Origin of the sequence: Rugamonas rubra (genome assembly GCF_900114705.1) — a bacterium.
GTDB lineage: Bacteria > Pseudomonadota > Gammaproteobacteria > Burkholderiales > Burkholderiaceae_D > Rugamonas > Rugamonas rubra.
Genome location: NZ_FOTW01000019.1, coordinates 1 through 56,639 on the forward strand (window position 1 = coordinate 1; position 56,639 = coordinate 56,639).

Annotated in this window: 48 protein-coding genes (1 of these 48 running past the window's edge); 27 read left to right on the top strand and 21 right to left on the bottom strand. The window is 68.8% G+C overall.

The window, feature by feature from the left end; translation table 11 throughout:
* The 3 genes from BM252_RS31750 to BM252_RS19385 all read right to left on the bottom strand — a co-directional run.
* The coding region (locus BM252_RS31750; protein ID WP_245774344.1) for a transposase domain-containing protein at positions 1–275 on the bottom strand (275 nt) is incomplete at its 3' end.
* A gap of 98 nt (positions 276–373) precedes the next feature.
* Entirely contained in the window at positions 374–928 is a 555-nt protein-coding gene (locus BM252_RS19380; RefSeq protein WP_139236621.1) for a hypothetical protein, read from the bottom strand.
* A 144-nt stretch (positions 929–1,072) separates the two neighbouring features.
* A complete protein-coding gene (locus BM252_RS19385; RefSeq protein ID WP_093389329.1) occupies positions 1,073–2,521 on the bottom strand; it encodes an aminotransferase-like domain-containing protein in 1,449 nt (482 codons plus the stop codon).
* 160 nt (positions 2,522–2,681) lie between these two features.
* On the opposite strand from BM252_RS19385, the gene BM252_RS19390 reads away from it, so the two are divergent.
* The 5 genes from BM252_RS19390 to BM252_RS19410 are packed head-to-tail and all read left to right on the top strand — an operon-like array spanning position 2,682 to position 6,897.
* Positions 2,682–4,274: a cbb3-type cytochrome c oxidase subunit I gene (locus tag BM252_RS19390; RefSeq protein WP_093389330.1), complete on the top strand. Its 1,593-nt coding sequence runs from the start codon at positions 2,682–2,684 to the stop codon at positions 4,272–4,274.
* A 2-nt stretch (positions 4,275–4,276) separates the two neighbouring features.
* A complete protein-coding gene (locus BM252_RS19395; RefSeq protein ID WP_093389331.1) occupies positions 4,277–4,969 on the top strand; it encodes a cbb3-type cytochrome c oxidase subunit II in 693 nt (230 codons plus the stop codon).
* Positions 4,956–5,585: a c-type cytochrome gene (locus tag BM252_RS19400; RefSeq protein WP_093389332.1), complete on the top strand. Its 630-nt coding sequence runs from the start codon at positions 4,956–4,958 to the stop codon at positions 5,583–5,585. Before BM252_RS19395 ends, BM252_RS19400 begins: the two co-directional genes overlap by 14 nt.
* A 9-nt stretch (positions 5,586–5,594) precedes the next feature.
* The gene (locus BM252_RS19405; protein ID WP_245774345.1) at positions 5,595–6,311 is read left to right on the top strand and encodes an SCO family protein; all 717 of its coding nucleotides are present in this window, start codon (positions 5,595–5,597) and stop codon (positions 6,309–6,311) included.
* Between the two features lie 4 nt (positions 6,312–6,315).
* Positions 6,316–6,897: a hypothetical protein gene (locus BM252_RS19410; protein WP_093389333.1), complete on the top strand. Its 582-nt coding sequence runs from the start codon at positions 6,316–6,318 to the stop codon at positions 6,895–6,897.
* 15 nt (positions 6,898–6,912) lie between these two features.
* On the opposite strand, the gene BM252_RS19415 is transcribed toward BM252_RS19410, so the two are convergent.
* Positions 6,913–7,536: a hypothetical protein gene (locus BM252_RS19415; protein ID WP_093389334.1), complete on the bottom strand. Its 624-nt coding sequence runs from the start codon at positions 7,534–7,536 to the stop codon at positions 6,913–6,915.
* A 174-nt stretch (positions 7,537–7,710) separates the two neighbouring features.
* Here BM252_RS19415 and BM252_RS19420 point away from each other — a divergent pair, with 174 nt between their 5' ends.
* Positions 7,711–9,351: a hypothetical protein gene (locus tag BM252_RS19420; RefSeq protein ID WP_093389335.1), complete on the top strand. Its 1,641-nt coding sequence runs from the start codon at positions 7,711–7,713 to the stop codon at positions 9,349–9,351.
* A 19-nt stretch (positions 9,352–9,370) separates the two neighbouring features.
* On the opposite strand, the gene BM252_RS19425 is transcribed toward BM252_RS19420, so the two are convergent.
* Together BM252_RS19425 and BM252_RS19430 are read right to left on the bottom strand one after the other, a co-directional pair.
* Positions 9,371–9,640, bottom strand: coding sequence for a helix-turn-helix domain-containing protein (locus tag BM252_RS19425; RefSeq protein WP_093389336.1), 270 nt, complete (start codon positions 9,638–9,640; stop codon positions 9,371–9,373).
* On the bottom strand, positions 9,640–10,167 hold the full coding sequence (locus BM252_RS19430; protein ID WP_093389337.1) for a DUF2975 domain-containing protein: 528 nt from the start codon (positions 10,165–10,167) through the stop codon (positions 9,640–9,642). The genes BM252_RS19425 and BM252_RS19430 overlap by 1 nt, the downstream gene beginning before the upstream one ends.
* 111 nt (positions 10,168–10,278) lie before the next feature.
* Between BM252_RS19430 and BM252_RS19435 the strand changes: the two genes are divergently transcribed.
* Entirely contained in the window at positions 10,279–11,157 is an 879-nt protein-coding gene (locus BM252_RS19435) for an alpha/beta hydrolase (RefSeq protein WP_093389451.1), read from the top strand.
* Here BM252_RS19435 and BM252_RS19440 read toward each other — a convergent pair.
* On the bottom strand, positions 11,152–11,691 hold the full coding sequence (locus tag BM252_RS19440) for a CcdC protein domain-containing protein (RefSeq protein WP_093389338.1): 540 nt from the start codon (positions 11,689–11,691) through the stop codon (positions 11,152–11,154). The genes BM252_RS19435 and BM252_RS19440 overlap by 6 nt on opposite strands.
* Before the next feature lie 176 nt (positions 11,692–11,867).
* On the opposite strand from BM252_RS19440, the gene BM252_RS19445 reads away from it, so the two are divergent.
* Positions 11,868–14,318, top strand: coding sequence for a prolyl oligopeptidase family serine peptidase (locus BM252_RS19445; RefSeq protein ID WP_093389339.1), 2,451 nt, complete (start codon positions 11,868–11,870; stop codon positions 14,316–14,318).
* Between the two features lie 102 nt (positions 14,319–14,420).
* Here BM252_RS19445 and BM252_RS19450 read toward each other — a convergent pair whose 3' ends face one another.
* Together BM252_RS19450 and BM252_RS19455 are read right to left on the bottom strand one after the other, a co-directional pair.
* Positions 14,421–15,179 carry a spondin domain-containing protein gene (locus BM252_RS19450; RefSeq protein WP_093389340.1) on the bottom strand — a complete coding sequence of 253 codons (759 nt, stop codon included), beginning with the start codon at positions 15,177–15,179 and terminating at the stop codon, positions 14,421–14,423.
* 10 nt (positions 15,180–15,189) lie between these two features.
* Complete coding sequence (locus tag BM252_RS19455) at positions 15,190–15,936, bottom strand: spondin domain-containing protein (protein WP_217429934.1); 747 nt, start codon at positions 15,934–15,936, stop codon at positions 15,190–15,192.
* A gap of 158 nt (positions 15,937–16,094) precedes the next feature.
* On the opposite strand from BM252_RS19455, the gene BM252_RS31125 reads away from it, so the two are divergent.
* The gene (locus BM252_RS31125; protein WP_174900590.1) at positions 16,095–16,265 is read left to right on the top strand and encodes a hypothetical protein; all 171 of its coding nucleotides are present in this window, start codon (positions 16,095–16,097) and stop codon (positions 16,263–16,265) included.
* A gap of 6 nt (positions 16,266–16,271) precedes the next feature.
* Here the strand turns inward: BM252_RS31125 and BM252_RS19460 are convergent, their stop codons facing one another.
* The gene (locus BM252_RS19460) at positions 16,272–20,696 is read right to left on the bottom strand and encodes a translocation/assembly module TamB domain-containing protein (protein WP_093389341.1); all 4,425 of its coding nucleotides are present in this window, start codon (positions 20,694–20,696) and stop codon (positions 16,272–16,274) included.
* Positions 20,696–22,564 carry an autotransporter assembly complex protein TamA gene (locus tag BM252_RS19465; RefSeq protein WP_093389342.1) on the bottom strand — a complete coding sequence of 623 codons (1,869 nt, stop codon included), beginning with the start codon at positions 22,562–22,564 and terminating at the stop codon, positions 20,696–20,698. Before BM252_RS19465 ends, BM252_RS19460 begins: the two co-directional genes overlap by 1 nt.
* A 205-nt stretch (positions 22,565–22,769) precedes the next feature.
* On the opposite strand from BM252_RS19465, the gene queC reads away from it, so the two are divergent.
* The 3 genes from queC (at position 22,770) to BM252_RS19480 (ending at position 24,955) form a co-directional block, all read left to right on the top strand.
* Positions 22,770–23,492, top strand: a complete 723-nt coding sequence (gene queC, locus BM252_RS19470) for a 7-cyano-7-deazaguanine synthase QueC (protein ID WP_093389343.1) — start codon at positions 22,770–22,772, stop codon at positions 23,490–23,492.
* A gap of 117 nt (positions 23,493–23,609) precedes the next feature.
* Complete coding sequence (locus BM252_RS19475) at positions 23,610–24,734, top strand: esterase/lipase family protein (protein ID WP_093389344.1); 1,125 nt, start codon at positions 23,610–23,612, stop codon at positions 24,732–24,734.
* Positions 24,731–24,955, top strand: coding sequence for a hypothetical protein (locus BM252_RS19480; protein ID WP_093389345.1), 225 nt, complete (start codon positions 24,731–24,733; stop codon positions 24,953–24,955). Before BM252_RS19475 ends, BM252_RS19480 begins: the two co-directional genes overlap by 4 nt.
* A gap of 226 nt (positions 24,956–25,181) precedes the next feature.
* Here the strand turns inward: BM252_RS19480 and BM252_RS19485 are convergent, their stop codons facing one another.
* Complete coding sequence (locus BM252_RS19485) at positions 25,182–25,559, bottom strand: hypothetical protein (protein WP_093389346.1); 378 nt, start codon at positions 25,557–25,559, stop codon at positions 25,182–25,184.
* Positions 25,560–25,797: 238 nt separating this feature from the next.
* On the opposite strand from BM252_RS19485, the gene BM252_RS30320 reads away from it, so the two are divergent.
* Both BM252_RS30320 and BM252_RS19490 read left to right on the top strand, forming a co-directional pair.
* On the top strand, positions 25,798–26,049 hold the full coding sequence (locus tag BM252_RS30320; RefSeq protein WP_139236623.1) for a hypothetical protein: 252 nt from the start codon (positions 25,798–25,800) through the stop codon (positions 26,047–26,049).
* A gap of 297 nt (positions 26,050–26,346) precedes the next feature.
* Positions 26,347–26,847: a hypothetical protein gene (locus BM252_RS19490; RefSeq protein WP_093389347.1), complete on the top strand. Its 501-nt coding sequence runs from the start codon at positions 26,347–26,349 to the stop codon at positions 26,845–26,847.
* A gap of 47 nt (positions 26,848–26,894) precedes the next feature.
* Here the strand turns inward: BM252_RS19490 and BM252_RS30325 are convergent, their stop codons facing one another.
* Both BM252_RS30325 and BM252_RS30330 read right to left on the bottom strand, forming a co-directional pair.
* Positions 26,895–27,323: a hypothetical protein gene (locus tag BM252_RS30325; RefSeq protein ID WP_139236625.1), complete on the bottom strand. Its 429-nt coding sequence runs from the start codon at positions 27,321–27,323 to the stop codon at positions 26,895–26,897.
* The gene (locus BM252_RS30330) at positions 27,320–27,724 is read right to left on the bottom strand and encodes a hypothetical protein (RefSeq protein WP_139236627.1); all 405 of its coding nucleotides are present in this window, start codon (positions 27,722–27,724) and stop codon (positions 27,320–27,322) included. Before BM252_RS30330 ends, BM252_RS30325 begins: the two co-directional genes overlap by 4 nt.
* A 378-nt stretch (positions 27,725–28,102) precedes the next feature.
* Between BM252_RS30330 and BM252_RS19495 the strand changes: the two genes are divergently transcribed.
* A complete protein-coding gene (locus tag BM252_RS19495; protein ID WP_093389348.1) occupies positions 28,103–30,079 on the top strand; it encodes a GAF domain-containing sensor histidine kinase in 1,977 nt (658 codons plus the stop codon).
* A 104-nt stretch (positions 30,080–30,183) separates the two neighbouring features.
* Here BM252_RS19495 and BM252_RS19500 read toward each other — a convergent pair whose 3' ends face one another.
* The 3 genes from BM252_RS19500 to BM252_RS19510 are packed head-to-tail and all read right to left on the bottom strand — an operon-like array spanning position 30,184 to position 33,089.
* Positions 30,184–31,209 (bottom strand): Gfo/Idh/MocA family oxidoreductase, encoded by a 1,026-nt coding sequence (locus BM252_RS19500; protein WP_093389349.1) that lies wholly within the window; start codon positions 31,207–31,209, stop codon positions 30,184–30,186.
* Between the two features lie 10 nt (positions 31,210–31,219).
* Entirely contained in the window at positions 31,220–32,206 is a 987-nt protein-coding gene (gene iolG / locus BM252_RS19505) for an inositol 2-dehydrogenase (protein WP_093389350.1), read from the bottom strand.
* Positions 32,199–33,089 (bottom strand): MurR/RpiR family transcriptional regulator, encoded by an 891-nt coding sequence (locus BM252_RS19510; RefSeq protein ID WP_245774346.1) that lies wholly within the window; start codon positions 33,087–33,089, stop codon positions 32,199–32,201. Before BM252_RS19510 ends, iolG begins: the two co-directional genes overlap by 8 nt.
* Positions 33,090–33,297: 208 nt before the next feature.
* Here BM252_RS19510 and BM252_RS19515 point away from each other — a divergent pair, with 208 nt between their 5' ends.
* The 9 genes from BM252_RS19515 (at position 33,298) to BM252_RS19555 (ending at position 44,677) form a co-directional block, all read left to right on the top strand.
* The gene (locus BM252_RS19515) at positions 33,298–34,347 is read left to right on the top strand and encodes a sugar ABC transporter substrate-binding protein (RefSeq protein WP_093389351.1); all 1,050 of its coding nucleotides are present in this window, start codon (positions 33,298–33,300) and stop codon (positions 34,345–34,347) included.
* Positions 34,348–34,516: 169 nt separating this feature from the next.
* Positions 34,517–35,710 carry an ABC transporter permease gene (locus tag BM252_RS19520; RefSeq protein ID WP_425442344.1) on the top strand — a complete coding sequence of 398 codons (1,194 nt, stop codon included), beginning with the start codon at positions 34,517–34,519 and terminating at the stop codon, positions 35,708–35,710.
* Between the two features lie 3 nt (positions 35,711–35,713).
* Positions 35,714–36,499 carry an ATP-binding cassette domain-containing protein gene (locus tag BM252_RS19525; protein WP_093389353.1) on the top strand — a complete coding sequence of 262 codons (786 nt, stop codon included), beginning with the start codon at positions 35,714–35,716 and terminating at the stop codon, positions 36,497–36,499.
* 29 nt (positions 36,500–36,528) lie between these two features.
* On the top strand, positions 36,529–38,502 hold the full coding sequence (locus BM252_RS19530; RefSeq protein ID WP_093389354.1) for a bifunctional 5-dehydro-2-deoxygluconokinase/5-dehydro-2-deoxyphosphogluconate aldolase: 1,974 nt from the start codon (positions 36,529–36,531) through the stop codon (positions 38,500–38,502).
* On the top strand, positions 38,499–40,373 hold the full coding sequence (gene iolD / locus BM252_RS19535; protein WP_093389355.1) for a 3D-(3,5/4)-trihydroxycyclohexane-1,2-dione acylhydrolase (decyclizing): 1,875 nt from the start codon (positions 38,499–38,501) through the stop codon (positions 40,371–40,373). The genes BM252_RS19530 and iolD overlap by 4 nt, the downstream gene beginning before the upstream one ends.
* Entirely contained in the window at positions 40,370–41,311 is a 942-nt protein-coding gene (gene iolE, locus BM252_RS19540) for a myo-inosose-2 dehydratase (protein ID WP_093389356.1), read from the top strand. Before iolD ends, iolE begins: the two co-directional genes overlap by 4 nt.
* Positions 41,308–42,105, top strand: coding sequence for a 5-deoxy-glucuronate isomerase (gene iolB, locus BM252_RS19545; protein WP_093389357.1), 798 nt, complete (start codon positions 41,308–41,310; stop codon positions 42,103–42,105). Before iolE ends, iolB begins: the two co-directional genes overlap by 4 nt.
* Positions 42,106–42,225: 120 nt before the next feature.
* On the top strand, positions 42,226–43,731 hold the full coding sequence (locus BM252_RS19550; RefSeq protein WP_093389358.1) for a CoA-acylating methylmalonate-semialdehyde dehydrogenase: 1,506 nt from the start codon (positions 42,226–42,228) through the stop codon (positions 43,729–43,731).
* Positions 43,732–44,062: 331 nt separating this feature from the next.
* Positions 44,063–44,677 (top strand): nitrogen fixation protein NifQ, encoded by a 615-nt coding sequence (locus BM252_RS19555; RefSeq protein ID WP_139236629.1) that lies wholly within the window; start codon positions 44,063–44,065, stop codon positions 44,675–44,677.
* On the opposite strand, the gene BM252_RS19560 is transcribed toward BM252_RS19555, so the two are convergent.
* Both BM252_RS19560 and BM252_RS19565 read right to left on the bottom strand, forming a co-directional pair.
* Positions 44,674–46,179, bottom strand: coding sequence for a response regulator (locus BM252_RS19560; protein ID WP_093389360.1), 1,506 nt, complete (start codon positions 46,177–46,179; stop codon positions 44,674–44,676). The genes BM252_RS19555 and BM252_RS19560 overlap by 4 nt on opposite strands.
* Positions 46,180–46,569: 390 nt before the next feature.
* Positions 46,570–48,543 (bottom strand): PhoX family protein, encoded by a 1,974-nt coding sequence (locus BM252_RS19565; RefSeq protein WP_093389361.1) that lies wholly within the window; start codon positions 48,541–48,543, stop codon positions 46,570–46,572.
* Positions 48,544–48,762: 219 nt separating this feature from the next.
* On the opposite strand from BM252_RS19565, the gene BM252_RS19570 reads away from it, so the two are divergent.
* On the top strand, positions 48,763–49,260 hold the full coding sequence (locus tag BM252_RS19570) for a DUF3016 domain-containing protein (protein ID WP_093389362.1): 498 nt from the start codon (positions 48,763–48,765) through the stop codon (positions 49,258–49,260).
* A 42-nt stretch (positions 49,261–49,302) separates the two neighbouring features.
* On the opposite strand, the gene BM252_RS19575 is transcribed toward BM252_RS19570, so the two are convergent.
* Entirely contained in the window at positions 49,303–50,004 is a 702-nt protein-coding gene (locus BM252_RS19575; protein ID WP_093389363.1) for a dienelactone hydrolase family protein, read from the bottom strand.
* Positions 50,005–50,079: 75 nt separating this feature from the next.
* Positions 50,080–53,253, bottom strand: a complete 3,174-nt coding sequence (locus BM252_RS19580) for a DUF6701 domain-containing protein (RefSeq protein ID WP_139236631.1) — start codon at positions 53,251–53,253, stop codon at positions 50,080–50,082.
* A gap of 172 nt (positions 53,254–53,425) precedes the next feature.
* On the opposite strand from BM252_RS19580, the gene BM252_RS19585 reads away from it, so the two are divergent.
* Positions 53,426–56,347 carry a bifunctional diguanylate cyclase/phosphodiesterase gene (locus BM252_RS19585; RefSeq protein WP_093389365.1) on the top strand — a complete coding sequence of 974 codons (2,922 nt, stop codon included), beginning with the start codon at positions 53,426–53,428 and terminating at the stop codon, positions 56,345–56,347.
* Between the two features lie 70 nt (positions 56,348–56,417).
* Positions 56,418–56,639, top strand: partial view of an SRPBCC family protein gene (locus tag BM252_RS19590; RefSeq protein ID WP_093389366.1) — the 5' portion only. The gene runs 189 nt beyond the window's last position; only the first 222 of its 411 coding nucleotides appear in the window; its start codon is at positions 56,418–56,420; the stop codon falls past the right edge of the window.

A 56,639-nucleotide genomic window follows, 5' to 3' on the forward strand; every position in this document is an offset into this window, starting at 1 on the left:
GTTACGGCGCCATCACTCACAAACGGCGCCGCCATGTCCGGCAACGCCAAATCCAGCTCCCCCAGCACCTCAGCGATGGAGCGATGTCGATACAGCGCCAGCGCAATAACCAGCCAAACAACTTGCTGGGCCGGCAGACGGCGGCGGCGAATGCTGGCCTTGCCATGTTCGGCCAGTGCGGCTTCAATCATTTCGTAAGGTAAATGCTCGCCGAATCGGTTCCAGTCGAACGGATCAGGCACTTCATTGGCGAACAGTATGGCATCGGATAGCATCATGCCGAGAAGTTAACACAACGAAACCGCGTTTACAACCGCTATCGATTGCTTAAGTCAACGGCATTAGGCACTGACCCCGATGTTTCAGAGGTGGCCTATGCGCTGGTGTATTCGGTGACGGTGACGCGGATGGTGTCGGGCCGGTAGCGCACTTCGACGATGAAGCCGCCGGTGCTCTCCCACGAGCATTGGCCGGGCTGCGCCTCGGACTGGTCCTTGCACGCGGCGCGCTTGCCGCGTTGCGCCGGGATGCCGTGCGCCTGCGCCAGGAACTGCTGCAGCTCGTCGTATTTGCCGGCCGCCGCGCTGGTCTTCAGGCGGGCGATCTCGCCGCGCGCCAGTTCCATCAACTCGCTCTCGCTGGCCTCGGCGTGGGCCTGGCGCGGCAGCACCAGCGTCACCGCGATGACCACGAAGTCGACGCACTGGCCCTGCTGGATCTCCACCTGCATGCCGTCGTGCAGCGGTGCAGATTCGATGCTGCGGTTGGCCTTGCGCCGCTCCATTTTGTAGCCGGGGTAGGCCTTGGCCTGTAGCGCGGCCTGCGGCGGCTGCATGGTGCAGCCGGCGTTGAACTGCGCCAGCGCCGTCAATGGCGCGCTGCACGCCAGACAAAGCAGAATGCGGCGCAAGGCGGCGGGGATGGTCATGAAGGCTGTCTCGCTATCGTTGTTATCGTTGTTATGGGTGTTGGTGCTGGCGGGCGCTTGTCACCTGTGGCGCGCTGGCGGGGTATTCTACCAATATTGACATTTGCTCAATAGTTTATTTGTCATTCCATTGCCACGCCAGGTTCAGGCGTGGCCGGGCGGCGCCGCCAGCGAGCGGACGATCTGCCCCAGCGTGGCCAGCGCCGCCTCGGCGCGGGCGTCCCACTCGTGGCCGTAGTTGAGCCGCAGGCAGTTGCCAAAGTCGGCCTGCGGCGCGAAGATCGGCCCCGGCGCGACGCTGATGCCGTGCGCCAGCGCGACGCGGTGCACGGTCAGCGCCTCGACCTGCTCGGGCAGCTCGACCCACAGGAAGTAGCCGCCCTTGGGCCGCGTCACCCGCGTGCCGGCCGGGAAGTGGCGCCCCAGCGCCTCGATGAAGCCGGCCTGCTGGTCGGCCAGCTTGTGGCGCAGCAGGCGCAGATGCCGGTCGTAGCCGCCCGTTTCCAGGTACAGCGCCAGCGCCGCCTGGGCCGGCGCGCAGGTGGTCAGGGTGCTGGTCAGCTTGTGCCGCGCCACTTGGCGGGCGTAGCGGCCGGCGGCCACCCAGCCGACCCGGTAGCCCGGCGCCAGGCATTTGGAGAACGAGGAGCAGTGCATCACCAGGCCCTCGGTGTCGAAGGCCTTGGCCGGCGACGGCCGCTTGCCGCCGAAGTACAGCTCGCCGTAGACGTCGTCCTCGATCAGCGGCACCTGGTAGCGCGTCAAGAGCTGCACCAACTGCTGCTTCTTCTGGTCGGACATGGTGCTGCCCAGCGGGTTCTGGAAATTGGTCATCAGCCAGCAGGCCTTGGGCCGGTGGCGCTCCAGCGCGCGCTCGGCGGCCGCCAGGTCCATGCCCTCGCGCGGGTGGGTCGGCACGGCGATGGCCTGCAGGCCCTGCCGCTCGATCGCCTGCAGCGAGGCGTAGAAGGAGGGCGCCTCGATCAGCACGGCGTCGCCCGGCCGCGTCACCGCCGACAGGCACAGGTTGAGCGCCTCCAGCGCGCCGTTGGTGACGATGATGTCCTCGACCGGCACGTGCAGGCCGTCGATCAAATAGCGCAGCGCCAGTTGGCGGCGCAGCCGCGCGTTGCCGGGCGTGAGGTCGTCGACGCTGGCCCAGGGGTCGAGCTCCTGCACGCTGCTGCGCATCATGCGCGCCAGCCGCGCCAGCGGGAACAGCAGCGGGCTGGGGAAGGCCGAGCCGAACGGCACCACGTCGCGCTTCATGCTCGACTCCAGCACCTCGAACACGCGCTCGCTGACGGCCAGCGGCGCGGCCGCCTCGTCGGGCCGCGAGGCGGTGTCCGGCTCGGGCGGCAGCAGGCTGGCGGCGCCGCCGTTGCCCGTCACGGCGACGAAGTAGCCGGAGCGCTCGCGCGACTGGATCAGCCCCTGCGCCTCCAGCATGTAGTAGGCCTGGAACACGGTCGACGGGCTGACGTTGCGGTTGGCGCAGGTCTGCCGCACGGAGGGCAGGCGGTCGCCGGGGCCGAGCACGCCCTGCAGGATCGATTCGGAGATGTCGCGGGCGAGTGCTTCGTAGAGATTCATAGGCTGTGCTGGTTCGGTATCCCCGCATGGTAAAGCATATCGACGATGAGGGCGGTCCATCTGATCCGGTTTTTGCCGTCTGATCTGCTCATGCCGCCGGCGGCGCGGCGTGACTATCATGCTGCAAACAATCTTACCGCCATTGGCATCGAGGAAAAACATGAATCCCACCGGCATCCTGCTGGCCACCTTTATCTTGTCGATCACCGGCCTGTTCGCCTTCATCTGGTCGCTGCGCAAGGGCCTGTTCGACCCCGACCCGGCCGCCGCCCGGGTCATCTTCATGGCCGGCGAAATCGGCCAGCGCGACAGCGAGGCGGCCAACGCCTCGTCGGCCCCGGCGCAGGCGGCCGACCCGGCCGAGCTGGACGCGCGCGAGCGCGCCGACCGCTCCAGCGCGCTGCCGGCCTTCGTGCTGATCGGCTCGGCCGTGCTGTGGCTGGTGGTCGCCTCGCTGGCCGGCCTGCTCAGCTCCTACAAGCTGCACAGCCCCGACTTCCTGACCGACCACGCCTGGCTGACCTTCGGCCGCCTGCGCACCATGCACCTGAACGCGGTGGCCTACGGCTGGGCGCCACTGGGCCTGCTCGGCCTGGCCACCTGGATGCTGCCGCGCCTGCTGCGCACCACCCTGGTCGGCGGCCGCCTGGCGGTGCTCGGCGCCGGCCTGTGGAACGCCGGCCTGATCGCCGGCCTCGGCGCGCTGGCCAACGGCACCAGCGCCGGCATGGAGTGGTTGGAGATCCCCTGGCAGATCGGCATCCTGTTCGCCGTCGGCGGCATGTTGATCGGCATGCCGATGGTGTACACGCTGCAGCAGCGCCGCGTGCACCACCTGTACGTGTCGGTCTGGTACATCGGCGCCGCGCTGTTCTGGTTCCCGGTGCTGTACATCGTCGCCAAGATCCCCGGCGTGCACTTCGGCGTCGAGCAGGCGACCATGAACTGGTGGTTCGGCCACAACGTGCTGGGCCTGTTCTACACGCCGCTGTCGATCGCCTCGGTCTACTACTTCCTGCCCAAGGTGATCGGCCGCCCGGTGCAGTCGTACAACCTGTCGCTGCTGGGCTTTTGGACGCTGGCCTTCTTCTACGGCCAGGTCGGCGCCCACCACTTGATCGGCGGGCCGATCCCGGAGTGGCTGATCACCCTGTCGATCGTGCAGAGCGTGATGATGATCATCCCGGTGGTGGCCTTCTCGCTGAACCAGCACCTGACCATGAAGGGCCAGTTCGGCGCGCTGCGCAGCTCGCCCACGCTGCGCTTCATCCTGGTCGGCGCGGTGATGTACACGCTGGCCTCGCTGCAAGGCTCGCTGGAGGCGCTGCGCTCGCTCAACGCGGTGACCCACTTCACCCACTTCACGGTGGCCCACGCCCACCTCGGCATGTACGGCTTCGTCACCATGGTGATCTTCGGCGGCGTCTACTTCGCCCTGCCGCGCGTGCTCGGCATCGACTGGCCACGGCCGGCGCTGATCAGCTGGCACTTCTGGCTGGTGTGCGGCGGCTTCGCCATCTACCTGGTCACGCTGAGCATCGGCGGGATTTTGCAGGGCCTGATTCTGCTCGACCCAGCGCGCCCCTTCATCGACTCGGTGGTGGTCACCATGCCGTGGCTGCAGGGCCGCAGCATAGGCGGCGCCCTGATGACGCTGGGCCACCTGACCTTCGCCTGGCACGTGGTGCTGATGGTGGCGCGCTCGGGCATCCTGAGCCGGACCGATAACGCCTCATTACAAGCGGTGGCATAAGCATGGAAAACGAACTCAAACTACTCGGCGGCGCGATGGTGACGCTGGCCATGGCCACTTCCGCGATGGTGGTGGTGCCCTTCATGCAGCTCAAGGACGTGCCGGCGCCGGCGGCGCTGAAACCCTACACGGGCCAGCAGCTGCGCGGCCGCGACATCTACGTCGGCAACGGCTGCATGACCTGCCACACGCAGCAGCCCAGCAGCACCGGCGCCGGCCGCGCCGACGCCCAGCGCGGCTGGGGCCGGCCCTCGGTGGCGGCCGACTACCACTACGACGCGCCGCCGCTGCTCGGCACCATGCGCACCGGGCCGGACCTGTTCAACATCGGCGCGCGCCAGCCCAGCGCCGACTGGCACCTGGGCCATTTGTTCCAGCCGCGCGCCTATGTCGCCGACAGCAATATGCCGGCCTTCCCCTTCCTGTTCGAGGTCAAGGACAAGAGCGCCGTCACGTCCACCGACCGCGTCGTCGTGCTGCCGGCGGGGACGGTCGGCTACGACCAGGCGGTGGTGGCGCGGCCCGAGGCGCTCGACCTGGTGGCCTACCTGACCGGCATGAACCACACCTACCCGGCGCTGACGCCGGGCGAGGCGGCGCTGGCGGCACAGGCGCGCGCCAGGAGCGGCGGCGCGGGTAGCGCCACAAGCGCAGCGCCGGCCAATAATAAAGGAGCACAAGATGTCGTCAAATAATCAAGGCAATGAGCAGGGCAGGGAGCCGGGCAAGCTGCGCGCCGCCCGGCGCGAGAACGCCGATCCGGTCGAACAGGCCAATCCGGTGCCGAAGGTGGTGATGGGCTTGGTGCTGGGCCTGGTGGTGTGGGCGGTCGGCTACATTTTCGTGCAGGAGGCCGGCGGCGACGTCTCGCTGGGCGATCGGCGCGACCCGTCGACCTTGACGGCCGCCGTCGGCGGCGCCGTCGACGGCGCGCAGGTGTTCGCCGCGCGCTGCGCCGCCTGCCACCAGGCCAACGGCAAGGGCCTGGCCGGCGTGTTCCCGCCGCTGGCCGGCTCGCCCTGGGTCACCGGCGACCCGGACACGGCGCTGCAGATCGTCCTGCACGGCATGACCGGGCCGATCGACGTGCTCGGCACCACCTACAACGGCGCCATGCCGGCCTTCGCCGAGCAGCTGTCCGACGCCGAGCTGGCCGCCGTGCTGACGCACGTGCGCGCCACCTGGGGCAACGCCGCCGCGCCGATCGACACGGCGGCCGCCGCCGCCGCGCGCGCGGCGACGGCGACGCGCGGCGAGCCGTGGAACGGCACGCAGGAAATCGCCACGGCGCTCGCCGCCGCGCCGAAGTAGGGTCACGCCATGCACGCCGTGTCGCAGGCCCAGGAGGGCAGCACCGCCATTGCCATTGACGCCGCCGATGCCGTCACCACGGGCGCGGTCTCGCGCTGGCGTCGTTGGCTGCGCGGCTGGGGGCCGGCGCTGGCGATGTGCGCGCTGGCGCTGGCCGGCCTGCTGCTGTTCGACCATCTGACGCGCGGCTTCCAGGCCGTCACCTCGGACGGCGTGCGCCGCATCGACCTGGTGCGCGCGCCGCGCCCGCTGCCGCCGATACAACTGGTCGACAGCAGCGGCGCGCGCTTCTCGCTGGCCGACATCGCCGGCCCGAGCGGCCAGAGCACGCTGATCACGCTGGTCTATACGCACTGCGTCGACGTCTGCCGCACCGCCGCGTCCGGCCAGGCCTATCTGCAGCAGGAGCTGCGCGCGCGCGGGCTGGACCAGCAGGTGCGCCAGCTGACCATCAGCTTCGACCCCAAGCGCGACACGCCCGAGGCGCTGCGCGCCTACGCCCGCAGTATGCAGGCCGACCCGCTGCGCTGGCGCTTCGCCAGCGTGGCCGACGCGGCCGACCTGGCGCGCCTGCTCAAGGCCTTCGAGGTGGTGGTGCTGCCGGATGGACGGGGCGGGCTGGTGCACAACGGCGCCATCTTCGTCGCCGATCCGCTCGGCCGGCTGGTGCAAACCTACGATCTCGACCGGCCCGACCAGGCGCTGGCCGACCTGTTGCTGGACTGACGCCATGCTGCCGCCCCGCCTGTTGCGCCATCCCTGCCTGCCCGGTGCGCTGTTGGCGCTGCTCGGGCTGGCCCACCCCTGGCTGGAGGCGAGCATGGCACGGCACATGCTCGCCGAATTGCCGCTGTTGTTCGCGCTCGGCTGGTACGCCGCCGCGCTGGCCGGCGCGCGCTGGCGTCCCGCGCGCGCCTACGCCCCGCCGATGCTGCTGGCGGCGCTGCTGATCGTCAGCGTGTGGATGCTGCCGGTGGCGCTCGACTTGGCGGTGCTGCACCCCGGCGCCAACGCGCTCAAGGTGCTCGGCCTGCTGTTGGCCGGCGCGCTGGCCGGCGCCGCCTGGCCGGTGGCCGGCCTGGTGCTGCAAGGCTTCTTCATGTTCAACTGGAGCTGGATGAGCATTGCCGGCGGCCTGCTGTACCAGGACGCGCCGCAGCAGCTGTGCAGCGTCTACCTGAGCGAGCAGCAGTGGAGCGCCGGCACCGGCTTGGTGACCTTGTCCTCGTCGGTGCTGGTGCTGTGGCTGCTGCACGCGGTGTTCCTGCCGGCGCTGACGAGCATGGCGCCGGCCGGCGACGGCGCGCTCTAGTGCCGATCCGGGTGTTCAGGCTGGTTCGTCCGGCGGGCCGTTGTCGAGCAGCTCGTCGAGTTCGGCGCGCAGGCGCTGGGCGACCTCGCCGCCCTTGGCCTTGTGCACCGCGTCGAGAAAGGGCTGGCGCAGCGCGCGCAGCTCGTCGACGTTGGCGGCGTGCTCCACCTTGAGCTGCAAGGCCAGGCCGCGCAGGCCGATGTTGCGTTTGATGGTGCCGTTGAAGAATTGGCACAGCGCTTGAAATTGCCGCGCCCGGGCCGGTGTGACCGCCGTGGCGGTCGCGGCCGGGGGCGAATCCAGGGCCGGACCCGGGGCCGAATCCGAAGCGAAACCAGCGGCGGAACCTGCGGCGGCAACGGCGGCCGGCGCCGGCGCGGCGGCTTCCGGCGGCGAGGCCGGCGCAAGAGGCACCGCCACCGCGTCGCGCCGCGCCAGCCGGATGTAGTCCTGCGCCAGCAACGTGGCGAGGTCGTCGGCGCCCAGCCCCAGCGGCGCCAAGCCGGCCAGCAGCGCGCCGTCGCTGCGGCGGCCGTCCACCATCACCAGCAGGGTGCGCAAACGAGGCGCCAAACGGTGGCGGCGGGTGGCGATTTCGTCGCGGCCCTTGTCGGTTTTGTCGTAGATGGCAACGTCCATAGCACTATCGTCTCACTCAAGAAAATGCCATGCAAAGTTGCTTTGCGGATACACTAAGCATATCACTGATCCCGCTCGCAGTCGCACAACCATAGCACTTTCACGTCCAGATTGTCGCAGTTGATGCGACACCGCTTTGCAGCGGCGGCGTCCACACCACTATAACGAATTGATATGAAGACCTGGTTGACCAAACTGTTTGGCGGAGCTGACAGCGCCGTACCGCAAGACGCGCCCTTTCCACCGCCCTGGGCGGCGGAACGGCCGAGCATCTATCGTTTCCTCGCCGCGTACCAGTTGGCGGGGGACCAGCCGCTGCCGGCGGAGGCTGACGTGCTGCCCGACGAGGCAGTTCTGCACGCCGGAAGCGACACCGAACTGCGCTGGGCGCCAGGCGCACTGGACGGCGTGCTGGGCCACCATTCCTCCGCCGCTTCCGAGTCGGATGCCGCCGTCTTGCAGGAGGCGTTGCTGTGCGCCGCGCGGAGTCCGACACGGCACAATCTGCAGCAGTTCTATCGCTTGATCGAGACGGACAAGGCCCTGGGCCAGGTGGACGCCTTGATGGCACGGTTGCGTCACATACCGCAGCTGCCGCTCGCCGAACTGTACGCGCTGGTGCGCTGGTTGGCGATGGAGTGCCCGGACCGGGGACCGCTCAAAATAGCCATTGCCCTGCTTGGCTTGTTTCGCCCCGCGTACGAACGCGAGCTGTTGATGCGCTTGGGCATGCACGACGAGTTCACGCTGTATGCGCTGGTATCGCTCGGCAACACGCTGAACGGCGGCGAAGTGGAGGACGCCTGGTGGTCGCTGGCCCGCCGCGTCAACGGCTGGGGGCGGATCCACTTGGTCGAGCGTTTGGCCAGAACTGAGCGGGCCGACATCCGCCACTGGTTGCTGCGCGAGGGCTACAAGAATTCGATCATGGACGAATACCTGGCCTATGCCTGCGCCAGTGGTGGCGACCTGCTGGGCAGCCTGCGCGCCGATGCGGTCGACCCGGCTCTGCTGTTGGGGGCCGGCGAGATCATCGCGGCGCTGATCGCCGGCGGCCCGGCGCAAGACATTGACGACTACGCCGACGGTGCGGCGGTGCTGCGGGCCTATCTGGAACGCTTGTTGGCGATGCGGCCGACCCGGCTGGAGCATCTGTCGGCGGTCGAGGCGATCATCTCCTTTGTCGAGGACGAGGAGCGCGCCTGGGACACGCTGGCGGCCCATGGCTGGGACCGCAGCGTGCGTGCCAAGGTGGCGGCCTTGGCCGGCCAGGTGCTGGCCCTGGACTATTGGCCGGGCCTGGTCGTGCGACAACTGTCCGACCCGGATGCCGCCGCGTTTGCGAGCGCCAGCAGGGCCGCCAGCGCGGTCGGCATCGATCCATGGGAGGCGTACTATGAGCGCCAGGTGCGCGGCGGCTCCGACCAATGGTATTTTTTGATGCAGACCGACGACCCGTTGCGGGTGCGGCGGGTGATCGCGCTCGCGCTCAGCCAGATCGACTTGGACGCCATCGGCGGCGGGGCGGCGCTGGCGAACGGATTCGGCGAGGAGTTCGCGCCGCATCGCGTGCTTGATAGCCTGTTGCAAGGCTTGGGTCGTTTCCCCGCGACGGGCTACGTGCTGATCCAGGCCGGGCTGCGCAGCCCCGTCATCCGTAACCGCAACCTGGCCATGCGCGCCCTGCGGGACTGGACGCCGGCCAACTGGCCGAGCGATGCGCGAGCCGACCTGCAGCGCGCTTACGAAACGGAGCCCAACGCCGATGTTCGTCAGAACCTAGCCAGGTTGTTGGCCGGGCAGGCGTTGGAATAGCGCGGCGGTCCCGGGGGCGCTAGAACAGCTCCGCGCCGTTCTGGCCGTCCCGACCGTCCGCGTCCAGTTCCTCGGCGCCGGCCTCGTCGGCGTTCCAGCCGATCAAATCGCCGGGCTGGCAGGCCAACCGTTCGCAGATCTTCTCCAAGGTCGAGAAGCGGATGCCCTTGACCTTGCCCGACTTGAGCAGCGACAGGTTTTGCTCGGTGATGCCGACGTAGGCCGCCAGCTCCTTCGATTTGACCTTGCGCCGGGCCAGCATCAGGTCGAGGTGGATCACGATGGCCATCAGACGAAGCCCTCGTTCTCGTCGGCCAGCCGGCGGCCTTCGCGCATCAGGCCTGCGACCAGGTAGAACAGCGCGCACACCAACACCAGCATCATCTGCTCCGAGCTGAAGCAGAAGGCCGGCGCGCCGACATCGGCGCCGGCGGCGCGCAGCGCCAGCGCGCGCGCCGGCTGCTCGAGCACGGCGGCCAGCGTCGACAGCGGCACGGCGGCGGCGAAGGCGCGCAGGTGGCCGATCGAGTCGTCGCTGAACAGGGCCAGGCGGCGGAAGTTGCGCAGCAGGCGGTCGAGCCGCCACAGGCCGTACAGCAGAATCAGCAGGGCGGGCAGGCCGAGCGCGGCGCCGAGCAGGCGCTGGCCGCCGCCCAGGGCCAGCAGCTGCGCCGGCAGCAGGCCGTTGGGGACGATGTCGACGCGCAGGCCGCCGACGCGCGGCGGCAGGCCGATCCAGGACAGCAGGAAGAAACCGGCCAGCAGGGTGCAGCACAGCCACAGCAAAAGGCGCACGGGGCGGATCGAGTTGGTCATTTTATCTTTATCGCAAAACGATAAGTAATTATCGTTTTACAGTAATATATGGTTGTTATATGTTCAATTCTAAACCATACGAGCGAGGTGGGGACTATGCAGGTGAAAACTATGACGAGATGGCCGGCTGCTTTGCTGGCGGCGCTGGTGCTGGCCGGTTGCGGCACGCTGCAGATCGAGGAGCGCAACTTCATCCGGCCCGACCGTGCTGGCGAGCCGCGCCCGGCCAGCACGCTGGAGCAGACGCTGCCGGCCGCCTTCACGCTACGCGAGGAGAGCATCGCCACGGCCGACGGCGCCAGCCTGCGCGGCGTCCGCCTGAGCCGGGCGGACAGCGCCGCCACCGTGCTCTACTTCGGCGGCAACGCCTTCCACCTCGACCAGCACGGCGCCGAGGTGGCGGTCGCCCTGGCCTCCTGCCCGCTCGAGCTGGTGATGTTCGACTATCGCGGCTACGGCCGTAGCAGCGGCGCGCCGGACGTGGCGACGATGAAGGCCGACGCCCTGCGCGAGTTCGACCTGGTCAACGCCGGGCGGCCGGGCGGGGTGGTCGTCCACGGCCAGTCGCTGGGCAGCTTCATCGCCGCCTACGTGGCGCAGCAGCGGCCGGTGCGCGCGCTGGTGCTCGAGTCGACCACCACCAACGCGCTGGACTGGGCCAACGCCAACGTGCCCTGGTACGCGCGGCCCTTCGTCACGGTGGAGGTGAGCGCGCCGCTGCGCGGCATCGACAACGTCGCCACCCTGGCCGGCTACGACGGCGCCAGCCTGATCTTGATGGGGGAGGGCGACAGGATCACGCCGCTGCCGCTGGCGCGCAAGATGTTCGAGGCGCTGCCGGGCCGGCGCAAACGCCTGCTGGCGCTGCCCGGGGCGGGGCACAACAACGTGTTGGAGCAGCCGGCCACCGTGCCGGTCTACTGCGATTTCGTGCGCGACAGCGCGGCCGGCCCGGCGCCGGCGATGGCGCCGGCTGCGGCCGGTCTATAGCGGCGGCAGGTCGAACTGCTTGAGCGCGCTGACCGGCTTTTGCGTGCGGCGCCAGCGCGCCAGCAGCAGGTGGTAGGCGCCGTAGTAGACGGCGAGCAGGCCGAACAGGCCGGTGGTCAGCGGCATCTGGTGGAACATCTCGGGCGGCAGCGGGATGTGGTCGTGCATCTGCAGGTACAGCTCGAAGGCGCGGTGCATCAGGCGGCCGATGAACAGCATCGAGATGACCACGCCGGTGCGCAGGTCCTGGGTGTAGAAGAAACCCTGCAGCGTGTTCTCCAGCCGGCTGCGCTTGAAGCCGCGGAAGGCCAGCGCGGCGCCGGCGGCGGCGCCGGCCGCCAGCGCGAGCAGGGCGATCGGCGTGTCGACCAGGCGCGCCGCCAGCAGGCCGACCAGCAGCAGCGGCAGCAGGCCGTAGGCGTAGTGGCGCCACAGCTGCGACGGGTTGCGGCCCATCAGCGTCTTCAGGCGCGAGTAGATGCGCCACACCAGCAGGGGCACCAGCAACAGCAGGATCAGGGTGGTAATTTCCATGTTTCAGCTTCCGCGTGGCCGGATCGGCCAGTCCAAAACAGCGATTGTAAGCCAGAACGTGGCCGCCCCGGCGGCCGCGCTGCGCTGCCGATTGACAATTGTGTGGTGCGTGAGCAATATGTCCCGGTGTCGGCGCCATTTCGCGCGCCGCGCCGCCTTGCCCGGATCGGACCGCCATGAATCAAGCCCTCCCCACGATGCCTCTGCCGCCGGGCCTGATGGCCGCCTCGCCCCAGGCCGGCGCCGCCGAGCAGGGCTACCAGCTGCCGCCGGCGGCGCTGCAGGCCATCGTCGACGCGCCGCGCGCGCCGGCGCTGAGCCTGAGCCCGCGGCGCAACCTGGCCGCGCTGCTGCAAACGCCGCCGCTGCCCAGCATCGTCGAGGTGGCCCAGCCGGAGCTCAAGCTGGCCGGCCTGCGCATCAACCCGCGCACCTGCGCCGCCAGCCGCTTCTCCTTCGCCACCGACCTCGGCCTGCTCGACCTGGCGACGCAGAAGGAACTGCGCATCCGCGGCCTGCCGCACACCCTGCGCGTGGCCGACCTGAGCTGGTCGCCCGACCAGCGCTACCTGGCCTTCAGCCACGTCGCCTTTAGCGGCGAGACCGGCGGCGTCGAGCTGTGGCTGGTCGACGTGGCCGCGCGCAACGCCCGCAAGGTGCTCAACAAGCCGCTGTCCGCCGTGCTCAGCCGTGGCTTCAACTGGCTGCCCGACAGCACCGGCCTGGTGGTGCAACTGCGCCCCGTCGGCCTCAACAAGCCGCCGCAGGGCAGCGGCGTGCCGAGCGGGCCGAACCAGCAGGACAGCGAGCCGGGCGGCAGCCGCAAACAGCTGCGCACCTACCAGGACCTGCTGCGCAACGAGGACGACGCCCGCCTGTTCGAACACTACGTGACGGTGCAACTGGCGCTGATCGACCTGCACGGCCGCACCCGCATGATCGGCAAGGCCGACCAGTTCTCGCGCGTCTCGGTGGCGCCGGGCGGGCGCCACCTGCTGACCCAGTGCATCACCCGGCCGTATTCCTACATCGTGCCGGCCGCCAGCTTCGGCGAACGGATCGAGGTGCGCAACATGGACGGCCGGGTGGTCCACACCCTGGCCGAGCTGCCGCTGGAGGAGGGCCTGCCACCCGGCAACGACGCCGTCTCGCCCGGCGTGCGCCACGTCAGCTGGCGCGCCGACGCGCCGGCCACCCTGGTCTGGGCCGAGGCGCAGGACGGCGGCGACCCCGCCGTGGCGTTGGAGATCCGCGACCTGGTGTACAGCCAGGCGGCGCCGTTTTCGGCGCCGGCGCAGGTGCTGGCGCGGCTGGGCGCGCGCTACGCCGGCATCGCCTGGGGCCGGGGCGACCTGGCCCTGGTCACCGAGCGCTGGTACAAGACGCGCGCCGTCAAGCAGTGGCGCATCGCGCCCGACCACCCGGAGCGGCCGGCCGAGCTGATTTACGCCGGCTCCTACGAGGACCGCTACAGCAGCCCCGGCGCGCCGGTGCTGCGCGCCGACAGCGCCGGCTTCCCGCGCCTGCTGATCGGCCCGGACGACAGCATCCTGCTCGACGGCGCCGGCGCCACGCCGGACGGCGACCGCCCCTTCATCGACCGCCTCAGCCTGGCCAGCAAGAAGAAGGAGCGGCTGTTCCAGAGCGCCGCGCCGCACTACGAGAACGTGGTGGCGGTGCTCGACGAGGAGGGCACGCGCCTGCTGACCACGCGCGAGACGCCGACCGAGCGGCCCAACTACTACCTGCGCGACCTGCGCCTGCCGGCCGGCGCCCAGCTCACCGCGCTGACCGACTTCCCCCACCCGACGCCGCAGCTGCTCGACGTGCACAAGGAGCAGGTGCGCTACAAGCGCGCCGACGGCGTCGACCTGACCGCCACGCTGCTGCTGCCGCCCGGCTACGAGGTGCACCGCGACGGCCCGCTGCCGTTGCTGATGTGGGCCTATCCGCAGGAGTTCAAGTCGAGCAGCGCGGCCAGCCAGACCACCGGCTCGCCCTACCGCTTCAACTCGGTCAGCTACTGGGGGCCGGCGGCCTTCCTGGCGATGGGTTACGCGGTGCTCGACAACCCGTCCTTCCCCATCGTCGGCGACGGCGAGCAGGAGCCCAACGACACCTATCTGGCCCAGCTGGTGGCCGACGCCGAGGCGGCCGTCGACGAGGTGATCCGCCGTGGCGTGGCCGAGCGCCACCGCATCGCCATCGGCGGCCATTCCTACGGCGCCTTCATGACGGCCAACCTGCTGGCGCACACCCGCCTGTTCCGCGCCGGCATCGCCCGCAGCGGCGCCTACAACCGCACGCTGACGCCGTTCGGCTTCCAGTCGGAGGAGCGGCAGTTCTGGCAGGCGCAGGAGGTGTACCAGGCCATGTCGCCGTTCAACAACGCCGACAAGATCAAGGACGCCATGCTGCTGATCCACGGCGAGCAGGACAACAACAGCGGCACCTTCCCGCTGCAGAGCGAGCGCATGTTCCAGGCCATCAAGGGGCTGGGCGGCACGGCGCGCCTGGTCATGCTGCCCAACGAGTCGCACGCCTACCGCGCCCGCGAGTCGATCCTGCACATGCTGTTCGAGACCAACCGCTGGCTCGACAAGTACGTCAAGCAGGCCATGCCCTGAACGTGGCAATGGCCGGGGAAGAACCCGGCCTGGCGTGCCAAGGCGCGCCCCGCTCGAGCCGAGCGGAGCGCGCTTTTTTTTGCGCCGCCGCGCGGCGCTAGGCTACTGGGTGCGCTTGACGCTCAGCAGGGCGACCGGGTTGTCCCAGCGCTGCGCCTGGGTCAGCGCCGAGGTGGGCAGGCCGTCGTCCTTGCTGACGATGCCGGGATGCAGATGCACATGGTTGACCGCGTCGTCGCGCGCGGCGTTGAAGGCTTCGCGCTTGCCGCCCGAGTTGGCGGTGGCCGGGCCGGGCACGCTGTCGGCCGACTCGGTGTTGCGCTCGGTGCCGGCGTCGTAGCCGAGCAGGCGGGTGTCCACCGTGGCGCCGATCGCCAGCGTGGCCAGCGACTGCGCGCTGACGCCGGTGAAGCCGTCGTTGCTGTTGCCCAGCATGCTGGCCAGCGACAGGCGCAGCGTCGGCAGCGCGGCCAGCGGCACCGTCAGCGTGAGCACCGCCTTGTTGCCGGCGCCGGGCGGCAGGCCGGCCGTCGCCACGGCGCTGGCGTAGACCGACTGGGAGTCCTTGGCCAGCGCCGCCAGCGGCGCCGATTCGCCGCCCTCGGCCAGGTGTTCCAGCGCCACGCTGGCGCCATCGCCGACCTTGAACAGGCTGAAGCCGTCGTTGTGCGCCAGCGCCACCAGCGGCGACAAGGGCTGGCCGGCGGTCAGGTTGACCACGGTGATTTCATAGCTGGCGGTGGTGGGCGCCGGCGGTGGCGGCGTGGTGTCCGGCGCGCTGTCGCCGCCGCTGCAGGCGGCCAGCATCAGGGCGGCGGCCAGCGCGGTCAGGCCGGCGCGGGTTGGGTATGTGGAGCGCATGTGCTTCCCCTTATTTGACGGTCAACACGACGCGGGCCACCGGATTGAGCCAGCGGTAGACGGTGTTGTCGAGCGCGCTGACGCCGCCGGCGGCGCTGCCGACGATGCCGCGGTGGATGTGCACGAAGCCCTCCTTGCTGGCGTTGGCGAAGCCGGGCGCGGCCGGGTTGATGTCGGCCGACAGCTTGCCGGTGGCGTCGTTCAGGAAGGCCGGGAAGATCATGCCGGGCTGGTTGATGCCGCCGGCGGCGGCCTTCTTCTCGTCGTTGGCCTCGGTGCCGGCGTCGTAGGCGTTGACGTTGTAGCTGTAGGTGCCGGGCGTGGTCGGAATGTCGATGGCGTTGAGGGCGATGAAGCCGTCGTTGGTCGGCACCATCATCGCCAGGATGGTCAACTGGCTGTTGGCTGTGCCGGCGCCGCCGCTGAAGCTGGCGCTGGTGGTGCTGCCGCCCGGTTTGAGCGGGCCGTTGTTGGGGTTGACCACCTTGCTGGCGCCGGCCGGCAGCAGCGCCTGCACGCCGCTGGTGTCGCCCGCCTCGGCCACGCTCTGGATCTCGACGCTGGCGGCGGCGCCGTCGTTGAAGGCCTTGAAGCCGGCCGGGTGGGCGCTGATCAGCAGCGGCGTGAACCAGGTGCCGCGCGTCAGGTTGGTGACGCTGACGCTGAGGTCGGCGGCGAACAGGGCGGGGGCGGCCAGCGTCAGGGCGCTGGCCAGGGCCAGCCGCAATGCCGTGGCGGTGCGGGGAGTTTTCATCATGTGGGTCTCGGTCGTGGTGGTTGAAGGGCAGGCCCCTCGACGAGGGGACTGCTGCTTCGTCTGCGCCGGAGCGGCGATCCTTACACGACTTGCATAATTATTTTTTCAGCATCGCGGCGGCGTAGAATGGGGCGATTAGCCACCGCGAGGGAGTCGCCATGTTCGATGATATTGCCGGGAAGTATGAACACCACCAGCAGCCGCTGCGCGCCCACCGCGCGCCCGACCCGGCGCCGGTCGACGAGCCGGTGCCGGAGCCGCCGGCCCATCCCCACCAGCCGCATCCGCTGCCGCAGGACGACCCGGTGCCGGACCACAATCCCAGTTAGGCCGGACTAGTCGAAGGCCCAGGTGTAGAGCACGTCGAGGGCGTTGTTGGTGCCGGTCTGGAACTGCAACGTGATGCGCGGGTTGAGCTTGTAGCGCAGCTTGACCAGGCTGGTGGCCGAGCCGGCGCCCTGCTCGAAGCTCAGGTAGGCGCGCGAGGAGATGCGCTTGCCGACCGTGACCACGGTGCTTTCCAGCCCCTTGGCCTGGGTCACGCCCAGCTCGTCGACGCCGAGCGAGTTGGCCAGCTTGCCCTGGCCGCCGCCGAACAGCGCGCCGGCGGCGGTGCTGAGCAGGGCCATGTCGTTGCCGGCGGTGTTCTCGATGCCGTGGCCGAGCACCAGCCAGGCCAGCTTGTCGCTGTCGGGCACGGTCGGCGTCGAGACCAGCTTGGCCACCGGCGCCAGCGCCGTGCCGCGCACCTCGACGCCGGCCTCGACGTTGGTCTCGCTCAGCGCGTCGCCCTCGGGGCGCTTGCGCACGGCGAGGATGTTCAGGCCCGGGTTGTCGTAGGCGCCGGTGAAGTTGATCACGCCGCGCTCGATCGACAGCTTTTGGCCGTAGGCGGCGTAGGTGCCGGACACCACGCGGATGCTGCCGCTGGCGCGCGGCGGCCGGCGCTCGGCGACGCGGATGCGCACCGCGCCGGCCAGCTGCGCGTCCAGCCCCTTGCCCTTCAGGTTAAAGTTGTCGCCCAGGTCGGCCTCGACGTCGATGTTGAGTGGCGGGCCTTGCGGCGCCTTGGCCGCCGCCGCGCCGCCGCCGCGGCCGACGATGACCACGTCGTCGCTCATGGTCGGCGTGTCCTGCGAGGCCAGCTCGATGTGGGCCCGGTCGGCGCGGAACTTGCCGTCGAGCTGGAAGCGCTTGGCGTCGCGCGTCAGCGTGCTGCTGCCGCTGACGACGAGGATGCGGTCGGGCCGCGACAGCAGCTCGAGCTTGTCGGCCGTCAGCTTGAGCGCCATGCTGGCCTCGGCGTTGGCGAAGCGCACCCAGCCGTCGGCCTGGGCGCGGCCCTCGGCGCCGTCGAAGCTGAGTTTTTGCAGCTGGAGCTGGTCGCCGGCCAGCTTGGCCTGCAACTGGCCGTTGCGCAGCTTGATGCCTTGCTCGGCCCAGTTGAGTACCAGTTTTTCACCGCTGATGTCGCCGTTCAGCTGCGGCGCGGCGATGCTGCCGCCGCCCGTCATGGCAAGCTTGAGGGCGCCGTCCAGCTCTAGCCCGGGTTGGCCGGTGAGCGGCGCCAGCCAGGCCAGCGAGGCCATGTTGGCGCTGCCGCTCAAGGTCAGCGCGCTGCTGCCGGCGATGCGGCCGTCGACCATCTGCACGCTGGCGTCGATCTTCGACTGGCCGGCGCGGCTGCCGTCCATGGTCAGCTGCATGCGCAGCGTGTTGCCGGCCACGTCGGCGCGCGCCTCCAGCTGGCGCAGGCCGAGCGGCAGCGGCAGGTCGGCGCCGAGCACGGTGATGTCGCCCTTTTCTCGGTAGGCGTGCAGCATACCCTCGACCGCCGGCGCGCCGCCCTTCGGCGCCTGCAGGGTCAGCGCCCAGGCGGCGCCCAGGGTCATGTCGCTCTTCACGTTGCTGCGCCAGGCGTCCGACAACTGGGCCAGGTAGTTGACCGGCACGCCGCCGGCCTGGCCCTTGCTGCGCCACTGGGCGCCGCTCTTTTCCAGGTAGTCGAGGCGCAGGCTGCCGGCCGGCAGCGCGATGCTGGTGGCGCCCAGCGCGATCTGCTCGGGGTGCAGCAGGCCGGCCACGCCGGCGCCGGCCGGCGCGGCCAGGCGCAGCGGCGCCGGCGCCTGCAAGGTCAGGGCGAAGCGGCCCCGGTTCTGCAGCGTGTCGACGCTGCCGCTCCAGGCGTTGCCCTTCCAGCCGCCCTTGAGGCGCAGGGCGGCGTCGAAGTCGGCGTTGGTGGCGCTCAGTTGGATGACGTGGGCGGCGACCGTGCCGCTGCTTTGCAGGCGGGCCTGGTTCAGGCCCAAGGAAGGGCTGGTGTAGCCGTTCAGGACGATGTCGCTGACCATCGCGTCGGCGGCGCCGATGCTGGCGCTGCCGCGCAGCGATTTGAGCTGCTGCTGGCCGGGCAGGCGCAACGCGCTGCCGTCCAGCGTCAAGGTCAGCGCCGGTTGGGCGCTGCCGCCGGCCAGGGTGCCGGCGGCGTGCAGCACGCCGCCGAACTGTGGCCCGAGGCTGTTCAACTGCGGCGCGTCCAGCTTCCAGTCGAGCCGGTCGCGCGGCGCGCCGAAGCCGCCGCTGGCGACCAGGCTGTTGGCGCCGAGCCGGAGGTTGATGTCGCTGCGCTCGACGCGGCCGGCGGCGGCCGTCAGCTTGGCGTAGCCGCCCAGCGGTGCGCCGGACAGGGTGGAGTTTTGCAGCGTGAGGTTCAGGCCGGCGTGCCAGCCGCCGGCCAGGCCGCCGCTGCCGCTGATGTCGGCGTTGACGCTGCCGGATGGGTAGGGGCCGAAGGCGGCCGGGTTGAAGCGCTGCGCGCTGCCGCTCAAGGTCAGTTCGGGCTGGCGCTGGGCGCCGCTCAGCTGCACGACGCCGCTGGCGTGCAGCAGGCTGTCCGGCACCGGGTGTTTGGCCGAGGCCAGGCCGAGGCCCTTGGCGTCGGCCTCGAAGGTGGAGCGCGGTGCCTCCATGCTGCCGCTGACCACGCCGCTGGCGCTGAGCGCGCCGAGCAGGTCGCTGCTGGCGGCGGACAGCTGGCGCGCGTCGACCTTCCAGCGCAGCTGCTCGCCGGGCGCGCCGAAGCTGCCGCCCAGTTCCACCGTGTTCTGGCCCAGCGCCAGCTTGGCCTCGACGCCGCTGACGTGGCGCGCGTCGGCGTTCAGCTTGCCCTTGCCGGACAAGGGCTGGCCGAGCAGCTTGCTCGGTTTTAGAACGAAGTCGGCGGCCAGCTGCCAGGCCGGCGCCAGCTTGCCGCTGGCGCGCAGTTCGGCGTTCAGGTCGGCGCTGGGGTAGTTGCCGAAGGCGGCCGGGTCGAAGTGCAGGGCGCTGGCGCTGGCCTTGAAGGCCTGCGCGTCCTTCAGGCTGGCCTGGCCGGTCAGGTTGATGCTGCCCTTCTTGGCTTGCAGGCGGGCCTGTTCGATCTGCAGCAGGGCGTCGGCCAGGGTGGCGCGCAGGTCGAGGCGCAGGCCGGCGTCGGCCAGCGTGGCGGTCAACGTTTGACGCTTGGCGTCGCTGGCCAGCTTGATGTCGCCGGCGATGGCGCTGTTGTGCAGGCTGCCGTGCAGGCCGTGCAGGTTCAGGCGCTCGGTGCGCAGCGCGAAGTCGGCCGTGGCGATGCCGGCGTCCGGCGCGGCGCGGGCGATGTGGCCGGCGCCCTTGAATTGGCCGGCCGCGCCCAAATCGATGCTGACGGCGTCGATGTTGGTGGCGGTCAGGGTGCCGCCCAGGCGTGCCTGCAGCGCTTGCAGCGGCAGCAGATGCAGGTCGACCGGGCCGGCCTTGCCTTCGTTGCGCAGCGCCAGTTGGCCGCTGATGGCCTGCTTGGCCGTGATCGTCGCTTGCAGTTGCAGGCTCAGGTCGGCCTGCGGCATGCTGCCGTCGAAGCCGGCCGGGTCGATGTGGCGGCCCTGGATGTCGGCGCCGCGCAGAATGATGGGATCGAACGGCGCCAGCGTCAGCGCGGCGTCCAGCGTGGCCTTGCCGGCGGCGCCCTTGGCGCTCAGCTTGAGCAGTTCCAGGTCGCCGCCGGCCGTCAGCGCGACGGTGGCCGCCGGCAGGGCCGGCTTCGCCGCTGGCGCTGCCGGCGGCGCCGGCGTGTAGGCCAGGCTGGCCTTGCCGCTCAGCGCGAACGGGCGCTGGCCGGCGATGGTGAGCTCGGCGCGCAGCTGGCCGAAGGCAGTCGAGGCGGTGGCGTCCTCGAGGTGCCAGCCGTCCTTGTCGCCGGCCAGTTTGAAGCGCAGGTCGCGGATTTCGTCGCTGCCGCTCTTGCTGGCCAGCGTCAGGCGGCCCAGGCGGGCGTCGCCCACCGACAGGCGGAACGGCGGCGCCAGCGTGGTCGGCATCGGCGTCGGCTTCGACGGGCCGAGGCTGTCGACGCGCAGGCTGGCGACGTGCAGTTCGCTGATCGCCAGGCCGGCGGAGAAGTACTGCAGCGGCGACCAGTTGATGTCGATGCCGTCGGCGGTGACGACGCTGTCCGGGCTGCGGTAGACCAGGTGGCCGATGTGCATGCGGTGGTACAGCGAGCCGCTGACGCCGCTGACCGTGATCTGGCCGCCGCTGGCGTTGGACAGGCGCTGCACCAGCTGCTGCAAGGTCGACTCGCGGCCCAGCAGCCAGGCGGCGCCGGCCAGCAGCAGTACCAGCGCGGCCAGCGCGAACAGCAGGCGGCGCAGCCAGCGCCGTGGCGCGGGCGCCGACGGCGGCGGTGGTGTGGACGGCGTGGCCGGCGCGGCGCCGGCGGGCAGGGTGGTGTCGGACATCAGAAGCTAAATCCCAGCGAGAAGTGGAGGCGGTATTTTTTGACGGCGTGGCCGTAGGCGGCGTCGACGTTGATCGGCCCGACCGGGCTTTTCCAGCGCGCGCCGACGCCGTAGCCGGACTTGGGATGCAGGTCCTTGAACGAGTCGGCGGCGTTGCCGGCGTCGTAGAACACGGCGGCGCCCCAGGTCGGCTTGAACCAGTACTGGTACTCGGCGCTGGCGGTGGTCAGGTAGCGTCCGCCGATGATGGCGCCGCCCTCCTGCACGCCGAGCTGCTGGAAGGCGTAGCCGCGCACCGACTGGTCGCCGCCGGCGCGGAACAGGTAGACCGCCGGCACGCCGCTCTTGTTCTTCGAGGCCAGCGCGCCGGCCTCGCCGCGCAGGATCACGTTGCTGTGCGCGCCCAGCGGCTGGTACAGCACGGCGCGGCCGTAGCCGCGCACGAAGGCCTCGTCGGTCAGCAGCGGCAGCAGGGCGCCGCCCAGCTGGGCGTTGATGGCGTAGCCCTTGGTGGGGAACAGCAGGTTGTCGAGCCGGCGCAGGGTGATGCTGTAGGTGAGCGGCAGGCTCTTGCTCTTGCCGGCGTCGACGTTGTTGATGGTCTTGGCCTCGCTAAGGAACTCCAGCGCCAGGCTGCGTTCGAGCAGCGGCGTGCCCCAGGCGCGCTTGGCGCCCACCGTGGTCACGCTGGTCACCTCGCCGGAGATGTCGCTGCGCTCGAAGGAGGCGCCGACGCTGTCGCTGTAGCCCTTGGGCGTAACGGGGAAGTAGAAGTCGCCGCGTGCGGTCTGCTTCTTGGTCTCCAGCGTCAGCGCGCTTTTCAGCTTGAGGCCGAAGATGGACAGGTCGTCGTAGCTGAGCGAGGCGCGGTTGCCGGTGTTGGTCGAGAAACCCAGGCCGGCGCTGACGTTCTTGCGTTTGTTCTCGCTCACCCGCACCAGCAGCGGCAGCGGCGCCATCGGCCCGGCCGCTGCTGCGGCGGGCGCGCCGGCTTCGGCCGCCTCGCCCGCCTCCAGCTGCTCGTTGAGGATGGCCGACATGTCGGCGCTCACCTCGACGCTGCTGAAGTAGCCGGTGTCCTGCAGGCGCGACTGGAGGGACTGCAGCGCCGCCTCGCTGTAGTAGTCGCCCGGGTGGATCTGGTTCAGGTTGGCGACGATGCTGGCCGGGTAGCGCTTCAACCCCTCCACGCGCAGCTCGCCGAAGCGCAGCTCGGGGCCGCTGTCGAGCACCACGCGCAGCTCGGCGCGGTGCTGCTCCGGATCGACGGTGGCGGCGCTGTCGACGATGCGGGCGCGCGGGTAGCGCGTCTGCACCACCTGGCGCAGGATGTTGCGTTTGGCCTGTTCCCAGTCCTCCTGGCGGAAGATCGCGCCCTGCTTCAGGCTCCAGCCGGCCTTCAGCGCCGCCGTGTCGAAGGCCAGCTCCTTGGCCTGGTCGCCCGGCGGCGCGAAGCCCTCGAGCACCAGCGCCACCTCGGCCACGCGCACCGGCTCGCCCGGCTCCACCGTCACCAGCACGCGCGGCTCGGCGCCGTCGCCGTCGAGGCGGGCGCTGACCACCGGATCGTAGTAGCCGTCGGTGGCCACCAGCGTGCGCACCTGGGCCGGCGCGGCGCGCACCATGCGCTGCAGCTGCTCGCGGTCGACGCGGGCGTTGCCGCGAAAGCGCAGCAGGTCCAGGTTCTTCTCCAGCATCTCCTTCAGCGGCGCTGGCGCGTCGATCCGCACCGTGTAGTCGAAGCCTTCGGCGGCGCGGGCCGGCGCCGCCGCCAGCAGGGGCAGCACCAGCAGCGGCAGGGCCAGCGCCGGCAGCGCCGAGGGCAGCGCCGAGGGAAGGGCGCGGCCGGCCAGCGCGACACGCAACATTACATTTGGCGCCAGATGTGCCAAAATTCGTGATCCTGCCAATTTTTTAGCGGGTGATGCCGGAAACATGAGACTCCATCGGGGATAAGCGCAGCTTGCATGTTACCGGATTGCCCAAAATGATGGCGTACTTATAATGCCGCGCCGGCCGCCGCTGTCCTTCGATGGGCAGCGGCTGCCCGCTCCGCCGAAAAGAAAGATTGCAATGCTCGCAAGCGATACCGCACTGGTGCTGTTTAGCGGTGGACAAGACTCCACCACCTGCCTGGCCTGGGCCCTCCACCACTACGCCCACGTCGAGACGATCGGCTTCGACTACGGCCAGCGCCACGCCGTCGAGCTGACCGTGCGCCCGACCGTGATCGACAAGCTGCGCGCCGCCTCGCCGGAATGGGACCGTAAGCTCGGCCCCGACCACATGATCGACCTGTCGCTGATCTCGGCTATCTCCGAGACGGCGATGACGCACGACATCGCCATCGAGACCCAGGCCAACGGCCTGCCCAACACCTTCGTGCCCGGCCGCAACCTGCTGTTCATGACGGTGGCCGCCACCGTGGCCTACCGGCGCGGCCTGACGGTGCTGGTCGGCGGCATGTGCGAGACCGACTTCTCCGGCTACCCGGACTGCCGCGACGACACCATGAAGGCCTTGCAGGTGGCGCTCAACCTGGGCATGGCGACCCGCCTCAAGCTGGAAACCCCGCTGATGTGGCGCGACAAGAAGCAGACCTGGGAGCTGGCGCGCGAGCTGGGCGGCCAGGCCCTGGTCGACCTGATCCGCGCCGACACCCACACCTGCTACCTAGGCGAGCGCGGCGCGCTGCACGACTGGGGCTACGGCTGCGGCACCTGCCCGGCCTGCGCGCTGCGTGCGCGCGGCTACCGCCAGTTCGCCGGCACGGAGCCGCTGGAGCCGGCTGTCTAACAGGCAAGCCGATCTGCCCGCAACGGTAGCTTGGACTGATCCCGCGCACATCGCGGTGGCTGGGAAATGGTTTACTGGTTGAAGAGCGATCCCGCCGCGAGCAGGAAGACGTGAGCCATGAATCCGGACATCCGCCCCGTTGTCATCACCCTGCACGGCATCCGAACCAGAGGCGCGTGGCAGAAGGAGATCGCGCCGCGAATTGCCCGGTATGGAATGATTCCGGTGCTGCTCGACTACGGTTATTTCAACCTGTTTCAGTTTTTGAATCCCTGGGCGCGCGACGGACGGGTCAAGTGGCTGCGCGACGAGGTTGCGCAAGTCGTCCGTGACTATCCCCATGCCCCCGTATCCATCGTCGCGCACAGCCTGGGAACCTATCTGGTTGCCCGTTTGATTGAAGAGGAGCGCGCCTTCAACTTCGAAACGATCCTGTTCTCCGGCAGCATAGTCCGAACCGACTACGACTGGATTCGCGTGCTGGAGGCGAATCGGGTGAAGTATGTCGCCAACTACATCGCGAAAAACGATATCTGGCCACGACTGGCAAGCCGGGTGGTGAGGGGCGCGGGCCGGGCGGGCGTCGATGGTTTCGTGGCGCAGCACGCTTCGCTGTTCCAGCATACGCACAGCCAATATGGCCACAGCGACTATTTCAACCCCCACACTTTCGAGGAGTTATGGCTGCCCAAGCTTGTCGTCTCACAAAGACGAATCCTCGACGCTCTGTCGGTCATGCTGATACAGGCGAGCGAGTTGCTTGCCACCCAGGCAGGGACTTGCGGCTGCATGGCTCGGGTTCGTCTTTTCTATAAGCCGCGCGCCACGGCGGCCTTTCGGCAGTTTCCGGGAATGTACATTGCATCGGAGAACGCGGCCAAGTACACGGAGGCCGAGTTGGACTATGTGATCACGCCGGAGTCCGCGCAAGGGGCTTTTGTCACTTGTCCGCCAACGTTCCAAGCAGCGTTTTGCAACGCGCCCTCCCAATGGGCCGCCATCGACCATACTGCCCCCTGCATCGGTCGGCCGGACGTCATCGCATCGGTCGCCGCCCCATTGAGCGCGCCGGGTGGCGCGCCGGGACGGGTTGTTGGGATGGTTTCGCTTGAAATCCTAGCGGATCAAATCCATACTCAATCCATGCAGGCTTTGGGTGTTTCATTGCTTTTGCCCCAGTTGCGCGAGCTAATGGGAGCAGCCAGCTTTGCATTGCAGTTTTTCTCGGGAGACTGGTTATGACGACGGAAAAAACGACGAGTCGGTATCTTAACGGCGTGCTCGTGGTGACTACAGAGTGGACTGCGGGAGAATGGACCTTCTGGAAATTCGATGGCTTGGACGAGGCGTTGATGCAGCCTTATAAAGGCATGTCGCCTGCCGAGGTTCTGCGCCTGATCGACGAGAAAAACAGGAAAATTCTCGAAGAAAACAAGGAAATGGTGGCGCAGTTCGTTGTCTAGGCGGGCCTGACGGCGCTCCGCCGATTTTCCGTCGCGCCGCCGGCTGCCGGTTCTGTTCCGTGCAACGCGGACCAGCCTCTAGGTGTTTGGAAAAAGGGGCCGAACCGGCCGGGACTTGGACCCCGACCGCTTCCGGCGTGACTGGTGGTGCTGCGGGTCCCGCGCCGCGCGCACTGCGCCGGGGCGGGGGACCGATGGTGCTGCGGTGGGTGGTGGCGGTGCGGCCTTAGACGGCGTATTGCTTGCTGCGCTGCTTGCGCGAGCGGCTCGAGAAGAACCAGAACAGGCCCAGCGGAATCAGCAGCGGCAGCAGGAAGGGCGAGATGCAGGCCAGCAACACGACGGCCATCAGCGCCAGGCCGACCACCATCAAAATGCCCAGTCCGGCGAACAGGAAGCCGACGAAGACGGCGGCGCAGGTCAGGGCCAGCGCGGCGATGAGCAGGCCGCCGCCGGCGAACAAGGTGCCGATCAAGAACCCCAGCGGCCCGTCGACCTCGTCGCCGTCGATGTTGATGTGCATCTCTTGGCCGGCCATCGAGTGCCATGCGGCAATGGCGAGTACGGCGATGATGGCGACTGGCAGGATTCTTTTGATGTTCATGGCAACCCTCGTTATGTTTATTGTCTGCCGTTTGGCATGCTTGAACTGTAGCGGGGCGGCCCGGCGCCAGCCAGCGGAATGTGACAGGGCGTCGATTTGGCGGCATGGGCTGCGGTGGCGCGGGGCCGAGCGGAGTCGAACGGGGCCGCGCCGGCGGATGCTGTCGGCGGGCAGGTTTTCCTTGAATTAAAGTTATCCTTGCCTATACTGAACATCTAACTTCCGCACGGAGGGCAGCATGGCATGGCTAGAGATCAGCGAGGGTCAATCGATATCCTCGATTTGCAACCGGACACAGCGACAACGTCGCGCTCAGCAGTTGTCCAACGGACCGAAGGGGCCGCCGTCCGCGCCGCCCACGATTCCGCCCATCATCATCACCCCCTTCAGCTACCAGATGCCGGAACCGGCCATCGATCCGCGCGTGACGCCGAGCCGTCCGCCCATCGTGCCGCCGGCCCGGCCCGCCTTGTCCTGCAAGCGCCGCTGAACCGCTGAAGCAGTCGGCCGCCACCTTGCCGCGCTGTCGGGCGGCGGCCGTGGCCGGACGCCGCGCCTTCGGCTGCTGTACCGCTGGGCCGCGTTTCCGCTGAGCGCCGCGTTGCCCGCCTCTGGCGCGATATTTGTCGGCCGAATCGCCGTTAGCCCGTGTTCGCCCGCCCGTAGCGGGCCGCTGGCGTTGGCGCGGCGTTTTTTGCGTCCGGCGGATAGTCGGATTGTTCTGCCAAGGTCGGCCGTTTAGACTATCATTCCACCCCCATTCTTTTTTTGACGCGAGCCGCCCGCAATGAGTACCGACGCCCCAGACATGAACGAAGAGCAAGACGACGACGCACCGATCCAGGAGGCCCGCGTCTGGCAAGGCAACGGTTTCACCGCGCGCGTGATCAAGAACGAGGAGGACGAGGGCTGGGCCGTGGCGATGATCAAGGACGGCGAGCCGGAGCCGGCGCTGGTCGGCCCCTGGACCATGGGGCGCGACAAAAAGAACCCGAAGCCGCTCGACATCAACGCCTTCAACACCCTGGTCAAGACCGCCAACGAGGTGCTGCGCCGCCACGAGCAGCAGCTGCACGCGCAGCTGCACAAGAGCGTCTTCGTCAACACCGACGAGGGCCAGCTCAAGGTCACGCTGGACATCGTGCCCGACGAGGACGACCCCTACGCCACCCTGACCGCCTTCGACGGCTACAACGAGCAGCTGGCCCAGGTGCGCGTGGCGCCGACCTTCAAGCTCAGCGTGAGCAGCGCCGGCAGCTGGATCGAGAACGGCTACCGCCGGCCTTGATCATTGTGAAGTGGAAGATTTGAGGCTGGGCGGCTTGGCGCCATGCGTTAAGCCATCCTGTGGTAATCATGGGGTTTCACAGCAATCGGCGTTTCAGTCGCTGTCAGGCCAAGTCGATGCAGTAGCGGCCGTAAATTGCGCATTTCGGACTCGGTGAAACGGCCAAGTTCGATATCTGATTGCGCTATTGCCTTGTGCAACAGCGTTGAAATCGGCACGTTTCTTAGCGCTGGGAACGATGCTTGAATCTCAGACATTTGCTGGGTAGAAGGCCGAGATATCCAACGCCCGACAATTCGACATACCGGCTCAAGATTGACGGGCAACTGCGGCTCATTCGCCGGATCGAAGACATGGACAGTTTCTTCCTGTCCACAGGATTCGCAACGCCATGTTTCTAAAGTGCCAAGTCGCTCGACGACGGACCAGGTCTCAGAAGCGCATTTTTCACATTTCCCCATTTTCCCCTCCATCATTCATACGGCCCTTTCGGCCCAATAGGAAGATGCCGATAGACCGGATGATTGCCCAACAACTCATATAGCTTCGGATCACGCAAGCAATTTGTCCAGTGGCCCCAATCTACCGCTCCTTGTGCACGGAACGCGTCAAACTCATGTCCAAGGTTGTAATTGGTGCGCCTCACCTTTTGCATGAAGTGCATCATCTCGTGAGTAGCATAGCCGGCCGCCTGCTGCGGTGTTGAGAATGCACTCGTATAAACAATGATTTCCTTCGAGTCGAAGCGATATACGCCACCGAGGCCGCGACCGGATGGATCATGTGTCCGTAGATACACGGCCAGCCTACCCTGGCTAATGAGCTTCGCTGTCGCCAACGATTCCCGGGTGGCAGCAAGCCGCAGGGCGCGCAGCAACGATGCCTTTGAAACATCAGGCGATTCGGCCGCAGAGCGGCCACGATGAGTCGCGCCGGCTTTGATGCTATCGCTCCACGGCGGTGAATATTTCAGCCGCCATCGAGATGGTAGCACCTCCGATTAGAACCGTCGCCGGCCGCCCAAGTTCTGCGGGGCGAATGGCGTCGCGCTGATTGCTCGCGAGAACAATGGCAGCGCTATAGAGCGGATGCATTCTGGATACTCCCCCTAACCGTGTGTCAGAGCTGAACTTTAGCGAGCACCCACTATAGGGTGTTGCGCGAGCACAAAAAAATTTGCCGCAACTTGCCGCCGCAGACCCCGCGCGAACTGATAGTATTTCCTGTATGCATTAGTCCAAACTAGGAAGAACCGATGGAAAGTCGTCTTAAGCGCCTCGAGGCCGTTCAGACCATGCTGCTGGAGATCGGGCAGAAGTCGAGCAGTTGTACCGAAATCTCCGAATTCCTGCAGGCCGTGCACGCGGCGCTGGGGCGCATCATGTACGCGGCCAACTTCTATGTCGCGCTCAGCGAGCAGAGCGCCGACAACACGGTGCGCTTCGTCTACTTCGTCGACGAGCACGACGCCGCGCCCGACCCGGACGAGCTGGTGCAACTGGCCTCGCCGGAGGATTCGCCGACCGCCTGGGTGATCCTCAACCGGCAACGCCTGGTGATGACGGCGGCCGAGCACATCTCCAAAAAGGAGGACGGCAACGCCTTCGGCGTCGGCACCGTGGCCGAGCACTGGCTGGGCTGCCCGCTGCTCGACCAGAACCACCAGGCGCTGGGCGCCATCGTCATCCAAAGCTACGACAAGCAGCACACCTTCAACGCGGAGGACCAGGCGCTGTTCGCGCTGATCGCCAACCACGTCTCCGGCGCGCTGCAGGGCCTGCAAAGCATGGACCGGCTGGAACGCGCCGTGCAGGAGCGCACCGCGCTGCTGGCCCACGAGGTGGCCGAGCGGCGCCGCGCCGAGACCATCCAGCGCGCGCTGTACGAGCTGGCCAACCTGTCGGCCTCCGTCTCCGACCGCGCCACCCTGTACTCGCGGCTGCACCAGATCATCAGCGAGCTGGTCTCGGCGAAGAACTTCCTCATCGCGCTGTACCATCCGGACACGCAGGAACTGAGCATCCCCTATTTCGTCGACGAGAAGGACGACGTGGCGCCGGTCAAGCGCTTCGAATACGGCGTCGGCATGAGCTCCTACGTGCTGGCGCGCAAACAGGCCTGCCTGCTCGACGCCGCCAGTTTCAACGCCCTGGTGGCCGGCGGCGAGATGCGCGAGCCGCTGGGCGACGTCAACATCGCCAGCTGGATGGGCGCGCCGATGCTGCTGGGCGACCGCGTCTACGGCGTCATCATCGTGCAGAGCTACGACCCGGCGGTGCTGTACAGCCAGGCCGACCTGGAGATCCTCGCCTTCATGGCCAGCCACGTCGCCGTGGCCATCGCCCGCATGCAGGCCGACCGCGCCATCCGCCAGGCCAAGACTGAGTTGGAGGAACAGAACGCGGCGCTCAACTCGGCGCTGACGGCGCTGCAGGAGGCGCAGTCCGAGCTGGTGCGGCAGGAGAAGCTGGCCTCGCTGGGCCGCCTGGTGGCCGGCGTGGCGCACGAGATCAACACGCCGCTGGGCATCTGCGTCACCGCCACCAGCCACCTGGTGCAGGAGCTCAAGCTGACCAAGGAGGACATGGCGGCCGGCGAGTTGAACGAGGACGGCCTGAACCAGTTCTTCGACATCGTCGACCAGACCCTGCGCATCATGACCACCAACACGCAGCGCGCGGCGGCGTTGGTGCGCAGTTTCAAGCAGGTGGCGGTGGACCAGTCGTCGGACGACATCCGCAGCTTCAACCTGCGCAAATACGTCGACGAGGTGCTGCTGTCGCTGCAGCCGAAGTTGAAGGGCAAGCCGATCGTGGTGGAGATCGACTGCGAGGCCGACATCCAGATGGACAGCTTCCCCGGCGCCGTCTCGCAGATCCTCACCAACATGGTGATGAACTCGCTGACGCACGGCTTCGAGGAGGGCGAGGGCGGCAAGATCAAGATCAGCGGCCACCTCGACGGCGACCAGGTGCAGTTCGACTACAGCGACGACGGCGCCGGCATGGACAGTTCCACGCTGGGCCAGTTGTTCGACCCCTTCTTCACCACCAAGCGCGGCTCCGGCGGCAGCGGCCTGGGCGCGCACATCCTCTACAACCTGGCCACCGGACCGCTGGCCGGCACCATCAAGGTGGTCAGCGCGCCGGGCATGGGGCTGCACTACAAGCTGCGCTTCCCGCGCACCCGGCGTTCGCCCAAGGCGACAGCCGCGATTGCCAACGACGCTTGAGCGTTGGCCCCGCACCCCGGCCAGCGGGGTCAGACCCCGCAGGGGTCTGACCCCCATCAGCCGCATTGCGGGGTAGGGCGCCGATCAGCCGATAGCCAAACCGCTCAGCCGAAGTCGACCGGGCGCCGCTCGCGCATCGCCTGGGTCATCGCCAGGCCGATGCGGGTGGCCTCGGTGGCGTCGCCCAGGCTGAGCGACAGCTCGCCCTTGCCCAGCGTGGCGTCGACGAACTCCTGCGCCTCGAGCAGGAAGGCGTCGGCGAAGCGGCTGTAGAAGTCCGGCGTGCACTCGTGGCGTATGCCCTTGTTGTCGGAGATCTCGACCCGGTGCAGCCGCGCGCCGGCGCCGATGGTCAGCCGGCCGTGGGCGCCGAACACCTCGGTCAAGGTCTCGTGGCCGTGCGCCATGGTGCGCGAGGCCATGAAGCTGGCCATGCTGCCGTCGGTGAACTCCAAGGTGGCCAGGCCGTTGTCGACGTCGTCGAACTCGCGCAGGCCCTGGTGGATCACGTTGGTGCCGATGGCGTAGACGCGCTTGGGCTGCGGATTGCCTAGCAACCAGCGCACCAGGTCGATGTCGTGCACGCTGCAGTCGAGGAAGATGCCGCCGCTGGTGGCGGCGAAGCGCACGAAGAAGCCGCCCGGGTCGTTCTGGTCCATGGTCTGCGAGCGGATCAGATAGGGCTTGCCGATCAGGCCCTCGCGGATCTTGGCGGCGGCGTCGCGGTAGCTGGCGTCGAAGCGGCGCACGAAGCCGATCATCACCTTCAGATGCGGATGGCGGCGCGCCTCGGCCTCGACCTTCAGGCAGTCCTCCAAGTCGAGCGACAGCGGCTTTTCGCAGAACACGTGCTTGCCGGCCTGTAGCGCCTGGATGATCTGCTGCGCGTGCAGCGCCGTCGGCGTGACCAGGAACACCGCGTCCAGGCCGGGATGGGCCAGCAGGGCGGCGTAGTCGGCGTAGCAGTGCTGCGCGCCCAGCGTGGCGCGGGCCCAGTCGAGTTCCTTCTCGACCGGGCTGCACACCGCCACCAGCTTCGCGTTGGGCACGCGGTGCGCCAGGTTCTCGGCGTGGCGCTGGCCCAGGCGGCCCAGGCCGACCACGCCGATGTTCAGAGTTGCGGATGTCATGGTCGGCTCCTTACAGCATGACGATGCGGTTTTCGCGCCACGAGGTGGTCGCCGCCTCGGCCAGCTCCAGCGCCTTCAGACCGTCCTGCACCGTGGTGCGCGGCGGCGTGCCGTTGATCATGGCGTCGAAGAAGTGGGCGATCTCGTCGGCGTAGGCGGCGCGGTAGCGTTCGAGGAAGAAGTTCTCCGGCTTGTCGCAGCTGACGCTGTGCGCCGTGTGCGACACCACCTCGGTCGGCTTGTGGTTGCCGGCCTGGAGCATGCCCTCGCTGCCGAGGATCTCGAAGCGCTGGTCGTAGCCGTAGGCGGCGCGGCGGCTGGCGTTGATCTGGCACAGCCGGCCGCGCTTGGTGCGGATGGTCACCACCGCCGAGTCGAGGTCGCCGGCCTCGCCGATGGCCGGGTCGACCAGGCAGCTGCCGGTGGCGTAGACGCTGACCGCCTCGTCGTCCAAGATCCAGCGGAAGATGTCGAAGTCGTGGATCAGCATGTCCTTGAAGATGCCACCGGAGACCTTGATGTAGCTGACCGGCGGCGCGCCGGGGTCGCGGCTGGTCACGGTGAGCACCTCGGGCACGCCGATCTCGCCGGCCTGCAGGCGCGCCTTGACGGCGGCGAAGGTCGGGTCGAAGCGGCGCTGGAAGCCGATCATGCACAGCACGCCGGCGCTGGCCACGGCGGCGGCGGCGGCGCGGGCGCGCTCCAAGGTCAGGTCGACCGGCTTCTCGCAGAAGATCGCCTTGCCGGCGGCGGCGGCGCGCAGGATCAGGTCGGAGTGGGTGTCGGTGCTGGAGGCGATCAGCACCGCCTTGACGGCCGGGTCGGCCAGCGCCTGTTCGACACTGGCCACCGCCGCGCCGTGCTGCTGCGCCAGCGCCTGCGCCGACTCGGCGTGGACGTCGGCCACATACTTCAAACGCACGCCGGGTTGGCGCGCCAGGTTTGCTGCGTGAATTTTGCCGATCCGACCGGCGCCGAACAATGCTGCCTCAATCATCATATCCTCCAGGGTCTTGGGTTTCTTCTATGTCCAACTCGAGTTTGTAGGCCAGCGCGATGAACAGCGCCTGGCACAGGCAAAGGGTGCTGGTGAGCGAGCGGAAGGCGAACGCGCTGCCCTCGGTCACGGTTAAACAGGCGTCGGCGATGCGCGCCAGCGGCGACAGCTTGCTGTCGGTGATGACCAGCAGCTTGGCGCGCTGGTGGTGGCCGACGCGGGCGCAGTACAGCGTCTCTTTTCCATACGGCGCGAAGCTGATGGCGATCACCACGTCGCGCTCGCGCACGCTGCGGATCTGCTGGCGGTACATGCCGCCCATGCCGGACACCAGGTGCACGCGCTTGTTGGTGTTCTGCAGCGCGTAGGCGATGTAGGAGGCCACCGGGAAGGCGCGCCGCACGCCGACCACGTAGATGTTGTCGGCCTTCTGCAACAGGCTCACGGCGGCCTCCAGCTGCTCGTCGTCCAGGCCTTCGCTTAGCTCGCCGAGGCCGCTGCGGCTGGCATCGATGAATTCGCGGGTCAGTTCGCCGACATTCGGCTGGTCGTCGCGCGAGGCGATCAGCTTGCGGATGCGCTGCTGGTAGTTGGGCGCGGCGTTGGCCTGCTCGGTGTAGGCGAGGCGGAACACGTCCTGCATCTCGCTGAAGCCGGTGTAGCCGAAGCGCTGGGCGAAGCGCACGATGGCCGACGGCTGCACGTCGCAGGCGGCGGCGATGTCGCTGATCTTCTCCAACATCAGGCTGGCCTTGTGCAGCTCCACATACTTGGCGATGACCTTCAACTGGCGCGACAGCGACTCGTACTCGTCGGCGATCTGTTGCATCAGTTGTTCCACCGGGGCGGTGGCCGCCACTTTGTTTTCGGTTGGTTCCGTCATTGCTCACTCCTTGTTTCAATGAGGCCAATTATAGGAGCCTCGGCGGAAAATAGAAACACATTTCTATTTCAAAAAAAATTGAAAAAGAAATTGCGTTTACCTTGTTGTTGTTCTAAGCTTGATCTCAATGCGTGGCGAGTGGAGTGACGCCGCATTGACTGAGCAGTGATCTGAATGCAATCCAAAAAACTAAAACGGAGACAACATCATGCAAGGTTTCAAACGTAGGGCAGCGGTGAAGACGGCGGTGCGGTGCGCGGTGGCGCTGGCCATGGGCCTGGCCGCCGCCGGCAGCCAGGCGGCGGGCGAGAAGTTCGTCCTGGTCAGCCACGCGCCGGACTCGGACTCGTGGTGGAACACCATCAAGAACGCGGTGAAACAGGCCGGCGAGGACTTCAACGTCACCGTCGACTACCGTAACCCGCCGAACGGCGACCTGGCCGACATGTCGCGCCTGATCGAACAGGCGGCGGCGCGCAACTACGACGGCGTGGTCGCCAGCATCGCCGACTTCAGCGTGCTGCAAAAGCCGCTGGCGCTGGTGGTGGCGAAGAAGATCCCGCTGGTCACCATCAACTCCGGCACGCTGCAGCAGAGCGAGCAGGTTGGCGCGCTGATGCACGTCGGCCAGCCCGAATACGACGCCGGCATGGGCGCCGGCGCCAAGGCCAAGGCGGCCGGCATCAAGTCCTTCGTCTGCGTCAACCACTACGCCACCAACCCCTCGTCGTTCGAGCGTTGCCGTGGCTTCGCCGACGCGCTGGGCGTCGACTACAAGGCCGCCACGCTGGACACCAACGGCATCGACCCGAGCGTCATCGAGAGCAAGGTGTCCGCCTACCTGCGCACCAACCCGGGCACCCAGGCGGTGCTGGCCTTGGGCCCAGATTCGGCCGTGCCGGCGCTGCGCGCGGTGGAGAAGATGGGCCTGAAGGGCAAGCTGTGGTTCGCCACCTTCGACCTGTCGGAGGACATCTCCAAGGGCATCAAGGACGGCAGCATCAAGTTCGCCATCGACCAGCAGCCCTACCTGCAAGGCTACATCCCGATCGCCGTGATGGCCATCATGAAGCAGGACAAGACCACCGACCTGGCCAAGGTGAAGGCCAAACTGATGGCCAATCCGAAGTTCCAGGCGCGCCTGGCCGAGTACGGCCTGTCGCCTTCCTACGGCGTGCGCCACATCGGTTCCGGTCCCGGCTATGTGACCCGCGAGAACATCGCCAAGGTCGAGAAGTACGCCGGTCAGTATCGTTAATTTCTGAGTCCAGGCCGGCTGTTCGGCGTTTGAGTCCAACCCGGAACCCGAAAACCGGGGTCTGACCCCGTACGGGGTCAGACCCCTGGATGACGCCTCTGGGGTAAGCCAGCGCAGCCAGGCCGGCCCGCCGCGCCCCCGCGCCGGCACAGTAAAAAAGGAAGATGTCATGAGTGCAGTCAAATCCGGCGCGAGCCCGGCGATGTTCGCCGGCGCGCCCAAAGCAGCAGCCCCCAATCCCCCGCCGGCCGCGCCCAACCCGGGTCCGGCCGCCAACGCCGACGAGCGCGTCGGCCAGGTCAGCCGCATCGGCCGCCTGTTCAGCCGCCCCGAGTTCGCCTCGATCTCCGGCGCCGTGCTGGTGTTCGCCTTCTTCGGCCTGGCCGCCGGCGACTCCGGCATGTTCAACCTGGACGGCATCATCAACTGGTCGCAGGTCGCCGCCTACCTCGGCCTGATCGCCATCGGCGCCTGCCTGCTGATGATCGCCGGCGAGTTCGACCTGTCGATCGGTTCGATGATCGGCTTCTCCGGCATGATGATCGCCATCCCCTCGGTGTACTTCCACTGGCCGCTGTGGCTGGCCATCTGCTTCGCCTTCGCCGGCTCGATGGCGCTGGGTTGGCTCAACGGCTACCTGGTCATCAAGACCAAACTGCCGTCCTTCATCGTCACGCTGGCCTTCCTGTTCATCCTGCGCGGCCTGACCCTGGCGCTGTCGATCATGTTCGCCAACCGCACCATCGTCAGCGGCGTCGGCGAGCTGGCGCAGCACGATTGGATGGCCAGCCTTCTGTTCCAGGGCAACGTCGGCGTCGACCTGTTCCGTTGGCTCGGCCAGGCCGGCTGGATCGCCGTGCTGGACGGCGGCGAGCCGCTGGTCAAGGGCATCCCCAAGGTGATCGTCTGGTGGCTCGCGCTGGCCCTGGGCGGCGGCTTCGTCCTGTCGCGCACCCGCTTCGGCAACTGGATCTTCGCCGTCGGCGGCGACGCCAACGCGGCCAAGAACGTCGGCGTGCCGGTGCGCCTGGTGAAGACCTCGCTGTTCGTGCTGACCGCCTTCTGCGCCTGCCTGTTCGCCACGCTGCAAGTGTGCGACGTCGGCTCGGCCGCCGCCGACCGTGGCATGCAGAAGGAGTTCGAGGCGATCATCGCGGCCGTCATCGGCGGCTCGCTGCTGACCGGCGGCTACGGCTCGGTGGTCGGCGCCTGCTTCGGCGCGCTGATCTTCGGCGTGGTCCAGATCGGCATCACCTACACCAACATCAACTCGGACTGGTTCCGCGTCTTCCTCGGCGTGATGCTGCTGATCGCCGTGCTGTTCAACCGATATGTGCGCAGCCGCGTCACGGAAGCGAGATAAGTCATGAGCGAGTATATTCTTGCGCTGGAAAATGTCAGCAAACGTTTCGGCTCGGTGATCGCGCTGCAAAACGTGACGATGCGCCTCAAGCAGGGCGAGGTGCACTGCCTGCTGGGCGACAACGGGGCCGGCAAGTCGACCCTGATCAAAACCCTGGCCGGCGTGCACCAACCGACCACCGGCCAGTACCTGGTCGACGACAAGCCGGTCAGCTTCGGCTCGCCGCGCGAGGCGCTGGACATGGGCGTGGCCACCGTCTACCAGGATCTGGCGCTGGTGCCGCTGCTGTCGGTGGCGCGCAATTTCTTCATGGGCCGCGAGCCGATGAAGAAGCTGCTCGGCTTCCTGCCGGTGATGGACATGGACTACGCCGCCGCCACGGCGCGCGACAAGCTGGCCGAAATGGGCATCATGGTGCGCGACCCGCACCAGGCCATCGGCACCATGTCGGGCGGTGAGAAGCAGTGCCTGGCCATCGCCCGCGCCATCCACTTCGGCGCCCGCGTGCTGATCCTCGACGAGCCGACGGCGGCGCTGGGCGTGAAGCAGTCGTTCAACGTGCTCAAGCTGATCCACAAGGCGCGCGAACGCGGCATTTCGGTGATCTTCATCACCCACAACGTGCACCACGCCTATCCGATCGGCGACTCCTTCACCCTGCTCAACCGTGGCAAGTCGCTCGGCACCTACACCAAGGAGACCGTCAGCAAGGACGAGCTGCTGGACATGATGGCCGGCGGCGCCGAGATGCAGACGCTGATGAGCGAACTCGATGGCGTGACCATCTGATGTACGGGACTTAAACACAAGGCGCAACCATGAACAACACCACACAATTCGCCGCCAACCGCGCGCTCGACCTGATCTGCCTGGGCCGCCTGGCGGTCGACCTGTACGCCCAGCAGATCGGCGCCCGGCTGGAGGACGTCACCAGCTTCGCCAAGTACCTGGGCGGCTCCTCGGCCAACATCGCCTTCGGCAGCGCGCGCCTGGGCCTGCGCTCGGCCATGCTGTCGCGCGTCGGCGACGACCACATGGGCCGCTTCCTCACCGAGACGTTGCAAGCCGAGGGCTGCGACACCAGCCACGTCTCGGTCGACCCGGAGCGGCTCACCGCCATGGTCACGCTGGGCCTGAAGGACCGCGACACCTTCCCGCTGATCTTCTACCGCGAGAACTGCGCCGACATGGCGATCCGCGCCGAGGACGTCGACGAGGCCTACATCGCCTCGAGCCGCGCGCTGCTCATCACCGGCACCCACTTTTCCACCGCCGCGATGCACCAAGTGAGCAGCCTGGCGCTGGCCCAGGCCCGCCGCAACAAGGTGCGCACCGTGCTCGACATCGACTACCGCCCGGTGCTGTGGGGCTTGTCGCCGCGCGCCGACGGCGCCACCCGCTTCGTCTCCAACGACGGCGTGACCCGCCACCTGCAGGGCATCCTGCCGCTGTTCGACCTGGTGGTCGGCACCGAGGAGGAGTTCATGATCGCCGGCGGCGGCGCCGACATCGTCGCCTCGCTGGCGGCGGTGCGCGCCGCCACCCCGGCCACGCTGGTGGTCAAGCGCGGCCCGCTGGGCTGCGCCGTGATCGAGGGCGCGATTCCCGCCAGCCTGGACGCCGCCTTCAACTACCGGGGCGTGCAGGTCGAGGTGATGAACGTGCTGGGTGCCGGCGACGCCTTCCTGGCCGGCTTCCTCAGCCAGTGGCTGCGCGGCGCCGACTACACCGCCTGCTGCCGCAGCGCCAACGCCTGCGGCGCCCTGGTGGTGGCGCGCCACGCCTGCGCCCCGGCGATGCCGACGCCGGCCGAGCTGGACTACTTCCTGGCCAACGCCGCGCGCCTGCAACGGCCCGGCGAGGACGCCCAATTGAACCGGCTGCACCGCGTCACCGCGCGGCGCGCCCAATGGGACGAGTTGTGCGTGTTCGCCTTCGACCACCGCAACCAGTTCTTCGACATGGCGCAGCAGCTCGGCGCCGACGAGCGGCGCGTGCCGCAGCTCAAGCAGCTGCTGGTGCAGGCCGTGGCGCAGACCGAGGCGGCGCTGCAACTGGCCGGCGGCACCGGCGTGCTGATCGACGACCGCTACGGCGCCGACGCGCTCAACGCCGCCACCGGCCGTGGCTGGTGGATCGGCCGCCCGGTCGAGCTGCCCGGCTCGAATCCGCTGGTGTTCGACTGGGGCCGCTCGATCGGTTCGCACCTGGTCAGCTGGCCGAAGGAGCACGTCATCAAATGCCTGGTGCAGCTGCACCCGGACGACCAGGTGGAAAACCGCCTGGAGCAGGAGGCCCAGGTCAAGGCGCTGTACGACGCCGCCCAGATCAGCGGCCACGAACTGCTGCTGGAGGTGATCCCGTCGAAGGCCATGGCGGCCAAGCCGGACACGGTGCTGCGCGCCGTCAAGCGCTTGTACAACATCGGCGTCTACCCGGAGTGGTGGAAGCTGGAGCACATGGACGAGAACCAGTGGCGCGCCATCGACGCGCTGGTGCAGGAGCGCGACCCGTACTGCCGTGGCGTGGTGCTGCTCGGCCTGCACGCCAGCATCGACGAGCTGGCGGCCAGCTTCCAGGCCTCGCGCCACAGCAGCACCTGCCGTGGCTTCATGGTCGGCCGCACCATCTTCCACGCGCCGAGCACGCGCTGGTTGGCCGGCCAGATCGACGACGCCGCGCTGATCGCCGAGGTGCGCGCCAATTTCGAAAGCCTGATCGGCATCTGGCGCCAGACCCGGCAAACGGGCCGGCAAGCCGGCGGCCAGCAGAGTATGGAGCGTGCGGCATGAACGCGGCCAAGGGCAAGACCATCCGCCTGACCATGGCGCAGGCGCTGGTGCGCTACCTGGCCGCGCTGCGCGTGGCCACGCCGGACGGCGGCCGGGAGCCGCTGTTCGGCGGCGCCTTCGCCATCTTCGGCCACGGCAACGTGGCCGGCCTGGGCGAGGCGCTGTACCAGGAACGCGCCAGCTTCCCCACCTACCGCGCCCACAACGAGCAGGGCATGGCGCACGCCGCCATCGCCTACGCCAAGGCGCATATGCGGCGCCGCATGATGGCGGTGACCACCTCCATCGGTCCCGGCGCCACCAACCTGCTGACGGCGGCCGCGCTGGCCCACGTCAACCGCCTGCCGGTGCTGCTGCTGCCGGGCGACGTGTTCGTCTCGCGCGCGCCCGACCCGGTGTTGCAGCAGCTGGAGGACGGCGGCGACGGCAGCGTCTCTGTCAACGACGCCTTCAAGCCGCTGTCGCGCTACTTCGACCGCATCATCTACCCCGAGCAGCTGCTGACGGCGCTGCCGCGCGCCATCGCCGTGCTGACCGACGCGGCGCAGTGCGGCCCCGTCACGCTGGCGCTGCCGCAGGACGTGCAAACCATGGCCTACGACTACCCGGTCGAGTTCTTCAATCCGCCGCTGGTGCGCTTCCGCACCGTGCAGCCGGATCTGGAGGACATGGCGGCCGCCGCCGCGCTGCTGGGCCAGGCGCGCCAGCCGTTGATCGTGGCCGGCGGCGGCGTGCTGTATGGCGAGGCCGGCGCCGCCTTGCGCGCCTTCGCCGAGAAGCACGGCATTCCCGTCGCCGAGACGCAGGCCGGCAAGGGCGCGCTGCCGTGGGACCACCCGCTGCAACTGGGCGCCATCGGCGTGACCGGCTCGCCGGCCGCCAATCTGATGGCCGGCCAGGCCGACCTGGTGCTGGCCGTCGGCAGCCGTTTGCAGGACTTCACCACCGGCTCGAACACGCTGTTCGCTTCGGCCAAGCTGGTCAGCCTGAACGTCAACGCCTTCGACGCGCTGAAGCGGCGTGGCCAGGCCGTGCTGAGCGACGCCCGCGTCGGCCTCGAACTGCTGTCGGCCATGCTGGGCGACTGGAAGGCGGGCGAGGGCTGGACCGCGCGCGCCCAGACCCAGTCCAACGAGTGGCGCGAGACGGTGGCGGCGATCACGGCGCGGCGCTTCGTCGCGCTGCCCTACGACGGCGAGGTGATCGGCGCGGTGCAGCGCTCGGCGGCCGATTCGACCACGCGCGACATCGTGGTCTGCGCCGCCGGCACGCTGCCGGCCGAGCTGCACAAGCTGTGGCGCACCGCCACGCCGGGCGGCTACCACATGGAATACGGCTATTCGACCATGGGCTACGAGGTGGCCGGCGGCTTGGGCGTGAAGATGGCCAAGCCGGACGCCGAGGTGATCGTCATGGTCGGCGACGGCAGCTATTTGATGATGAATTCGGAGCTGGCCACCTCGGTCATGCTGGGCAAAAAACTGATCGTCGTGCTGCTGGATAACCGGGGCTACGGCTGCATCAACCGCCTGCAGCAGGCGGTCGGCGGGGCGCCGTTCAACAATATGTTCGACGACTGTTTGCAGGCCGGTCCCGGCATGCCGCAGATCGACTTCGCGCTGCACGCCAAGTCGCTCGGCGCGCTGGCCGAGAACGTCAAGACCATCCCGGAGCTGGAGGCGGCATTGGCGCGCGCCCGCGCGGCCGACCGCAGCTACCTGGTTTGCATCGACACCGATCCGGCCCGCACCACCAGCGAGGGCGGCTGCTGGTGGGAGGTGGCGGTGCCCGAGGTGTCGCAACGCGAGCAGGTGCGCCAGGCGCGCCAGGCCTATGAACAGGACAAGTCAGCACAAAGGAAAAAGCAATGAAGACCATCAGCAAACCATTCCAGGTCAAGATCGGCATCAACCCGATCTCGTGGATGAACGACGACCTGCCGTCGCTGGGCGGCGAGACGCCGCTGGAGACGGCCCTGAGCGAGGGCGCGGAGATCGGCTATCGCGGCTTCGAGCTGGGCAACAAGTTCCCCAAGGAGCCGGCCGCGTTGCGCGCCGTGCTGGGCAAGTACAACTTGGAGTGCATCTCCGGCTGGTACTCGGGCCGGCTGGCGCACGCCGGGCGCACGGTGGAGCAGGAGATCGAGGCGGTCGGGCCGCACCTGCGCCTGCTGGCCGAGAACGGCGCCACGGTGATGGTCTACGGCGAGGTGGCCGACGCCATCCAGGGCGAGGCGCAGCCGCTGTACAAGCGTCCGCGCTTCACCAGCGCGGCGCAGTGGCAGGCCTATGCCGACAAGATGACCGCCTTCGCCGGCTACACCCTGCAGCACGGCGTGCGGCTGTCCTACCACCACCACATGGGCGCCTATGTCGAGTCGCCGGCCGACGTCGACCAGTTGATGGCGCTGACCGGCCCCGAGCTGGGCCTGCTGTTCGACAGCGGCCACATGACCTTCGGCGGCGGCGACGCGGTGGCGGTGCTGAGGAAGCACATCGGCCGCGTCTCGCACGTGCACTGCAAGGACGTGCGGCCGGCGGTGACCAAGCTGGCGCGCAACGGCAACTGGACCTTCCTGCAATCGGTGATGAACGGCGCCTTCAGCGTGCCGGGCGACGGCTGCATCGACTTCGCCGGCGTGCTGCAACTGCTGTACCAGCACGACTACCAAGGCTGGCTGGTGGTGGAGGCCGAGCAGGACCCGGCGGTGGCGCCGAGCTATCAGTACGCGCAGATGGGCTTCGAGCATTTGCAGACGCTGGTGCGCGAGATCGAGCTGGCCGGCGGGCAGGGCGGGGTGGCGGCATGAACCTGCTGGTCAAGGCCCAGCGCGAGGGCCGCGAGATCGTCAGCGTGACGCCGCAATCGGCCGGCTGGGACTACGTCGGCTTCGCCGCCCACCGGCTGGACGACGGCCAGGCGCTGTCGCTGCAGACGGGCGAACGCGAGTACTGCATCGTGGTGTTGTCCGGCGTGGTCAGCGTGATGGCCGGCGAGGACTGCTGGCGCGACATTGGCGGCCGCGCCAGCGTGTTCGACGACTCCGCGCCGTATGCGGTCTACATTCCCGGCGGCCGCGCGGTCAGCGTGCTGGCCAGCGGCGCGGCCGAGGTGGCGCTGTGCAGCGCGCCGGCCGGCGACGCCAGCCTGCCGGCGCGCCTGATCGAGCCGGCCTCGATGAAGCGCTCGGTGCGCGGCAGCGGCAGCAACACCCGCTACGTCTGCGACATTTTGCCGCACACCGAACCGGCGGCGCATTTGCTGGTGGTCGAGGTGCGCACGCCGAGCGGGCACTCGTCGAGCTACCCGCCGCACAAGCACGATGTCGACAACCTGCCGCTGGAAAGCTCGCTGGAGGAGACCTACTACCACCGCATCGACCCGCCGCAGGGCTTCGCCTTCCAGCGCGTCTACACCGACGCGCGCGATATCGACCAGTCGATGGCGGTGGAAAACCACGATGTGGTGATGGTGCCGCGCGGCTACCACCCGGTGGTCATGCCGCACGGCTACCAGGGCTACTACCTGAACGTGATGGCCGGCCGCACGCGCGAATGGCATTTCAAGAACGACCCGGCGCACGAATGGATGATTGAGCGCTAATCCTACGATCTCTGCTTGAGCGTTGACCCCGCACCCCGGCCACCGGGGTCAGACCCCCTCCTGCCGCATTGCGGGGTAGGGGCCGGCAATCCGCACACTACTTTTAAGGTCCACACCACCATGACTACCACCCTCCCCACCATCGGCCACTTCATCGGCGGCCGCCATATCACACCATCGGAAGGCCGCGCCAGCGAGGTCTTCAACCCGGCCATCGGTGTCGCCACGGCGCGCGTCGCGCTGGCCGACGACGCGGCGCTGGAGCAGGCCGTCGGCGCCGCCCACGCCGCCTTCCCGGCCTGGGCCGCCACCTCGCCGCTGCGCCGCGCCCGCATCATGTTCAAGTACAAGGAGCTGCTGGAGAAGAACGCCGACCGCCTGGCGCGCCTGATCACCGCCGAACACGGCAAGGTGTTCACCGACGCCAAGGGCGAGGTGCAGCGCGGCATCGAGGTGGTCGAGTTCGCCTGCGGCATTCCGCAGCTGCTCAAGGGCGAGATCACCGAGCAGGTCGCCAACGGCATCGACGCCTGGACCGTCCGCCAGCCGCTCGGCGTGTGCGCCGGCATCACGCCGTTCAACTTCCCGGTGATGGTGCCGATGTGGATGTTCCCGATGGCCCTGGCCTGCGGCAACACCTTCATCCTCAAGCCGTCCGAGCGCGACCCGTCGGCGGCGCTGCTGCTGGCCGAGCTGCTGCAGGAGGCCGGTCTGCCGGACGGCGTGTTCAACGTGCTGCAAGGCGACAAGCAGGCGGTCGACGGCCTGCTGCGGCATCCGCAGGTGAAGGCGATCAGCTTCGTCGGCTCGACCCCGATCGCCGAATACATCTACGCCACCGGCAGCGCGCGCGGCAAGCGGGTGCAGGCGCTGGGCGGCGCCAAGAACCACATGGTGGTGATGCCGGACGCCGACCTGGAGCAGACCGTCGACGCGCTGATGGGCGCGGCCTACGGCTCGGCCGGCGAGCGCTGCATGGCGATCTCGGTGGTGGTGGCGGTGGGCGGCGTGGCCGACCGCCTGGTCGAGGCGCTGGCGCCGCGGGTGCGCGCGCTGAAGATCGCCGAGGGCTCCGACCTGGCCGCCGAAATGGGGCCGGTGGTGACGCGCCAGCACAAGGACAAGATCGTCGACTACATCGGCCAGGGCGTGGCGGCCGGCGCCAAGCTGGTGGTCGACGGGCGCGGCTTCGTGCTGCCCGGCCACGAGCAGGGCTACTTCCTCGGCGGCTCGCTGTTCGACCAGGTGACGCCGGAGATGACGGTGTACCGCGACGAGATCTTCGGCCCGGTGCTGTGCGTGGTGCGGGTGGCCGATTTGGCGGCGGCGATCGAGCTGGTCAACGCGCATGAATACGGCAACGGCACGGCGATCTTCACGCGCGACGGCAACACGGCGCGCGAGTACGGCTTCCGCATCGAGGTGGGCATGGTCGGCATCAACGTGCCGATCCCGGTGCCGATGGCCTTCCACAGCTTCGGCGGCTGGAAGCGCAGCCTGTTCGGCGACCACCATGCCCACGGCCCGGAGGCGGTGCGTTTCTACACACGGCAGAAGGCGCTGACCCAGCGCTGGCCGAACAGCGTGGCCGGCGGCGCCGAGTTCGCCATGCCGACCTTGAAGTAGTCTCTGGCCGGGCTCCGTCCCCCACAATGCGCCGCCGCACCCGTCCCGGGCGCGGCGGCGCTGTCACGTCCTGCCCCCAACGCCGCCGGTACGGCGCGACAGAAACATGCCCAGCACGCGCGAGAATAGCAGCCATCGGCCGGCGTGGACATCGGCCGGATAGCGTGAAGAGTAACTAGACATTCCGGATTATTGCGCCGGCCCGCCGGCGGGTCGAGAATGACTGGTGCGGCATGCATCGGCGGCGGCGCCGTCCCGACGCGTTATATACTCGACGCTATAGCGCCGACGCGCCGTCTGCGCACCGACCACCACCAGCGAGAGGACTGCCTTGAACCACGCCCCGACCCCCATGGAGGCGGCCCCACTCCGGCCGCCGGCCGAGGCCGCCCCCGCGGCCGACACGCTGCTGCCGGTCGCCGTCGCGGCGGTGCTGCGCCACGCCCGCGAGGGCAGCCTGCCGCTGTTCGCCCGCACGCTGGGCCTGCCGCAGGCGGAGCTGTTGGCGCTGGTCGCCGATTGTCTGCCGGGGCAGCCCGACAGCATGCCCATCCCGGCCAGCAAGTACGCCGCGCTGGCCGAGCACGCGCCGGTGGTGTTCCACGAGCTGGTCGCGCTGCTGCGCGCCGGCGCCACGCCGGGCGGCGCCGCGCGCCGCGCCGGCTGGCTGGCGCGCGCCGTCGGCGCCGCCTGCATGGGGCGGCGCCACCTGTGGCAGGATCTCGGCCTGGCCGGGCGCGACGAGGTGTCGGCGCTGCTGCGCCACCATTTCCAGCCGCTGTACGCGGCCAACACGGACGACATCAAGTGGAAGCGCTTCCTGTTCGAGCAGCTGGGCCGCACGCTGGGCCGGCCGGGCCTGCGGCCGCCCGGCTGCGGCTGCTGCGAGCAGGTCGGCGCCTGCTTCGGCGCCAAGCCGGCCGCCGCGCAGGAGGCGGCGGACTAGTCGGGGAAGCGCTCGTTGATGGCCAGCGCCTGGTCGATGTTCTGGCACAGCAGCTCGACGTAGACCGGGTCCAGGTGGTGGCCGGAGACCTCGCGCAGGTGCGCGACGACGCGGTCGATCGGCCAGGCCTCCTTGTAGCAGCGCTTGTGCATCAGCGCGTCGAACACGTCGGCGACGGCGACGATGCGGGCGTAGAGGTGGATGTCGTGGCCCTTCAGGCCTTGTGGATAGCCGCTGCCGTCGAACTTCTCGTGGTGCTGGTGGGCGATGACGGCGGCCGCCTTCAGGATCGGCCGCTGCGAGCCGTCTAGGATGGACAGGCCGACCGAGGGGTGCTGCTTCATGATCTCCCATTCGGCGGCGTCGAGCTTGCCCGGCTTGAGCAGCACGGCGTCCGGCGTGGCGATCTTGCCGATGTCGTGCATCGGCGCGGCGTGGCGCAGCACGGCGGCGGCGTCGTCCGGCATGCCGGCGGCGCAGGCCAGCAGGTGGCAGATCTCGGACATGCGGCGCACGTGGTTGCCGGCCTCGTTGGAGCGCGACTCGACGACGTCGCCCAGGCGCAGGATCAGCTCGGCCTGGGTGTCGGTGATCTCCTGGGTCAAGAGGATGTTGTCGAAGGCGATCGCCACGCCCGAGCAGAACACCTCGAGCAGCTTGGCGTCGATCTCGGAGATCTCGTCGACGCCCTTGAGCACCAGCAGCGAGGCCTTGCCGCTGCTGTTGGGGAAGTAGCCGATGTAGGTGTCGCCCTGCAGGCGCGAGATCTTGTTGCTCTTGGCCGCGTCGAGCTGGGCCAGCACGTCGGCGCTGAGCATGGTGGCGTCGTCGTCGCCGATCTGCGCCAGGATCTCGTAGTCGTTCTCGCCGCTGATGGCGGTGGCGCCGCGCAGGCGCAGCAGCATGCTGTTCTCCAGCCGCAGCAGGGCCACCACCTGTTGCAGCAGGCCGCCGGCGAAGTCCTTCAGGTTGCGCTGCTGGAAGATGTGGGCCGAGGCGGCGATCACCCGCTCGAGCCCCTCGCGGTAGTTGAGCTGGGCGCGCCTGGCCTCCTCGACCTTCATGATGTCGCGGTAGGCGCGCAGCGCGGCGAAGGTGGTGGTGAACAGCTTGGTGCGGTCGAGCTCGGTCTTTTCCTTGTAGTCGTTGATGTCGTAGTTGACGATCACCCGCTCCTCCGGCGCCTGGCCGGGCTGGCCGGTGCGCAGCACGATGCGGGTGAACTGGTTGTCCAGGTCCTCGCGCATCCAGCGCGCCACCTCCAGGCCGCTGTCCTCCTTCTCCATCACCACGTCGAGGAAGACCAGGGCGATGTCGCTCTCGCGCGCCAGCACCTGTTTGGCCTCGGCGCCGCTGTAGGCGTGCACGAAGCTCAGGGCGCGGCCGTCGAGGCGGAAGCGGGTCAGGGTGAGCTTGGTGATGTCGTGGATGTCGGGCTCGTCGTCGACTAGCAGGACTTTCCAGGGCGCTAACTTGGGCGAGGCTGAGGACAAAAAGGACATAGGGGCAAGTTCCGCAAAATGGCTCAAAAACGCAATGCTAAAAGGCGCTGATCGATAGGGGGGCGGTTGTGGCAAAGCCGCGTGCGGATGCCGGGCACACGTTTTCGATTGTAGTCCGACCTATGAATATTAACAACAGGCAATAATGTTTCCGTCCCGCCGGCGCCGGAATGGGGCCGTGCGACAACACTTTCATATCGTTTAAGCTAATTAATTTTGCAACATGCGGGCAGAAGTAACAATACTTCGTTTTTGGAAAGATTGCTATCGTGAAGCAAAAGATTTTGCCGTACGGACGTAAAAAAGCCCGCGGCGAGCGACGGCTCGGCGCGGGCGCAGGCGGGGGCGCCTGGCGGGGAGGGGCGGCTGGCGCCCCGCCCGTGGTCTAGCTTACTTCAGCGTCGGCAGGCCGGTCAGGTAGCCGACGGCGGCGCCGAAGCGGTCGCGGTAGTTGGCGCGCACCAGCGGATCGAGGGTCTCGACCACCTTCGAGTGCAGGCCGCCGGTGACCTTGCCGCTGGCGTCCTTGCTCACCTCCCAGTCGCCGACGTGCTGGAAGTTGCTCATGATGTAGGCGAAGCCGTTGATGTCGTCGACCGCGTGCAGGCCGGTCGACTCGGCGCCGGCCGGGGCCGACATCAGGCGGGTCAGCACCTTGGTGTCGACGTTGTAGGCCCACAGGAAGTTGTTGACGTGCAGGCCGCTATCCTCGCCGATGAACAGGGTGCGCAGCTTCTCGGAGAACTTGATGTTGTCCGGGTTGGCGACCTTGTCGGCGTGGGCCAGGTTGCCCAGCGCGTCGGGCTTGGCCAGGTCCTCGCCGACCAGGGCCGGCACGGCGGCCATGTCGACCGGTACCCAGTCGGAGTCGATGGCGCTGCCGCCGACGTCCTTCTGGCCGCCCTTCAGGTTCAGCGCGTAGACGACGCCGGCGTTCGGGCCCTTGATCGAGATGCCGCCGGAGCCGTCCTTCATGGCGCCGCTGATGTAGGCCATGGCCGAGTAGGCGATCTTGTCCTTGACGTTGACGGTGGTGCCTTCCATCTTGGTGAAGCCCAGGCTGCCGCCCTTGAAGGCGGCGTAGCGGTGGGTTTCCAGGAAGGCGGCGGCCTTCTCCTTGCCCGGCGCGAACTTGACCCAGTTCGACTTGCCGCCGAAGGGGATCTTGGTGTAGCTGGCATCGGCCGGGTCGGCGGTCTTGGCGCTGACGATGTCGGCCGCCTTGAGGGTGTCGGCCAGGGCCTTGATCTCGGCGCTGGTGGCGCTGCCCAACTTGATCCAGGTCAGGTCGGCCGAGCCGCCGTTGTCGGCCGTCTTCTGCGCCCACTTGGCGACGTACAGGGTGCCCGAGGACAGGTCGCGCGCCTTGTCGGCGATGAACATGAACAGGCCGCCGTTGGTGGCGTCGTCGCCCATCAGCGCGGTGCGCTCGTCGGGCATGACCTGGACCAGCTCGTGCGAGATGCGGCCCATGCAGTAGTGCTTCTTGCAGCTGCCGGTGCCGTCCGGGTTGACGGTGATCTCCGGCATGTGGCCGTAGTGGTAGGGGTTGGCCTTGGCGGCGTCGCCGTACAGGTTCGCGCTGAAGGCGGCGAACTGGCTGTTCTTCTCGATGACGGTGGCGTCCGGTTCGTACTCTTCGCTCGACAGGTGGGTGTTCCACGGCGAGCGGCTGGCGCCGCAGGTGATCCACAGGCCGTTGGCCGGGCTGGTGTCGACGTTGTGGTACTTGACCAGGGTCAGCGCGCCGGTGGTCTTGTCCTGGTCCAGCGTCAGCACGGCGATCGGCGACGGCAGCATGCCGTACATCGAGTCGCCCTTGACGTTGCGGGTGGCGTATTCGAACTGCACCACGGCGAACACGGTGTTGCCCTTGACGCCGGCGACGCTCGGCGCGTCCAGTTTCAGCAGCGAGGTGCCGTCCGGGCAGTCGGAGAAGAAATGGCGCTTGTTCGGCTCGGTGACGTCGACGATCGGCTTGTTGTTGATGTCGTAGAAGCCGCCCGACAGGGTGGTGCCGCCTTTGCCGTCCGGCACTTGGGCGCCGGTGACGAAGAAGGTTTCATATTTCAGCGCGAAGCTTTGCTTGGAGCCGTCGCTGAAGGTGGCCGACAGGGCCGAGCCGACGGTGGTGGTGGCCATCTGGGCGGCGTTGGCCAGGCCTGGGGCGCTCATCGGCGAGAAGGTTACCGAGCTCAGCGTGACCGGGGTCGTTGGCGGCACGACGGCCGCGGCCGTGGCGGAATCGCCGCCGCAGCCGGCCAGCAGATAGGAAGCGCCGCTCGCGCCGGCCAGCGGCAGCAGAGGCGCGCCGGACAGGAATTTGATCATACGGCGGCGGGACAGATCGAGAGACTCGCTCATGGGAAGGTAATCCTGGGTTAGTGTTGGCCATGTCATGTGCCGCGCGGCGTCGGCTGGCGGCTTCATGCGAGGTGGTGGCGCACCTCGACGAGCGAGATAATAGTTTGCCCATATGACATCTTCGTGACATTGGTAACAAAGCGCGTCGGTTCCGGCCCGGCGTGGCGAAACGCGCTATATTGGGACGCTGGTTTTGTTATCGACGAAGAGGAGGATGCCATGCGCACCATTACATCAACCCTGTTGGGCGCGCCGCTGCTGCTGTGGGCCTTGTTGGCCGGCGCCGGCGCGCGCGCCGACGTCAACATCCATTATGTCGAGCCGGAGCGTTTCAGCGACGTGCCGTTTTCGCCGGTCGAGCGCGAGCGCGTGCTTAAGCAGTTGTCCGAGCATCTCGCCAAGCTGGGCCGCCAGTTGCCGGCCGGCCAGACCCTGAAGGTCGAGGTGCTCGACGTCGACCTGGCCGGCCGCATGTATCCGCGCCGTGGCGGCGACGAGATCCGCGTGATGAACGGCGGCGCCGACTGGCCCCGCCTGCACCTGCGCTACACGCTGGAGGCCGGCGGCCAGGTGCTGCGCAGCGGCGACGACGAGCTGAGCAATATGAACTACCAGGACCGCATCAGCCGCTATGGCGGTGACGACGCGCTGCGCTACGAGAAGCAGATGCTCGACGAGTGGTTCGCCAAGCGCTTCGCGCCGCCCGCCCGCGGCTAGGCGGCGTGCCGGCGCCGCTCGTGGCGCAGCGGGCGCCGCCCGTTACAGCCGTTCGGCGAGGAACAGCAGGCTGTTGCCGTGCGCCTGGGCGGCGGCGCGCTGCTGGTAGCCGGCGCGGTGGTCGCAGTTGAAGCCGTGCTCGGCCTGCGGGTAGAGGTGGATCTCGACGTCCTCGTTGGCGGCGAAGCGCTCGGCGATGTTCTTCACGGCGGCGGCGGGGATGTGGCTGTCCTCGGCGCCGAAGTGCAGCTGCAGCGGCACGGCCAGGCGCGCCGCCTGCTCCAGGCAGTTGTGGATACCGCCGCCGTAGTAGGCCACGGCGGCGTCGACCACGCCGTCGCAGGCGGCCAGGAAGGACAGGCGGCCACCGAAGCAGAAGCCGAGCGCGGCGATGTTGGCGCCGACGCCGGGGCGGGCGCGTAGCGCGGCGGCGGCCAGCGCGATGTCGGCGCGGGCCAGCGCCACGTCGCAGGCGTTCATCAGCGCGACGGCGCGCTGCCAGTCGGCGTCGGCGTAGCCCAGCTCGATGCGCGGACCCTGGCGCCAGAACAGGTCGGGCGCCAGCACCACGTAGCCGTCGGCGGCGTACTGGTCGGCCACCGCGCGGATGTGCTCGTTAACCCCGAAGATTTCCTGCAGCAGCACGATGCCGGGGCCGCCCCGGCCGCCGTGCGGCAGCGCCAGGTAGGCCTGGAAGGGGCCGTCGGGTGAGTTGATGGTGAGCCATTGGCTGCTGGTCGGCATGGTCGGTCCTCGCGGTTGGAAAGAACGTCCATGCTACCGCAGATGGGGCCGCGCCGTCGCGGCGCTCCGTTCGCCTCAGTACACCTCGCGCAGATACAGCACCGGGCCGCTGCGGTAGACGCCGAACACGATGTGGCCGGGCACGCTGGGCAGGAAGGGCAGGACGTTGAGGTGGCTGGCGTCGCCGTCGCGGATCGGGTTGTTGGCGTCGCTGATCGAGATGTCGACGGCGCCGCTCTTGTCCTTGCCGGGCGCGCGCAGCATCACCCTGGCGTCGCCGCTGGTGAAGCGCAGTACCTGCGAACCCTGCAGGCCCAGCAAGGCGATGTTGCAGTCACCGTTGGCCAGTTGCAGCTTGCCCTGGCAGTTGGCGAAGCTGAGGGTGCCCAGCGTGTAGCCGGTCTGGTTGTTGTCCAGGCGGTTGTAGACGTAGTTCGCGCCGGTCCAGTACTGGGCGCGCAGCGTCAGCGGCATCGGCGAGCTCTCCGAGCCGTAGCCGTGGCCCACCTGCAGGCGGCCGCTGAGCACGCGCAGGGCCGGCTCGCGCGAGGCGGCGCCGCGCGCCGAGCTGGCCAGGTCGCTGTCGGCGGCGCGCAGGTAGAGCGTGGTCGGCGCCGACAGCTTGCTCTTCTGCGCCGGGTCGATCGAGGAGAACTTGTAGCTCAGCGTGGTGCTGGCCCGGCCGCCGCTGAACACGCCGGCGCCGGGGCTGACCGGCTCGACGCCGGCGGCGATGCCGTCGTCGACGCGGCCGGCGCCGCCCGGCGTGGTCGGCGGGTTCTTGTCGGCCGGCGCCAGCGAACCGGCCGCCAGCCAGCCGCTGAAGTCGACCTTCTTGGCCAGCGCGCCCTGGTAGTTCGTCATCAGGTTGGCGCTGTCGTCGAGCGCCGCGCCGCCGTAGGCCTCCAGGCTGACGGCGAAGGGCTGGTGCGAGTAGACCGTGGGCACCTCGTTGGCCGCGCAGTTGGCCGGGTTGGCGCACATCGGCACGCCCTTGACGGGGGCGGCGAGGAAGACGTTGAAGTGGTCGGGGATGAAGCGGCCGACGTTGACGCTGCCGCTGGTGGTGAAGTTGGCGGCGCCGGCGCCCAGGTAGCCGCTGGGATTGACCAGCTTGGCTGTCAGGCTGAAGATGCCGACCGCGTTCCAGCTGGCCGAGGCGAGCGTGGCGACGCCGTTGCTCATGGCGCCGAAGTTGCTGCCCAGGGCGGGGTTTTGCGCGGCGGGGTAGCTGAGCGGGTCGGGCGCGACCAGCATCTGCTTGAGCGTGTAGCTTTCCGCCGCGCTCTCCTTGCCGAAGTTGCTGGTCACCTTGCCGTTGTGGTTGACCGCCGACAGGGTCGCGGTGAAGGCCTCGCCGGCCTTGATGAAGGCGGCGCCGGCGGCGTTGGCGGCGGCCGGGTTGAGCTTGTTCGGCGCGGCCTTCTGCGTCACCGTGAAGAGGAACTTCTCCGGCGCCACCTTGACGCTGGTGCTGCCGGTGACGACCATGCCGGCGTCGCTGCCGCTGCTCGGCGCGTACTTGGCGTTGATGCCGAGCTGGCCGGCCTCGGCGTACTGCAGCGGGGTGCTGGCCTGGCCGTTGGCGTTGAACGCCAGCGTCAGATTCTGCCCGGCGGCGCTGCAGGCCGAGCTGGTGTTGGCGGCCAGGGGCACGCCGCCCAGCAGCAGCGGCACCGGCGCGGCGTTGGCGGCGGCCGGGTTGGTGTAGCCGCAGTTGAAGTTGATGCTGCGCGACAGGCCGGCGAACAGCGGCACGCAGGACGGGTTGTTGCCGACCTTTTGCAGCGCGCTGACCGCCAAGGTCTGCGGCGTGTCGGCGATGTGGTCGGGCACGCTCAGGCTCAAGCCGATGTCGGAGAACTGCATCGCGCAACTGCTGTTGTTGGCGCCGCTGTTGACGCAGACGGTGCCGAGCCCGGCCGGGGTGGCGGCCAGAGTGGCCGTGCCGGCCGTGCCCTGCTTGACGCTGGCGGCGTTGTTGACGCCGCCGCTGATGGTGAAGGTGGCGCCGCCCGGGCTGAGCGTGACGGCGGTGCTGGCGCTGTAGTGCGGCGGCGTGCACGCGGCGTTGGCGCAGGCGGTCAGCGCCACCGTCTGCGGCTGGCATGTCAGGCCGCTGCCGGGGTGGCTGATCTGGATGTGGTGCGGGCCGGACGGCGGCGCCGGTCCGCACACCGGGCCGGGCGCGCTGCCGTTGGTCGGGTAGCCGCTGTTGTTGGTGACGCAGCTGCAACCGGAGGCGCCGGCCCCGCTGCAGCTGATCACCTTGCCGACCCGGCCGTGCCAGTTCAACGTGATGGCGTTGACCAGGGCGTTGCCGCTGATGAAGGCCTCGGAGCTTTGCGTGACCACGTTGCGCGCCACCAGGTCGCCGTTGATGGTGCCGCTCGAGCCGATGTCGACGTCGCCGGTCATCGTCACGTTGCCGTTGATGACGCTGTTGGCGGCGTTGATCTTCAGGTCGCCGCCGCTGACGGCGCCGGTGACCGTGTTGCCGGACTCGACGGTGAGCTTGGTGCTGGCGGCGATGTTGCCCTTCACCGTGGTCGAGGAGGCCTCGATGACGACGGTGGGCGCGTTGATGTTGCCGACCAGGTCGCTGCCCGAGGCCAGCGCGAACGACACGCTGGCGGTGATGTTGCCGGTCAGGTCGACCGGCGAGTTAGTGTCGACGACGGCGCCGGAGATCGGCCCGATGATGGTGACGTGGGAGGCCAGGTTGACCGCGCCGGTGGCCGTGGCCGAGCCGGCGATCTTGGTGGCCGTCAGCGAGCCGGTGATCTTGGTGGCCGAGCCGCTGCCGATGGTCAGGCTGCCGGCCGTGACGTCGGCGACGATGGTCTGCGCCTGCGAGCCGATCTTGAAGTTGGCGCCGGCGGCCAGGCTGCCGCCGGTTATTTTCAGGTTGCTGGGGTTGATGTCGCCGATGTCCAGGCTGCCGCTGCTCTGCAGCCGCGCCGTGCCGCTCATCGTCAGGCGCTGGTTGTAGTCGAAGCTCATCGAGCTGGCCAGGCTGACCGTGTAGCCGCTGGGGATGGTGAAATAGTCGTAGTTGTTCAGCGCGGCGCAGCTGTAGGTCTGGCTGGCCGCCGCATAGCTGCAGCCGGTGACGGCGGCGCCGTTGAAGACGATGTCGCTCGGCGCCGGCGACCCTCCGGCGCGCGCCGGCCCGGCCAGCCAGGCCAGCGCCAGCAGCAGGGCCAAGCGCAGTGTCAGCGCCGCCCGGCGCGAAAGGGAAATTGTCATGGAGTCACCTAGGAATGCCTGGGTGAATTATAGGCCCATTCATTTCCCTTGCCGTGTGGCATTTCCAACACGCCGCCGGGGAAAATCGCGGCGCCGGGGCCGCCGCCGCCGCCGCCGGCCCCGGCGCCGCGCCCGATCCGTGCTAACCTTTTGCTTTGACTTGGCTTCGACCATGGCCGCTCCGACCATTTCCCCCGACTCCACCGCCACCGCCGCGCCGGCGTCCGCGCCCGAGGCGGCGGCGCCGTCCGCGGCGCCGACGCGCAGCCGGCCGGTGCTGCTGGCGCCGGTGGCGCTGGCGCTGCTGTGCGGCCTGGGCGCCACCGCCGCCCTGTTCTGCGGCGCCCGCCAGCTCGAGCAGGACAAGCTGGCGCTGGCCTTCGAGCAGCGCGCCCGCGCCCGCCTGCAGGCGCTGCAGGAGGGCGTCAACAACGCCATCGCCGGCCTGCGCGCCGTCAACCAGCTGTTCGCCAGCGCGCCGCAGGTGACGCGCCAGCAGTTCCGCCTGTTCGTCCAGCCCATCCTCGAGCGCTACCCCTACACCTACGGCATCAGCTACGCGCGCTACCTGCCGCAGGCGCAGCGGCCGGCCTTCGAGGCCGGGCTGGCCGCGCGCCTGCCGGGCCGGGCCATGACCGAGATGCGCGACGGCCGCGCCGTGGCGGCCGGCCAGCGCAGCAGCTACTGGGTGATCGACTACATCGAGCCGGCGGCCGGCAACGAGGCCGCCTTCGGCCTCGACACCGCCTATCCGCAGGCCGGCAACGTCTCGCGCGAGCGCGCCTACGACACCGGCCTGCCGCTGGCCGGCGCGCTGATCGAGCTGGCGCAGGGGCCGGCGCCGCGGGTCGGCGTGATCGTCTCGATGCCGGTGTACCGCTACGGCGCCGTGCTGGCCGACGTGGCGGCGCGCCGCAGCGCGCTCGAGGGCGAGACCAACATCGTCCTGCGCCCCAACGACCTGGTGCGCAAGATCTACACCGCCGCCGGCCTGCTCGGCGCGCCCGGCGTCAACCAGCGGGTCTACGCCGCCGACCGCGAGGACGCCGCCAGCCTGGTGTTCGAGGAGATCGCCGCGGCCGAGCCGGCGCCGGCGGCGCCGCTGCGCTGGTTGTACCCGGCGCCGGCGGCGCGTTCCGTGCAGCGCCTCGACCTGGCCGGCAAGCCCTGGCTGCTGGTCGGCTGGGCCAGCCCGCGCTGGGCCGCCGCCGACCACCTGGCCTCGCTGGCCACGCTGGCGCTGGGCCTGGTGCTCAGCCTGCTGGGCGCCGCGCTGGTGCAGGCGCTGGTCTGGCGCAACCGCCACATCCAGCGCCGCGTCGAGCTGCGCACCGTCCAGCTGAAGCGGCTCAACCAGACGCTGCTGCTGCGCGAGCGCGCCATCGAGTCGAGCACCAACGCCGTCGTCATCACGGCGGCGGCGCCGCACAACCCCATCGTCTACGTCAACCCGGCCTTCGAGCGCATCACCGGCTACAGCGCCGCCGAGGTGCTGGGCAAGAGCCCGCGCCTGCTGCACGGCTACGACCTGGAGCAGCAGGGCGCCGCCGAGATCCGCGCCGCCATCCGCGAGCAGCGCGACGGCCACGCCGTGGTGCGCAACTACCGCAAGGACGGCGCCATGTTCTGGAACGACATCTACATCTCGCCGGTGCGCGAGGCCGACGGCGCCATCCACCACTTCGTCTCGATCCAGCACGACATCAGCGCCGTCAAGGCCTACGAGAGCGAGCTGCACCACCAGGCCACCCACGACGCCCTGACCGGCCTGCCCAACCGCGCGCTGATGAAGGACCGCCTGCGCCAGAGCCTGCACCTGGCGGCGCCCAAGGGCGAGACGCTGTGGGTGGTCTCGCTCGACCTCGACCACTTCAAGTTCGTCAACGGCCGCCTCGGCCACCAGGGCGGCGACCGCCTGCTGCAGGCGGTCGCCGAGCGCCTGCTGGCCGGCGTGCGCCCGGTCGACACGGTGGCGCGCCTCGGCGGCGACGAGTTCGTGCTGTTGCTGCTGCCCGAGCAGGGCGCCGGCTGTCCGCGCGGCGACGAGGTGCAGCGCCTGCTGGCCGCGCTGGCCGCGCCGCTGGTGGTCGACGGCCAGCAGCTGTTCGTCACCTGCAGCGCCGGCGTGGCGGTCTACCCGGCCGACGGCGGCGAGCCGGCGCAGCTGCTCGAGCGGGCCGACATCGCCATGCACCGCGCCAAGGAGCTGGGCCGCAACAACTACCAGTTCTTCACCGCCGCCATGAACGAGCAGCTCGGCGAGCGCCTGCGCATCGAGGGGGCGCTGCGCAGCGCGCTGGAGCGGCGCGAGTTCGTGCTGCACTACCAGCCGCAGATCGACGTGCTCGGCGGCCGCATCTTCGGCATGGAGGCGCTGATCCGCTGGCAGCACCCGGAGCTGGGCATGGTGGCGCCGAGCCGCTTCATCGGCCTGGCCGAGGAGACCGGCCTGATCCTGCCGATCGGCGCCTGGGTGCTGCGCACGGCCTGCCTGCAGCTGCTCGAATGGCAGCGCGGCGGCCGCGCCGGGCTGCGCATCGCCGTCAACGTCTCGGCGCGCCAGCTGGCCGCGCCGGGCTTCGTGCAGACGGTGGCCGAGCTGCTCGCCGAGACCGGCCTGGCGCCGCGCTGCCTGGAGCTGGAGCTGACCGAGAGCTTCCTGATGCAGGACGTCGAGCACGCCATCGGCATGATGCACCAGCTCAAGCAGCTCGGCGTGCAGCTGGCCATCGACGATTTCGGCACCGGCTACTCCAGCCTGGCCCACCTGAAGCGCTTCGAGGTCGACGTGCTGAAGATCGACCAGACCTTCGTGCGCGACCTGGCGGTCGACCCGGACGACGCCGCCATCGTCGCCACCATCATCGCGCTGGCCGCCAACTTGAAGCTGGAGGTGATCTCGGAGGGTGTCGAGACGCAGGACCAGGTCGATTTTTTACGCCGCCACGGCTGCCGCCAGATGCAGGGCTACCACTTCGGCCGGCCGGTCGACGCCGCCGCCTTCGAGCAGCTGCTGCTGGCCGACGAGGCGCGCGCCCAACGGGGCGGCGGCGCGGCGGCGGACGGTGCGGCCACGGTGGCCGAATCGTGCTAAGGTTGGCGCCGGCGGGCCGCGCGGCAAGTCCGGCCCGGCCCGGCCGGTGAAGTGAAGTGGGGGAAAAAGCATGTCGAAAATATCGGTTTCAATCCAGCTGGCCGCCTCGGCCGACCGCGTCTGGCAGATGGTCGGCGGTTTCAACGGCATGCCCGACTGGTGCCGCTCGATCCGCAACAGCACGCTGCACGAGGGCGGCCGCGTGCGCCGCCTGGAGGCGTCCGACGGCGCCATCATCGTCGAGCGCTTGGAGAGCTTCTCCGAACAGGAGCGGCGCTACAGCTACTCGATC

Bases quoted from the DNA above. Each gene is read 5' to 3' on its own strand.
- BM252_RS19570 (WP_093389362.1), top strand. From the start codon at position 48,763: ATGCGCACCATTACATCAACCCTGTTGGGCGCGCCGCTGCTGCTGTGG.
- BM252_RS19450 (WP_093389340.1), bottom strand. From the start codon at position 15,179: ATGCGCTCCACATACCCAACCCGCGCCGGCCTGACCGCGCTGGCCGCC.
- BM252_RS19565 (WP_093389361.1), bottom strand. From the start codon at position 48,543: ATGAGCGAGTCTCTCGATCTGTCCCGCCGCCGTATGATCAAATTCCTG.
- queC (WP_093389343.1), top strand. From the start codon at position 22,770: ATGCTCGCAAGCGATACCGCACTGGTGCTGTTTAGCGGTGGACAAGAC.
- BM252_RS19425 (WP_093389336.1), bottom strand. From the start codon at position 9,640: ATGGCCATCGTGATCCACCTCGACCTGATGCTGGCCCGGCGCAAGGTC.
- BM252_RS19385 (WP_093389329.1), bottom strand. From the start codon at position 2,521: ATGAATCTCTACGAAGCACTCGCCCGCGACATCTCCGAATCGATCCTG.
- BM252_RS19435 (WP_093389451.1), top strand. From the start codon at position 10,279: ATGACGAGATGGCCGGCTGCTTTGCTGGCGGCGCTGGTGCTGGCCGGT.
- BM252_RS19510 (WP_245774346.1), bottom strand. From the start codon at position 33,089: ATGACGGAACCAACCGAAAACAAAGTGGCGGCCACCGCCCCGGTGGAA.
- iolE (WP_093389356.1), top strand. From the start codon at position 40,370: ATGAAGACCATCAGCAAACCATTCCAGGTCAAGATCGGCATCAACCCG.
- BM252_RS19405 (WP_245774345.1), top strand. From the start codon at position 5,595: ATGCACGCCGTGTCGCAGGCCCAGGAGGGCAGCACCGCCATTGCCATT.
- BM252_RS19400 (WP_093389332.1), top strand. From the start codon at position 4,956: ATGTCGTCAAATAATCAAGGCAATGAGCAGGGCAGGGAGCCGGGCAAG.
- BM252_RS19420 (WP_093389335.1), top strand. From the start codon at position 7,711: ATGAAGACCTGGTTGACCAAACTGTTTGGCGGAGCTGACAGCGCCGTA.
- BM252_RS19480 (WP_093389345.1), top strand. From the start codon at position 24,731: ATGACGACGGAAAAAACGACGAGTCGGTATCTTAACGGCGTGCTCGTG.
- BM252_RS19475 (WP_093389344.1), top strand. From the start codon at position 23,610: ATGAATCCGGACATCCGCCCCGTTGTCATCACCCTGCACGGCATCCGA.
- BM252_RS19520 (WP_425442344.1), top strand. From the start codon at position 34,517: ATGAGTGCAGTCAAATCCGGCGCGAGCCCGGCGATGTTCGCCGGCGCG.
- BM252_RS19415 (WP_093389334.1), bottom strand. From the start codon at position 7,536: ATGGACGTTGCCATCTACGACAAAACCGACAAGGGCCGCGACGAAATC.
- BM252_RS31125 (WP_174900590.1), top strand. From the start codon at position 16,095: ATGTTCGATGATATTGCCGGGAAGTATGAACACCACCAGCAGCCGCTG.
- BM252_RS19485 (WP_093389346.1), bottom strand. From the start codon at position 25,559: ATGAACATCAAAAGAATCCTGCCAGTCGCCATCATCGCCGTACTCGCC.
- iolG (WP_093389350.1), bottom strand. From the start codon at position 32,206: ATGATTGAGGCAGCATTGTTCGGCGCCGGTCGGATCGGCAAAATTCAC.
- BM252_RS19495 (WP_093389348.1), top strand. From the start codon at position 28,103: ATGGAAAGTCGTCTTAAGCGCCTCGAGGCCGTTCAGACCATGCTGCTG.
- BM252_RS19440 (WP_093389338.1), bottom strand. From the start codon at position 11,691: ATGGAAATTACCACCCTGATCCTGCTGTTGCTGGTGCCCCTGCTGGTG.
- iolB (WP_093389357.1), top strand. From the start codon at position 41,308: ATGAACCTGCTGGTCAAGGCCCAGCGCGAGGGCCGCGAGATCGTCAGC.
- BM252_RS19460 (WP_093389341.1), bottom strand. From the start codon at position 20,696: ATGTCCGACACCACCCTGCCCGCCGGCGCCGCGCCGGCCACGCCGTCC.
- BM252_RS19530 (WP_093389354.1), top strand. From the start codon at position 36,529: ATGAACAACACCACACAATTCGCCGCCAACCGCGCGCTCGACCTGATC.
- BM252_RS19580 (WP_139236631.1), bottom strand. From the start codon at position 53,253: ATGACAATTTCCCTTTCGCGCCGGGCGGCGCTGACACTGCGCTTGGCC.
- iolD (WP_093389355.1), top strand. From the start codon at position 38,499: ATGAACGCGGCCAAGGGCAAGACCATCCGCCTGACCATGGCGCAGGCG.
- BM252_RS19500 (WP_093389349.1), bottom strand. From the start codon at position 31,209: ATGACATCCGCAACTCTGAACATCGGCGTGGTCGGCCTGGGCCGCCTG.
- BM252_RS19465 (WP_093389342.1), bottom strand. From the start codon at position 22,564: ATGTTGCGTGTCGCGCTGGCCGGCCGCGCCCTTCCCTCGGCGCTGCCC.
- BM252_RS30325 (WP_139236625.1), bottom strand. From the start codon at position 27,323: ATGATGGAGGGGAAAATGGGGAAATGTGAAAAATGCGCTTCTGAGACC.
- BM252_RS19430 (WP_093389337.1), bottom strand. From the start codon at position 10,167: ATGACCAACTCGATCCGCCCCGTGCGCCTTTTGCTGTGGCTGTGCTGC.
- BM252_RS19515 (WP_093389351.1), top strand. From the start codon at position 33,298: ATGCAAGGTTTCAAACGTAGGGCAGCGGTGAAGACGGCGGTGCGGTGC.
- BM252_RS19390 (WP_093389330.1), top strand. From the start codon at position 2,682: ATGAATCCCACCGGCATCCTGCTGGCCACCTTTATCTTGTCGATCACC.
- BM252_RS19490 (WP_093389347.1), top strand. From the start codon at position 26,347: ATGAGTACCGACGCCCCAGACATGAACGAAGAGCAAGACGACGACGCA.
- BM252_RS19380 (WP_139236621.1), bottom strand. From the start codon at position 928: ATGACCATCCCCGCCGCCTTGCGCCGCATTCTGCTTTGTCTGGCGTGC.
- BM252_RS19395 (WP_093389331.1), top strand. From the start codon at position 4,277: ATGGAAAACGAACTCAAACTACTCGGCGGCGCGATGGTGACGCTGGCC.
- BM252_RS19455 (WP_217429934.1), bottom strand. From the start codon at position 15,936: ATGATGAAAACTCCCCGCACCGCCACGGCATTGCGGCTGGCCCTGGCC.
- BM252_RS19410 (WP_093389333.1), top strand. From the start codon at position 6,316: ATGCTGCCGCCCCGCCTGTTGCGCCATCCCTGCCTGCCCGGTGCGCTG.
- BM252_RS19525 (WP_093389353.1), top strand. From the start codon at position 35,714: ATGAGCGAGTATATTCTTGCGCTGGAAAATGTCAGCAAACGTTTCGGC.
- BM252_RS19560 (WP_093389360.1), bottom strand. From the start codon at position 46,179: ATGTCCTTTTTGTCCTCAGCCTCGCCCAAGTTAGCGCCCTGGAAAGTC.
- BM252_RS19550 (WP_093389358.1), top strand. From the start codon at position 42,226: ATGACTACCACCCTCCCCACCATCGGCCACTTCATCGGCGGCCGCCAT.
- BM252_RS19575 (WP_093389363.1), bottom strand. From the start codon at position 50,004: ATGCCGACCAGCAGCCAATGGCTCACCATCAACTCACCCGACGGCCCC.
- BM252_RS19445 (WP_093389339.1), top strand. From the start codon at position 11,868: ATGAATCAAGCCCTCCCCACGATGCCTCTGCCGCCGGGCCTGATGGCC.
- BM252_RS19585 (WP_093389365.1), top strand. From the start codon at position 53,426: ATGGCCGCTCCGACCATTTCCCCCGACTCCACCGCCACCGCCGCGCCG.
- BM252_RS30320 (WP_139236623.1), top strand. From the start codon at position 25,798: ATGGCATGGCTAGAGATCAGCGAGGGTCAATCGATATCCTCGATTTGC.